This window comes from Rhizobium sp. WW_1 (assembly GCF_003610155.1).
Taxonomy (GTDB): Bacteria; Pseudomonadota; Alphaproteobacteria; order Rhizobiales; family Rhizobiaceae; genus Rhizobium; species Rhizobium tropici_A.
The window spans coordinates 1-55,077 of the sequence record NZ_RAIN01000003.1; the positions used below are offsets into that span (position 1 = coordinate 1).

General features: G+C 61.1%; 55 protein-coding genes and 2 tRNA genes (1 of these 57 only partly in view). 33 read left to right on the plus strand and 24 right to left on the minus strand.

Annotation, left to right across the window (positions count from 1 at the left end):
• Positions 1-17 precede the first annotated feature (17 nt).
• The 3 genes from BJ928_RS10205 to BJ928_RS10215 all read left to right on the plus strand — a co-directional run bounded on the left by BJ928_RS10205 (position 18) and on the right by BJ928_RS10215 (position 1,934).
• Positions 18-94: transfer RNA gene (locus BJ928_RS10205), tRNA-Met, on the plus strand.
• A gap of 78 nt (positions 95-172) precedes the next feature.
• The gene (locus tag BJ928_RS39325) at positions 173-751 is read left to right on the plus strand and encodes a TetR/AcrR family transcriptional regulator (RefSeq protein ID WP_052227500.1); all 579 of its coding nucleotides are present in this window, start codon (positions 173-175) and stop codon (positions 749-751) included.
• Complete coding sequence (locus BJ928_RS10215) at positions 744-1,934, plus strand: DUF418 domain-containing protein (RefSeq protein WP_047628845.1); 1,191 nt, start codon at positions 744-746, stop codon at positions 1,932-1,934. The genes BJ928_RS39325 and BJ928_RS10215 overlap by 8 nt, the downstream gene beginning before the upstream one ends.
• A gap of 129 nt (positions 1,935-2,063) precedes the next feature.
• On the opposite strand, the gene BJ928_RS10220 is transcribed toward BJ928_RS10215, so the two are convergent.
• The 3 genes from BJ928_RS10220 to BJ928_RS10230 form a co-directional block, all read right to left on the minus strand.
• Entirely contained in the window at positions 2,064-4,625 is a 2,562-nt protein-coding gene (locus tag BJ928_RS10220) for an FAD-dependent oxidoreductase (protein ID WP_047628846.1), read from the minus strand.
• Positions 4,626-4,825: 200 nt separating this feature from the next.
• Positions 4,826-5,716 carry an amino acid ABC transporter substrate-binding protein gene (locus BJ928_RS10225; RefSeq protein ID WP_047628847.1) on the minus strand — a complete coding sequence of 297 codons (891 nt, stop codon included), beginning with the start codon at positions 5,714-5,716 and terminating at the stop codon, positions 4,826-4,828.
• Positions 5,717-5,861: 145 nt separating this feature from the next.
• Positions 5,862-6,803, minus strand: a complete 942-nt coding sequence (locus BJ928_RS10230; protein WP_281024125.1) for a haloalkane dehalogenase — start codon at positions 6,801-6,803, stop codon at positions 5,862-5,864.
• Here BJ928_RS10230 and BJ928_RS10235 point away from each other — a divergent pair.
• A complete protein-coding gene (locus BJ928_RS10235) occupies positions 6,802-7,281 on the plus strand; it encodes a MarR family transcriptional regulator (RefSeq protein ID WP_052227501.1) in 480 nt (159 codons plus the stop codon). The two genes, BJ928_RS10230 and BJ928_RS10235, sit on opposite strands and share 2 nt — an antisense overlap.
• A 128-nt stretch (positions 7,282-7,409) precedes the next feature.
• Positions 7,410-8,114: an isochorismatase family protein gene (locus BJ928_RS10240; RefSeq protein WP_047628849.1), complete on the plus strand. Its 705-nt coding sequence runs from the start codon at positions 7,410-7,412 to the stop codon at positions 8,112-8,114.
• 56 nt (positions 8,115-8,170) lie between these two features.
• Here BJ928_RS10240 and BJ928_RS10245 read toward each other — a convergent pair whose 3' ends face one another.
• Positions 8,171-8,902: a dienelactone hydrolase family protein gene (locus BJ928_RS10245; protein ID WP_047628850.1), complete on the minus strand. Its 732-nt coding sequence runs from the start codon at positions 8,900-8,902 to the stop codon at positions 8,171-8,173.
• 209 nt (positions 8,903-9,111) lie between these two features.
• Here BJ928_RS10245 and BJ928_RS10250 point away from each other — a divergent pair, with 209 nt between their 5' ends.
• Positions 9,112-10,644, plus strand: coding sequence for a carboxypeptidase (locus tag BJ928_RS10250; protein ID WP_047628851.1), 1,533 nt, complete (start codon positions 9,112-9,114; stop codon positions 10,642-10,644).
• A 55-nt stretch (positions 10,645-10,699) separates the two neighbouring features.
• On the opposite strand, the gene BJ928_RS10255 is transcribed toward BJ928_RS10250, so the two are convergent.
• On the minus strand, positions 10,700-11,305 hold the full coding sequence (locus BJ928_RS10255; RefSeq protein WP_047628852.1) for a TetR/AcrR family transcriptional regulator: 606 nt from the start codon (positions 11,303-11,305) through the stop codon (positions 10,700-10,702).
• Between the two features lie 79 nt (positions 11,306-11,384).
• On the opposite strand from BJ928_RS10255, the gene BJ928_RS10260 reads away from it, so the two are divergent.
• Entirely contained in the window at positions 11,385-12,002 is a 618-nt protein-coding gene (locus tag BJ928_RS10260) for an NAD(P)H-dependent oxidoreductase (protein WP_047628853.1), read from the plus strand.
• Positions 12,003-12,042: 40 nt separating this feature from the next.
• Here the strand turns inward: BJ928_RS10260 and BJ928_RS10265 are convergent, their stop codons facing one another.
• A complete protein-coding gene (locus BJ928_RS10265) occupies positions 12,043-13,548 on the minus strand; it encodes a mechanosensitive ion channel family protein (protein WP_047628854.1) in 1,506 nt (501 codons plus the stop codon).
• Positions 13,549-13,773: 225 nt separating this feature from the next.
• Between BJ928_RS10265 and BJ928_RS10270 the strand changes: the two genes are divergently transcribed.
• Positions 13,774-15,360: an aldehyde dehydrogenase (NADP(+)) gene (locus BJ928_RS10270; protein ID WP_047628855.1), complete on the plus strand. Its 1,587-nt coding sequence runs from the start codon at positions 13,774-13,776 to the stop codon at positions 15,358-15,360.
• A gap of 174 nt (positions 15,361-15,534) precedes the next feature.
• Here the strand turns inward: BJ928_RS10270 and BJ928_RS10275 are convergent, their stop codons facing one another.
• Positions 15,535-16,695, minus strand: coding sequence for an NAD(P)/FAD-dependent oxidoreductase (locus BJ928_RS10275; protein WP_047628856.1), 1,161 nt, complete (start codon positions 16,693-16,695; stop codon positions 15,535-15,537).
• Between the two features lie 74 nt (positions 16,696-16,769).
• On the opposite strand from BJ928_RS10275, the gene BJ928_RS10280 reads away from it, so the two are divergent.
• The gene (locus BJ928_RS10280; protein ID WP_047628857.1) at positions 16,770-17,225 is read left to right on the plus strand and encodes a MarR family transcriptional regulator; all 456 of its coding nucleotides are present in this window, start codon (positions 16,770-16,772) and stop codon (positions 17,223-17,225) included.
• Positions 17,226-17,259: 34 nt separating this feature from the next.
• On the opposite strand, the gene BJ928_RS10285 is transcribed toward BJ928_RS10280, so the two are convergent.
• Positions 17,260-18,180, minus strand: a complete 921-nt coding sequence (locus BJ928_RS10285) for a 3-hydroxyacyl-CoA dehydrogenase (protein WP_047628858.1) — start codon at positions 18,178-18,180, stop codon at positions 17,260-17,262.
• 248 nt (positions 18,181-18,428) lie between these two features.
• Between BJ928_RS10285 and BJ928_RS10290 the strand changes: the two genes are divergently transcribed.
• Positions 18,429-19,409 (plus strand): substrate-binding domain-containing protein, encoded by a 981-nt coding sequence (locus BJ928_RS10290; RefSeq protein WP_047628859.1) that lies wholly within the window; start codon positions 18,429-18,431, stop codon positions 19,407-19,409.
• Positions 19,410-19,480: 71 nt separating this feature from the next.
• Here BJ928_RS10290 and BJ928_RS10295 read toward each other — a convergent pair whose 3' ends face one another.
• The 5 genes from BJ928_RS10295 to BJ928_RS10315 form a co-directional block, all read right to left on the minus strand.
• Positions 19,481-20,746 (minus strand): ABC transporter substrate-binding protein, encoded by a 1,266-nt coding sequence (locus BJ928_RS10295; protein WP_047628860.1) that lies wholly within the window; start codon positions 20,744-20,746, stop codon positions 19,481-19,483.
• A gap of 139 nt (positions 20,747-20,885) precedes the next feature.
• A complete protein-coding gene (locus BJ928_RS10300; RefSeq protein WP_047628861.1) occupies positions 20,886-21,722 on the minus strand; it encodes a carbohydrate ABC transporter permease in 837 nt (278 codons plus the stop codon).
• Entirely contained in the window at positions 21,719-22,642 is a 924-nt protein-coding gene (locus BJ928_RS10305; RefSeq protein ID WP_047628862.1) for a sugar ABC transporter permease, read from the minus strand. Before BJ928_RS10305 ends, BJ928_RS10300 begins: the two co-directional genes overlap by 4 nt.
• Positions 22,635-23,798, minus strand: coding sequence for an ABC transporter ATP-binding protein (locus tag BJ928_RS10310; protein WP_047628863.1), 1,164 nt, complete (start codon positions 23,796-23,798; stop codon positions 22,635-22,637). Before BJ928_RS10310 ends, BJ928_RS10305 begins: the two co-directional genes overlap by 8 nt.
• Positions 23,795-24,631: a metallophosphoesterase gene (locus BJ928_RS10315; protein WP_047628864.1), complete on the minus strand. Its 837-nt coding sequence runs from the start codon at positions 24,629-24,631 to the stop codon at positions 23,795-23,797. Before BJ928_RS10315 ends, BJ928_RS10310 begins: the two co-directional genes overlap by 4 nt.
• A gap of 235 nt (positions 24,632-24,866) precedes the next feature.
• Between BJ928_RS10315 and BJ928_RS10320 the strand changes: the two genes are divergently transcribed.
• The 6 genes from BJ928_RS10320 to BJ928_RS10345 all read left to right on the plus strand — a co-directional run bounded on the left by BJ928_RS10320 (position 24,867) and on the right by BJ928_RS10345 (position 29,104).
• Positions 24,867-25,076 (plus strand): SlyX family protein, encoded by a 210-nt coding sequence (locus tag BJ928_RS10320; RefSeq protein WP_015341249.1) that lies wholly within the window; start codon positions 24,867-24,869, stop codon positions 25,074-25,076.
• A 122-nt stretch (positions 25,077-25,198) separates the two neighbouring features.
• Complete coding sequence (msrA, locus tag BJ928_RS10325; RefSeq protein WP_047628865.1) at positions 25,199-25,951, plus strand: peptide-methionine (S)-S-oxide reductase MsrA; 753 nt, start codon at positions 25,199-25,201, stop codon at positions 25,949-25,951.
• Between the two features lie 131 nt (positions 25,952-26,082).
• Positions 26,083-27,006: a bestrophin family protein gene (locus tag BJ928_RS10330; protein WP_047628866.1), complete on the plus strand. Its 924-nt coding sequence runs from the start codon at positions 26,083-26,085 to the stop codon at positions 27,004-27,006.
• 63 nt (positions 27,007-27,069) lie between these two features.
• Positions 27,070-27,609 carry a sigma-70 family RNA polymerase sigma factor gene (locus BJ928_RS10335; RefSeq protein ID WP_047628867.1) on the plus strand — a complete coding sequence of 180 codons (540 nt, stop codon included), beginning with the start codon at positions 27,070-27,072 and terminating at the stop codon, positions 27,607-27,609.
• Entirely contained in the window at positions 27,596-28,366 is a 771-nt protein-coding gene (locus BJ928_RS10340; protein ID WP_047628868.1) for an anti-sigma factor, read from the plus strand. Before BJ928_RS10335 ends, BJ928_RS10340 begins: the two co-directional genes overlap by 14 nt.
• Before the next feature lie 21 nt (positions 28,367-28,387).
• Positions 28,388-29,104: a Bax inhibitor-1/YccA family protein gene (locus tag BJ928_RS10345; RefSeq protein ID WP_047628869.1), complete on the plus strand. Its 717-nt coding sequence runs from the start codon at positions 28,388-28,390 to the stop codon at positions 29,102-29,104.
• Between the two features lie 413 nt (positions 29,105-29,517).
• Here the strand turns inward: BJ928_RS10345 and dgoD are convergent, their stop codons facing one another.
• Both dgoD and BJ928_RS10355 read right to left on the minus strand, forming a co-directional pair.
• Positions 29,518-30,666, minus strand: a complete 1,149-nt coding sequence (dgoD, locus tag BJ928_RS10350; RefSeq protein WP_047628870.1) for a galactonate dehydratase — start codon at positions 30,664-30,666, stop codon at positions 29,518-29,520.
• Positions 30,667-30,712: 46 nt separating this feature from the next.
• Entirely contained in the window at positions 30,713-31,507 is a 795-nt protein-coding gene (locus tag BJ928_RS10355) for a FadR/GntR family transcriptional regulator (RefSeq protein ID WP_047628871.1), read from the minus strand.
• Positions 31,508-31,835: 328 nt separating this feature from the next.
• On the opposite strand from BJ928_RS10355, the gene BJ928_RS10360 reads away from it, so the two are divergent.
• From BJ928_RS10360 to BJ928_RS10380, 5 genes are all read left to right on the plus strand, one after another.
• Positions 31,836-32,267 (plus strand): OsmC family protein, encoded by a 432-nt coding sequence (locus tag BJ928_RS10360; RefSeq protein WP_047628872.1) that lies wholly within the window; start codon positions 31,836-31,838, stop codon positions 32,265-32,267.
• A gap of 116 nt (positions 32,268-32,383) precedes the next feature.
• The gene (locus BJ928_RS10365; protein ID WP_047628873.1) at positions 32,384-32,863 is read left to right on the plus strand and encodes a hypothetical protein; all 480 of its coding nucleotides are present in this window, start codon (positions 32,384-32,386) and stop codon (positions 32,861-32,863) included.
• Positions 32,864-33,092: 229 nt separating this feature from the next.
• Positions 33,093-33,701, plus strand: coding sequence for a TetR family transcriptional regulator (locus BJ928_RS10370; RefSeq protein ID WP_047628874.1), 609 nt, complete (start codon positions 33,093-33,095; stop codon positions 33,699-33,701).
• Positions 33,702-33,762: 61 nt separating this feature from the next.
• On the plus strand, positions 33,763-34,911 hold the full coding sequence (locus BJ928_RS10375) for an efflux RND transporter periplasmic adaptor subunit (RefSeq protein WP_047628875.1): 1,149 nt from the start codon (positions 33,763-33,765) through the stop codon (positions 34,909-34,911).
• 29 nt (positions 34,912-34,940) lie between these two features.
• Entirely contained in the window at positions 34,941-38,090 is a 3,150-nt protein-coding gene (locus tag BJ928_RS10380) for an efflux RND transporter permease subunit (protein ID WP_183079400.1), read from the plus strand.
• A gap of 50 nt (positions 38,091-38,140) precedes the next feature.
• Here BJ928_RS10380 and BJ928_RS10385 read toward each other — a convergent pair whose 3' ends face one another.
• From BJ928_RS10385 to BJ928_RS10395, 3 genes are all read right to left on the minus strand, one after another.
• Positions 38,141-38,884, minus strand: coding sequence for a metallophosphoesterase (locus BJ928_RS10385; protein ID WP_047629472.1), 744 nt, complete (start codon positions 38,882-38,884; stop codon positions 38,141-38,143).
• A 233-nt stretch (positions 38,885-39,117) separates the two neighbouring features.
• Positions 39,118-39,591 carry a VOC family protein gene (locus BJ928_RS10390; protein WP_047629475.1) on the minus strand — a complete coding sequence of 158 codons (474 nt, stop codon included), beginning with the start codon at positions 39,589-39,591 and terminating at the stop codon, positions 39,118-39,120.
• A gap of 100 nt (positions 39,592-39,691) precedes the next feature.
• Positions 39,692-40,438 (minus strand): SDR family oxidoreductase, encoded by a 747-nt coding sequence (locus BJ928_RS10395; protein ID WP_047628877.1) that lies wholly within the window; start codon positions 40,436-40,438, stop codon positions 39,692-39,694.
• Between the two features lie 113 nt (positions 40,439-40,551).
• On the opposite strand from BJ928_RS10395, the gene BJ928_RS10400 reads away from it, so the two are divergent.
• Positions 40,552-41,466 (plus strand): LysR family transcriptional regulator, encoded by a 915-nt coding sequence (locus BJ928_RS10400; protein WP_047628878.1) that lies wholly within the window; start codon positions 40,552-40,554, stop codon positions 41,464-41,466.
• A gap of 5 nt (positions 41,467-41,471) precedes the next feature.
• Here the strand turns inward: BJ928_RS10400 and pdxA are convergent, their stop codons facing one another.
• The 3 genes from pdxA to BJ928_RS10415 form a co-directional block, all read right to left on the minus strand.
• Positions 41,472-42,488 carry a 4-hydroxythreonine-4-phosphate dehydrogenase PdxA gene (gene pdxA / locus BJ928_RS10405; protein WP_047628879.1) on the minus strand — a complete coding sequence of 339 codons (1,017 nt, stop codon included), beginning with the start codon at positions 42,486-42,488 and terminating at the stop codon, positions 41,472-41,474.
• Positions 42,485-43,660, minus strand: coding sequence for a four-carbon acid sugar kinase family protein (locus BJ928_RS10410; RefSeq protein WP_047629477.1), 1,176 nt, complete (start codon positions 43,658-43,660; stop codon positions 42,485-42,487). The genes pdxA and BJ928_RS10410 overlap by 4 nt, the downstream gene beginning before the upstream one ends.
• A 204-nt stretch (positions 43,661-43,864) precedes the next feature.
• The gene (locus BJ928_RS10415) at positions 43,865-44,716 is read right to left on the minus strand and encodes an oxidoreductase (RefSeq protein ID WP_047629478.1); all 852 of its coding nucleotides are present in this window, start codon (positions 44,714-44,716) and stop codon (positions 43,865-43,867) included.
• 183 nt (positions 44,717-44,899) lie between these two features.
• Here BJ928_RS10415 and BJ928_RS10420 point away from each other — a divergent pair, with 183 nt between their 5' ends.
• Positions 44,900-45,778 (plus strand): AraC family transcriptional regulator, encoded by an 879-nt coding sequence (locus BJ928_RS10420; protein WP_047628880.1) that lies wholly within the window; start codon positions 44,900-44,902, stop codon positions 45,776-45,778.
• Positions 45,779-45,895: 117 nt separating this feature from the next.
• A complete protein-coding gene (locus tag BJ928_RS10425; protein WP_004117911.1) occupies positions 45,896-46,243 on the plus strand; it encodes a hypothetical protein in 348 nt (115 codons plus the stop codon).
• A 24-nt stretch (positions 46,244-46,267) separates the two neighbouring features.
• On the opposite strand, the gene BJ928_RS10430 is transcribed toward BJ928_RS10425, so the two are convergent.
• Complete coding sequence (locus BJ928_RS10430) at positions 46,268-47,332, minus strand: D-alanine--D-alanine ligase family protein (RefSeq protein WP_047628881.1); 1,065 nt, start codon at positions 47,330-47,332, stop codon at positions 46,268-46,270.
• A gap of 314 nt (positions 47,333-47,646) precedes the next feature.
• Between BJ928_RS10430 and BJ928_RS10435 the strand changes: the two genes are divergently transcribed.
• A complete protein-coding gene (locus BJ928_RS10435) occupies positions 47,647-48,285 on the plus strand; it encodes an outer membrane protein (protein WP_047628882.1) in 639 nt (212 codons plus the stop codon).
• 151 nt (positions 48,286-48,436) lie between these two features.
• Here BJ928_RS10435 and BJ928_RS10440 read toward each other — a convergent pair whose 3' ends face one another.
• Positions 48,437-49,408, minus strand: a complete 972-nt coding sequence (locus tag BJ928_RS10440; protein WP_052227502.1) for a DUF4238 domain-containing protein — start codon at positions 49,406-49,408, stop codon at positions 48,437-48,439.
• 156 nt (positions 49,409-49,564) lie between these two features.
• Positions 49,565-49,639 (minus strand) — tRNA-Thr (locus BJ928_RS10445).
• Between the two features lie 194 nt (positions 49,640-49,833).
• On the opposite strand from BJ928_RS10445, the gene BJ928_RS10450 reads away from it, so the two are divergent.
• The 8 genes from BJ928_RS10450 to BJ928_RS10485 all read left to right on the plus strand — a co-directional run.
• Entirely contained in the window at positions 49,834-50,079 is a 246-nt protein-coding gene (locus BJ928_RS10450) for a hypothetical protein (RefSeq protein ID WP_052227520.1), read from the plus strand.
• Positions 50,080-50,224: 145 nt separating this feature from the next.
• Entirely contained in the window at positions 50,225-51,517 is a 1,293-nt protein-coding gene (murA, locus tag BJ928_RS10455) for a UDP-N-acetylglucosamine 1-carboxyvinyltransferase (RefSeq protein ID WP_047628883.1), read from the plus strand.
• A gap of 197 nt (positions 51,518-51,714) precedes the next feature.
• Positions 51,715-52,158 carry a DUF2948 family protein gene (locus tag BJ928_RS10460; RefSeq protein ID WP_047628884.1) on the plus strand — a complete coding sequence of 148 codons (444 nt, stop codon included), beginning with the start codon at positions 51,715-51,717 and terminating at the stop codon, positions 52,156-52,158.
• 56 nt (positions 52,159-52,214) lie between these two features.
• Positions 52,215-53,513 (plus strand): histidinol dehydrogenase, encoded by a 1,299-nt coding sequence (hisD, locus tag BJ928_RS10465; protein WP_047629484.1) that lies wholly within the window; start codon positions 52,215-52,217, stop codon positions 53,511-53,513.
• A 3-nt stretch (positions 53,514-53,516) separates the two neighbouring features.
• The gene (locus BJ928_RS10470) at positions 53,517-53,990 is read left to right on the plus strand and encodes a UPF0262 family protein (RefSeq protein ID WP_047628885.1); all 474 of its coding nucleotides are present in this window, start codon (positions 53,517-53,519) and stop codon (positions 53,988-53,990) included.
• Positions 53,991-53,995: 5 nt separating this feature from the next.
• The gene (locus BJ928_RS10475) at positions 53,996-54,478 is read left to right on the plus strand and encodes a low molecular weight phosphatase family protein (RefSeq protein WP_047628886.1); all 483 of its coding nucleotides are present in this window, start codon (positions 53,996-53,998) and stop codon (positions 54,476-54,478) included.
• 143 nt (positions 54,479-54,621) lie between these two features.
• Positions 54,622-54,840, plus strand: a complete 219-nt coding sequence (gene infA / locus BJ928_RS10480) for a translation initiation factor IF-1 (RefSeq protein WP_004117876.1) — start codon at positions 54,622-54,624, stop codon at positions 54,838-54,840.
• Between the two features lie 78 nt (positions 54,841-54,918).
• Positions 54,919-55,077 carry the 5' end (the start) of a Maf-like protein gene (locus tag BJ928_RS10485; protein WP_047628887.1) on the plus strand. It continues 462 nt past the right edge of the window, so the window shows 159 of its 621 coding nt (coding positions 1-159); it begins with the start codon at positions 54,919-54,921; its stop codon lies off the right edge, out of view.

The following is a 55,077-nucleotide window of genomic DNA, read 5'->3' on the forward strand; positions in this document are numbered from 1 at the left end:
GCGGTTTGCGCTGGTGACGCGGGGTGGAGCAGCCCGGTAGCTCGTCAGGCTCATAACCTGAAGGCCGCAGGTTCAAATCCTGCCCCCGCAACCAAGTCTACCTCCCATAAATACAGCCTGATCGCCCGCGCGAAAACTTCATCCTCGATCGCGATGATAGCTCACCCTGCAATTGGAGGCCATTCTTGACGCCGCCAAGATTTGCTTTGTCCGGAGCGGGTTTCACGGAACCAGTACCGAGGCCATCTGCAGTGAGGCTGGTGTCAGCTCCGGCAAACTGTTTCACTATTTTCCGAGCAAGAAGGCGATCATTCTCGCTGTTGTGCACGGGCAGACCCGCCAGACGGAGGCTTATATCCAGCAACTGCTGCGGCGGAGCGATCTTTCGGCGGCGCTTCTGGATTTCCTCGATATTATTCTGCATCTGGCGGCGGATGTGAAGGAGAGGCGGCTGATACTGGAGATCGCCGCCGAAGCGACGAGAGACGAGGATGTCGGCGCGCTTGATGCCGCCGCCGACAGGCTGCTCGCGGGCGGGCTGACCGCGCTTCTAAGCGGGGCGGCCGAGCACGGCCAAATCAGCCCTGTCGTCCCGCTTGAGCATGCCGTCAGGTTTCTGATGATCGTGATTGACGGAATCTTTAGCCGCGCCGCGATCGACGACAGCTTCAATCCTGCAGCGGAACGTGGTTCGCTGCAGATCATCATCCGCAATATTCTGTGCATTGCTGGAGAGAAACCGGATGCGTGACCGTGATCGCATTACCAATATCGATGCGCTGCGGGGATTCGCCCTGTTCGGGATACTGCAGGTCAATATTCTCGCCTTCTCTTCGGTCTACTACGGCACCGATCTTCAGACGGCGGTTGGGTGGTCGTTGCTCGACGCCGGTCTGGCATTTCTGGTTTCGGCTGTCTTCGAGCTGAAATTCTACCTGCTCTTTTCTTTTCTGTTTGGCTATAGCGTCACGCTTCAGATGCAGTCGGCGCAAAGGGCGGATGCCGCCTTTCTGCCACGCATGCTGCGCCGGCAGGCGGGATTGTTCCTGATCGGCGCAATTCATGCGCTCGTTCTGTTTCACGGCGACATATTGACCACCTATGCCGTTCTCGGGCTGCTGCTTCTGGCGTTGAGGGACTTGCGCACCGGAATCAAGATTGGTCTCTCAGCTGTGCTTATCGTCGCAACCGCAGTGCTGTGGCTGATACTGGCGCTTCTTCAATGGAACGCTCCGGATGGGGCCGCCGGCGCTCCGATGATCGACCATGCGCAGATGGCGATCGCCGCCTATCGCGGGACGCCTATCGCCATCATGGGGCAACACAGGCAGGATTTGGTCTCGTTCCTGCCGATGCTGTTGTTGCTTCAAGCTCCCTGCGCTTTGGCCATGTTCCTTATCGGCTTCGTTTTTGGACAGCGGAGGCTGCTGCAAAATCGCGACTTCTATCAGCCATATCTCGGTCGTTCGATCCGCTTGGGATTGGCGGTCGGGCTGCCCGGCGGCATCGCCTATGCCTGCGCAACGCAGTTTGCCCCGGGAACGTCGCTGGAAACGGCCGGCCTGGCGCTTTCGGTCCTCACATCACCGTTCCTGACAATGGCCATCATTGCCGCGATGTTGATGGCATTGGATTCCGGGCGGGCGAGCGGTTGGCGCGATTATCTGGCAAGTGCCGGGCGCATGGCGCTGTCGAACTATCTCATGCAATCCGTTGTCTGCGCGCTGATATTTTATGGCTATGGTTTTGGTCTGATAGACAGGCTCTCTCTCGCTACAACCCTGGCCGTGGCGGTCATTCTCTTTGGTGTCCAGCTTCTCTTGAGCCGATGGTGGCTTCGACGTTTCAACTATGGACCGATAGAGTGGCTGCTGCGCGCTATGACCGTAGGTCATTGGCCCCGTTTGAATTCGAGCGGAAACCGCAATCTTTGAGGGCATGCATGGCCACCCGTGCGACAGTATTTTGCCGCTCTGGATGATGATTGCTGCCATTTACAAAGTAAACTGCCCGTCTTGAACCGAACGGGCAGTTTTTGACGTTGGTTTCATATCACCGAGAGATCAGCTTCTCGGCTTCAAATTCTCCGCATCGTAAAGCGGCTTGTAGCCTACGCCGGCCACTTCCACAGGATAGGTCTCACCAAAATATTCCACCTTCAGCTTGCGGCCTTCCTGGGCATGGGACCAGGGGAGGTAGGCGAGTGCGATGTTCTTGCCGATGGTCGGGCCATAGGCGATCGAGGTGGTGAAGGAGCGGCGGCCGAGTTCGTCGACGAGGGTCTCGCCGGTTTCCGGGTCCATGACCGGGAGGATGCCGACGGGGTAGCGGGCGACGCCGTTCGCGTCGATATTGTTGGTCACGACGAGGGTGCAAAGCATAGCCGGTTGGTGCTCGCGGGCGCGATATTCCATATGCTTGGCCTTGCCGCGGAAATCGGCGTCCTTGACCTTCGGGCGGGCGAGATCGGCTTCGAGCAGATTGTATTCCGTCAGCAGATCGGCATTCTGCAGGCGGAGGCTCTTTTCCATGCGACGGCTGTTGGCATAGGTCTCGACGCCGACCGCGATGGCGCCTGTCGAACGCAGCGCATCCCAGACGGCGAGAGCATCGCCATAAGCCATATGCAGTTCCCAGCCCTGCTCGCCGACATAGGAGATGCGGAATGCGGTGACGTTCTTGCCGGCGATGCGGATCTGCTTGATCGCGGCGAAGGGGAAGTTTTCCTGCGTGAGATTTTCCGGGGCCTCGACCACCTTCTGCAGGTTGGTGCGGGCATTCGGTCCCCAGATGCCGATCGTGACGTAGCGTTCGGTGACGTCGGTAATGGTAACGTCGAAACCCTTGTCCTCGGCAACGCGGCGCATGTAGTGGAAGTCGCGCGGACCGGCATCGGCGCCGTCGATGAGGCGGCAGCGATCGGCCATGCGGATGACGGTGAAGTCGGCGCGCACCATGCCTTCGTCATCGAGGAAGTGGGTGTAAATGCCCTTGCCGATATTGGCATCGCCACCGATCTTGGCGGCGCAAAGCCATTCCAGCAGCTCGACATGGTCAGGGCCTTCGATGTCGTACATGGCGAAATGCGAGAGGTTGATGATGCCGCAATCCTCGCTGAGTGCCAGATGCTCGGCGTTGGAAACGCGCCAGAAATGGCGGTTGTCCCATTCGTTTGCGCGTACGGGAATGCGATCGCCGTATTTCTCGAGCAGGTGCTCGTTGGCGGCGTAGCCATGCGCGCGCTCCCAGCCGCCAAGCTCCATGAAGTAGCCGCCAAGTTCCTTTTCACGCTCATAGAAGGGCGAGCGGCGGATGTTGCGGCCGGTGGCATAGGGTTCGCGCGGGTGGACGGCGGGATTGTAGATCTTTTGGGCCGCCTCGGTGCAGCGGCCTTCGATGAACTTCTCTTCCAGCATATGCGGGTAGAAGCGGGAATAATCGATCCTGTTGTGGTCGATCGGCGTGCGGCCGTCGGTCATCCAGTCGGCGACGAGCTTGCCGAAGCCGGGACCGTCCTTCACCCAGATGGCGACGCAATACCAGAGGCCGCGGACCTTCTGGCTTTCGCCGACGGAAGGGCCGCCGTCGGTCGTGACCTGCAGCAGGCCGTTGAAGGAGTGGCCTTCATTGTAGCCGAGTTCGCCGAGGATCGGCGTCAGTTCCATGGCGCGTTCGAGCGGCTCGAGGATCTGCTCCATGTCGAGATCACGCTGTGAAGGCGACAGGCGGGCCTCGTGCTTCTCGAGGAGATCGCGGGGATGGCAGAGGCGCGGGTTCTTCTCTTCGTAATAACCCCATTCGATCTGGCCACCTTCAGCCGTCTTCGGGTCGCCGGTGTCGCGCATGTAGGCGGAGTTGCCCTGGTCGCGCATCAGCGGAAAGCCGATTTCCTTGCCGGTATTGGCGAATTCATTATAGGGACCGAAGAAGGTCAGCGGATGGTCGACCGGCATGACCGGCAGGTCTTCGCCGACCATTTCTGCAATCAGCCGGCCCCAGAGGCCGGCGCAGACGATCACGTATTCGGCTTCGATCGTGCCGCGATGGGTGACGACGCCGGTGATGCGGCCATCCTTAACGATCAGCGACTGGGCCGGCGTGTTGGCGAAGGATTGCAGCTTGCCGCTCTTTTCGCCCTGATCGATCAGCTTGCCGGCAACGGTCTGCGAGCGGGGGATGACGAGGCCGGCATCCGGGTCCCACATGCCGCCCTGCACCATGCTTTCCTCGATCAGCGGGAATTTTTCCTTGATCTCGGCGGGTTCGATCAGGCTGACGCGTGTGCCGAAGGCCTTGCCCGAGGTGACCTTGCGCTTGATTTCCGCCATGCGATCATCATCGCCGACGCGGGCGACTTCCAGGCCGCCGACGCGAGCGTAGTGGCCGAGCTTCTCGTAGAAATCGATGGAGTAGAGGGTCGTCCAGCAGGAGAGGAAGTCATGGCTGGTCGTGTAGCAGAAGTCGGATGCGTGGGCAGTCGAGCCGATATCCGTGGGGATGCCGGATTTGTCGATACCGACAATATCGTCCCAGCCGCGCTCGATCAGATGATGAGCGATCGATGCGCCGACGATACCGCCGAGCCCGATGATGACGACCTTCGCCTTTTGAGGAAATACTGCCATTTGGTGCGACCCTGATTGATACTGGTGGCGGATTTTATGATGTGTGCGGCGGCGACCAGAGCCTGTCTACGACATATTCAAGATGCTTGCACGACGACCGCAAGGCCTTTCCCATCGACAAAGAGTTGAAGTTCGTGCTGCTGATCGAAAGCCGCCATGTCGCAAAGGCGATGTCTTTGCTTTCCGGGAATGTGCGCGCGCTATTGCGGGATCGATTGCATCATGATCTCGCGGCGCAAGATCGGGCCTTCCTCGCCGAAGTAACCGGTCAGCAATTTGGCGAAATCATCCGATTGGTAGGTCTCGGTCAATGTCTGATCGACGAGCAGGCGAAATGCGGAATCGTCCTGCCGGAGCGCGATTCCGTAGGGCTCATGCGTGAAGAGGCGGTTGCCAATGACAAGCGTGGACGGCTTGTGGGCATGCGATGCGAGGTCGAAAAGCAGCGCGCGGTCGGCAAAATAGGCGTCGATCTTGTGATCTTCGAGCGCAACCAGGCCATCCTGATGCGTCGCGAAGGCCGCGATCCGTGTCTTCGGCACGTCGGGACCGAGTGCGTCCCGCAATGTCGCATCCGTGGTCGTATCGGCACGGACGCCGATTGCGCTTGTCGCCGACGCCTGTCTGGCGGAAACTTGTGCCACCGGCTTATCGAGGAAAAGGGCCTTCAGATAGTCCGGCGAATCCTTGCGCAAAAGGGCGCTTGCACCGGTGATGAAGATCGGCTGCGAGAAATCGACTTTCTCGCGCCGGCCGAGATTGATGGTCAGTGCGCCGCAAAGAAGGTCGACCTGGCCGCTCTTCACCGCATCGAAGCCGTCGGCGAGCGTGGTTTCGACATAATCGCGCTTGAGATTGGTGACCTTGCGCCCGACAGCGTCGGCGATCTTACCGCAGAGATCGAGCGCATATCCGGTCGGGTTGCCATCCTTCTGCTTGAAGGAGAAGGGCTCTTCGTCGCTGATATAGCCGATGCGGATCGTGCCCTTTTGGGCGATGAGGTCGAGCGTCTGCGCGGCGGCGGCCGCACAGGCGGATATGCCGAGAATCATGCCTGCCAGAACCAGTCGTCTCATGCAATGTGCCGGCATGATCCTGATCTCCAAAAGAAAATTGGGCAATCGCAAAGGCTTAGGCGCAGATTATGGCCTGTGAGGCTTTTGTCAACGATGGATTGTCCTTAATCGCTTGCGGTCGAGCAGGGGTGGCGGTCCTTGCTGCCACCAAGATCGGATTTCAGCGAGACAGGCTGTGACGCGCGGCCCAACCCGAAATTGCGGCTGCGATCGCTTCCGGCTGGTCCTCCGGTGCGATGTGCCTTGCCGGCCCACAGCTTTCGATCTCCAATCCGGCAATGTTCTCGCGGCACCAATTCGTCATCGCCGGGCCTATCAGCAGCGTCTCCGTCGGGCCATCGAAGGTCAACAGCAGCTTCGGGATGTCTTCGCTGCGGGCAAGCCAGCTGTCATAGGCTTCGATGCGCGCAACGACACCGGCGGGCTCGCCTTCGATCGGCATCGCACGCGGCCAGGCGAGCAGCGGTCGGCGGCTTTCGCGCGTGGGATAGGGGGCGCGGTAGACGGCGTGATCCTCGGCGCTCAATCCATTCAGGACAGTCGCCTTCAGTGCCTGCTCGATAAAGAAATTCTCGTCCAGAACCTTCGCCTCGCCGGTGCCCGGCGAGCGCAGCACCTCGTAGCGGGTGCGCGCATTCGGCATGTCGTCCCAGGTCAGCGGTCTGACGATCGTTTCCATGAAAGCGATGCCGCGCACGCGCTCCGGATGGCGCGCGGCCCAATCGAAGGCAAGGGCGCCACCCCAGTCATGACCGATCAACACGACATCATCGAGCGCAAGTCCGTCGAACCAAGCCTCAAGATAGCGCGCGTGATCTTCGAACGAATAGGCGATATCGGGCTTTCCCGACCGGCCCATGCCGATGAGATCGGGGGCGAGGCGGCGGACAGGCGCGGCGATAGCCGGCATAATATGCCGCCACAGATAGGATGAGGTCGGATTGCCGTGCAGGAAAACGAAGGGCGTTCCCGTTCCCTCGTCTTCGTAGAAGATCGTCGAGTCCAGCACATCGAGCGAAGGCATGCGGGTATCCTCTCTTGAGAAGAAGTGGTAAGGTACCTGTCTATCTATCACAGTAGTCAGGTGCCTGTCTATATTCATGGAAAACTCAATTCCCGCCCGTTCGTCCCTGGGCCTGCTTCTGCGGCTCGTGCATCAACATTGGACACAGGATGTCGAAGCTGCGCTGGAAGAGGCCGGCTATGGCGACATCCGCCCGCCGCATGCCAATGTGTTCACCTTCATGCGTCCGGAGGGAATTCAGGTGAGCGAGCTCACCCGGCTTGCCCATGTCCGCAAGCAGACGATGACGCAGGCCGTGGAGGAACTGGAGCGTTTGGGTTATGTCGAGCGGCGGCCGGACCCCAGCGACCGGCGGGCAAGGCTGGTCTTCCTGACCGAGCGCGGCAAGGGCGTGCGGCCGATAGCGGCGGCAACCGGCCGTCTTGTGGATCAACGCTGGTCCGACATTGCCGGTTCGCAGGAAATCGAAGGGCTGAAGCAGGCGTTGCAGGCCGTCCTCGGAAAGCTTCGAGGCGATGGAAGCGCCGAGGAGCCGATGGACGAGGCGGCCACGTAGGCGGCGGGATTTACCAGGGATATGGAAGGATTCGGCATACGGCCGCTTCTTATCACGAAGAGTTTCGTTACCCCCTTGCGGTTTCTAGCCTATCTCTCTTGCACCACGGTCAACCGAAGGGAACGTCGATGCAGGAGAGGAACTTCGTCAGCAAGACAAGCGGCGTGGGGCGGAAGGCGGCTTTTGCTTTCTGCGCGGGCTTTGCAGCCTTCACCTTAGCTTTCGGCCCCGCGCTGGCTTCACCGGCGGCAGCGCAGACGATCGTCGACGATTGGCACAAGGTGAAGCCGCCGGCGCCGCCCGAGTTGAAGACCGTCACGGTCGATCCCAAGACGACGGCGCTGCTGGTCCTCGATTTCAATGGTGCGCAGGACCCGACCAAGGGGCCGTGCAATGTGAAGACCAAACCGCGATGCCTGGCCTCCGTGCCTAAGGTCAAAACCCTGCTCGATCAGGCGCGCGCCAAGGAGATGCTTGTCGTCTTCAGCCTGGCCGGTGTTGGCGAACCGCAGGATATCGCAACGGCGCTCGCGCCTTTGGCAAGCGAGCCGATCGTCAAATCCGGGCCGGACAAATTCATCGGCACGAACTTGCGCAACATTCTCTCCGACAAGGGCATCAAGACCGTCATCGTAACAGGCACGGCCTCGGAGGGCGCGGTGCTCGATACGGCAACGGACGCAGCACTGAACGGCATGAACATCGTTCTGCCGGTCGACGGCATGTCCTCCACCGAGCTTTATGCCGAGCAATATGTGGCCTGGCACACGGTCAATGCGCCCGGCGTTTCGCAGAAGACGACGCTGACCAGCATCGACCGGATCAAGTTCTAACCCATCGCGAACCGGATAGAGGATATTCCGTTGTCCTGGGTGGCAATGAGATGGTGCTAGGCAAAGGCCTCGTCGAACAGGTTCAGCAGTCGCTTCCAGTGCCGCTCGGCGCCTGCGGCGTCATAAACGCCGTGGTCCGGCACAGTCCATCCATGCGCCATGCCGACATAGTTTTCGATGGCGTGATCGACACCGCCGGTGCGGAGCGCTTCGGCAAGACGGGCGGATTGCTCCGGCGGAAAGCTGTTGTCTACGCCTGCGACGCCGACATAGACGCGGGCCTTGATAGCGTCGGCGAGCCGGTGCGGGCTGTCTTCGGCCTCGCTTGCGAGATTGCCGCCGTGGAAGCTTGCCGCCGCCGCAATGCGATCGGGATAGGTCGCAGCCGCGGTCAGCGCGCGGCCGCCGCCCATGCAATAGCCGACCACGCCAGCCGCACCCTTGGCGCCGGCTGCCGCAAGCGCATCGAGGAAGGCGGCACTGTCGGCCTTGCTCATTTCTTGCGTCGTGCCGCGTACCATTGTCATGATCGTCTCGCGGGAGGCGGGATTGCCGAAGGCGTTGCCGTCGAAGGGGCCATAGGCGCCGAAGCGATAGAAGAGATCGGGAAGCAGCACGATATAGCCGGCATCGGCCAGCCGCTGCGCCATGCCGTCGAGCGACGCACGCGGTCCCATGGCGTCCATGTAGAGGATCACGCCACGCTCGGCCGACGCGCCGTTGTCGGGGCGGAAGATGGCGGCCTTGGCAGTGCCGTCGATAGTCTTGATTTCGATATCCTGTTTCATCGTCGTTTCCCTTGCGATCTCTTTGATCTGCTTGTGCCGCCTTACCGCGGGCCACTTTGGCAAAGGGCTCGTAGGCCCTCAAGAGCCGCGTCTCTCAAAAGCGCCGTCGTCATCGATCAACATCTCTTGAGTTTCGGCGCCTGTCGTCTGTGACATAGTATCGCCGGTAATCACGTCCACGCGACGACCCCATTGGAGGATACGATTTCATGTCTTTTCGGCAGATGGTTCCTGGCCTGGCGCTGGCTCTTTCGCTGATATCGGCTGCGGCATCCGCCGCGCCGCCGGAGCAAGGCCATGCTGCGCCGGTAGCCGGTGCAAGCGGTGTGCTCTCGCTCCTGCCGCCCGATGCGGTGAGCGACCATGTACTGAATGCCGAAGGCAAGACCATCCCCTATACGGCGACGGCCGGGACGCTCGATCTTTTTGCTCAGGATGGTCAGCGCAGCGCAGCGATCTTCTATACCGCCTATGTCGCCAAGAACCGCGATGCCAACCGGCCCGTGACCTTCGTGTTCAACGGTGGGCCGGGTGCCGCCTCGGCCTTCCTCAATCTCGGACTCGTCGGTCCGCGCATCGTCGATTTCGGCACGGATGGGCGCGATGGCGCGAATGCGAAGCTGATCGACAATCCGCAAAGCTGGCTCGAATTCACCGATCTCGTGCTGATCGATCCGATCGGCACTGGCTGGAGCCGCACCGCCAAGCCGGATGACCAGAACAATTTCTATAGTGTCGACAGCGATGCCGAAAGCCTCGCCAAGGCGATCGCGCTCTATGTCGCCCATAGCAGCCGAGCGGCATCGCCGAAATATATTCTCGGGGAGAGCTATGGCGGCTTTCGTTCGGTCAAGGTCGCCAACAGCCTGCGCGAAGATCAGGGCATCCTGATTTCCGGCATCGTCATGCTGTCGCCCCTGCTGGAGGGCAGGTTCGTCTTCGGCGGCGGCGCGGATGCGCTTGGCGCCGCCTTGCAGCTGCCTTCACTGGCGGCAGCCGAACTGGAACGGCAAAATGCCTTCAGCGAGAAAGCCGTGCAGGATGCCCAGGCTTTTGCTTTGAACGAATATCTGCCTGTTCTTGCCGGGCCACAACTGTCGGGCGATGCCGGGCAGGCCTTCTACGGGCGGGTGGCGAAGCTGACCGGCATACCTCAGGATGTCGTCGTCAAGAATCAGGGTTTCCTCAGCCGGGTCTACCGTAAGTATTCCGATGGCGGCGCTCCGGATGTGGTGAGCGCCTATGACGCCTCTTTCCTGGCGCCGGACCCTTATCCGCAGTCGGAAGCCGAGCATGGCGGCGATCCGGTTCTCGACGGTTTCGTCCGCGCCTATGGCGGCGCCTTCACGGGCTATGCCCGCGACGAACTGGGTTTCCACACCGACATGACCTACACGCTGTTGTCAGATTCCATAAACAAGCAATGGAAATGGGGCAGGCACAATGGCGGCTCGCGTTTGACCGTTGGTGTCACCGATGATCTCAAGGAACTGTTGGCGCTGTCACCGTCCTTCCGCCTGATGATCGGGCAAGGCTACAGCGATCTGGTCATACCCTTTGGCGTCAACAAATATGTGCTTGATCACATGCCGTCCGCCTTAGCCGATCGCGTGGCGCTGAAGCTCTATCGCGGCGGCCACATGTTCTACACCCGGCCGGCGTCGCGTGAGCAGTTCACGAGCGATGCCAAGGCCTTTTATGCGGGGTGGGCTCAGGCGGCGCCGGCAGCGAAATCGAATTGAGAGAACCCACTGACCGGGCTCGGCCTGACACCTAATGGCGTCGCGAGGCTCGTCGTCACGCGTTTCTCGCGACCATCGCCTTGATGGTTTCGAAGAGTTCGTCCTTTGCCTGTTGTGGGGTGATGTCTCCCATCGTTGCGGCGTAGGAAAGGGCTTCGGCCGCACCCAGCATCGCCCATAGGCCGGCCGAAGCAATGGAACGGGAATCGGCAAAGGGCGCAAGCAGCACCCGGCACTTCTCGAGAAAGGCCGCTTCGTAGTCGCGCTTGATCTTTTCGAGTTCGGGGGAGCCCGTGAGTGCGGCGATGATGCCGGGTATCTCGCGGCCCTGATGCAGAACGCAATCGACATAGGAGGCAGCTATCACCTCCGCCCGGCTTGCGAGCGTTGGAGCGCTTGCGTCAAGCGCTTCGTCCATCACCGCCGTCTGCCTGATATCGAACTCGCGATAGAGTGCGGCGAGCAGGCCGGAGCGGGTGACGAAATGGTCGTAGACCACGGGCTTCGTCACGCCGGCGCGCTCCGAAAGCCGGCCGAGCGTCAGGGCTTCCGTTCCCTCTTCCGCCGCGATCTGCCAGGCGACCTCGATGAGCTGCCGGTAGCGCTCCTCCCGCGTCAACCGGCTGCGGGCTTCCTGCTTTCTTGTCCGTATGCTTGACATCGCTATATACCAAAAGTAACTTACTAAAAGTATATAAGACTAGGCCCCGGCCCACAATCTGCCAGCAGGAGTTTTTCACATGCATGCACTCATCGTCGTTGCCAATCCAAATCCTGGCTCCCTCAGCCATAGCCTCGCTGCCGAAGTCGCCGAAGGAGTGGCGCAGGCAGGCCCAGGCGATACGTTCGAAATTGCCGATCTTGCGGCGGAAAGCTTCGACCCGAGGTTCAACGCCGACGATATCGCCGCGCATCTCAGGGAAAGGCCGGCGCCTGCCGATGTCCTGGCCGAACAGGCGAGAATAGATCGCGCCGATGCGCTGGTGCTGGTCTATCCCGTCTATTGGTGGTCCATGCCGGGGCTTCTCAAGGGATGGATCGACCGCGTGTTCAGCAACGGCTGGGCCTATGACGACTTGCCCGGCAGCCCGACGATCAAAAAATTGACAGACCTTCGCGTCCACCTGATCGCTGTCGGAGGAGCCAACTTGCGCACCTATGCGCGTCACGGCTATTTCGGAGCCATGAGGACGCAGATCGACCATGGAATATTCGGTTATTGCGGCGCTCCCGTCATGTCCTCCGAACTGCTCCTGACCGAAACGCAGGACATGACATCTAACCTCCATACAGCCCGCGCCATCGGGCAAAATCTTTTTGCCTTTTCGCTGCCGGAGAAGGCGGCCGATGCGGCCTAGAGCCTTTCCGCTTCCGCTCTCCGGGATTTTTCCAGCTCCACTACTGTAGCTGGAAGAGATGCTTGATGCGCGAGCTTAACGAGCTTACGGGAGCGCCATGGACCAGCATGTCGGCATTGGCGAAAAGATGCTGTTCGGCTTCGATGCGCTTTGCCATGATGGTGCCAAGCTCCTCGGCAAGCGTCGGCCGGTCATGTAGCAGCGGCGCCAGGCAGTCCTCGCCGATTTCATAGGTGACGACGAAGGTCAGGGCGCGAACCGTCCCGACTTCGCCCGATCCCATCAGCAGGCCGTTTTCACCGAAATAATCCCCCGGTGCGAGGCGGGTCAGTTCGATCTGCCGGTGTCCCTCGCGTCGGGTGATGCTGACAACGCCCGAGCGGACGATCGTCAGCGCGCGCAAGCGCACGTCCTGTTCGGCGATTACGGCATCCTTGCGATAGGTTCGGCGCTGCATATGCGATGCCAGATGTTCTTTCTCGTCTTCGGTCAGCGACGAGAAAAGAGGGATATTGCTGACCAGCCGCCACGGCGTTCCCGGAGCGTGTTGCTGCTCGCCCGACGTTTCTGCCTTCTGCTCCGTCGGAAGCATGACGGTGCCGGGAGGGCCGGCGAATTTCAGGCCTGCCGCCTTGGTGTGGCGATAAAGGAGATCATAAATTTCGTTCTTTGCGGCCATCGTCAGCGACATGTCCCGAACGTGAAACGATAACTGCAGTTCGATCGCCTGTCCGTCGATGGCACTGACGGCAACGCTGGGCTCGGGATTCTTCTGGATCGAATTGCAACTGATCAATACGTTTTGCATGACATCGGCGACGATGCGCGGCAGGGTGGTGGGCTGGATGCGCACGGTAACGGTGGCCCCATGGCTCTCATCGGGCGACGAGAGGTTGGTCAGCCGCGTCTTGGCGAGAATGCTGTTCGGGATGACGACAAGGTCGTTGGTGCCGTTCAGCAGTTGCGTGGCGCGCCAGTTGGTTTCGACGACGCGACCCTGAACATCGTTGTCGAGAACGATCCAGTCGCCGACGGAATAGGGTCGCCCGAGATTGAGGGCGATGCCGGAAAAGACGTCGCTCAGCGTACTCTGCAAGGCGAGACCGAGAATGATGGCGAAGACGCCCGACGTCGCGATGAGCGTGCCGATCGGTACGCTGAAGACGTCGCCGACGACGGAGAGAATGGCGCCGAGATAGATGATGCCGACGACCAGATCCTGCACCAGCCGGCCCTCTCGGGGCTTGCGCTCGAAGATCAGGAACAGCCGCACGAAGGCGATCAGCACCCAGGCGCCGTTGAGCCACCAGATGATCTTGGCAATGGCCGTGAAGGTGCGCAATGGCACCGAGTTCTCCGGTGGGCTCGGTTGATAGGGGACGATGCCGTGATAGAGCAGCAGCACCGTCAGGCTGACGAAGAACACGATCTGCCCGATCAGGCGTCCGGCGCGCTTATGGCGCAGCATGATGCGGCTGATGAATGTGCCGATGACGACCAGGATGCAGAATTGGACGATCGGATTGCCAAGAAGTGCAATGGACATGGGGACTTGGCCGCACCTATTCTTTCGGATGGGGGCTAAGTTGACACGAAAGCGGCTGCAAAGCCATACGGGCATCAAGCATGGCCGCAGGTTGCAAAGCCGCCTCGAACCTCCTGCTTATGCCTTGATAATTAGATGACGATTATCATCTTACATCTGTCATTCCATCCTGCTATGTGCTTCAAAGCGTAGAGCTTAACGCTCCAACATCATCAAGGAATTTCCATGACACAGTCTTTTGTGATTAGCGGCGATTTGCTGATCGGCGCGGATTCGACCGGCGACAACAGAACCGCGCGTGCCATCAACCCGGCAACGGGTGCCAATCTGGAGCCGGCTTTTGCGATTGCCGGTGAGGCCGACGTCGCAAGGGCCTGTGAACTGGCTGCCGAGGCTTTCGACGTCTACCGCGCAACCAGCCCGGAGCAGCGCGCTGCCTTCCTCGAAAAGATTGCTGACAACATCATTGGCATCGGCGATGCGCTGATTGAGCGGGCGACGGAAGAGACCGGCCTGCCGGTCGCGCGCCTGCAAGGCGAGCGTGGCCGCACCGTCGGTCAGCTTCGGCTGTTTGCGCAGGTGGTTCGTGCCGGCGAATGGCTCGATCTGCGCGTCGATCCGGCATTGCCGGAGCGCAAGCCGCTGCCGCGCGCCGATCTACGTCTGCGCCAGATCCCGCTCGGGCCGGTCGCCGTCTTCGGCGCCAGCAATTTCCCGCTCGCCTTCTCGGTTGCCGGCGGTGATACGGCGTCGGCGCTTGCCGCCGGCTGCCCGGTCGTCGTCAAGGGCCATCTCGCTCATCCGGGCACGGGCGAGCTTGTCGGTCGCGCCATCCGTGCCGCCGTTGCCGCTTGTGGTCTGCCGGAAGGCACGTTCTCGCTGCTGACCGGTGCCAACGAGACGGGTGCCGCGCTGGTACGCGATCCCCGCATCAAGGCCGTCGGCTTCACCGGTTCGCGCGGTGGCGGCCTGGCGCTTGGAGCCATTGCCGCGGCCCGGCCGGAACCGATCCCTGTTTATGCCGAGATGAGCAGCGTCAATCCGGTCTTCCTTTTCCCGGCAGCACTTGCCGCGCGCGCCGAGGCGATCGGCACGGGCTTTATCGATTCCCTTACGCTCGGCGCCGGCCAGTTCTGCACCAATCCGGGTCTGCTTTTTGCTATAGAAAGCCCCGATCTCGACCGTTTCGTCCAGGCAGCCAGCGATGCGTTGACCGGCCGTGCTCCGGCACCGATGCTGACGCCCGGCATTCACGCCGCCTTCGACAAGGGCGTTGCCGCACTGGCGGAGCATGAGGCTGTCAAGACCGTCGCTCATGGTGCGCCGGCCGAAGGCGTCAACCGCAGCCCGGGCATCTTCTTCGAGACCGATGTAGAGCAGTTCCTCGCCGACGAGCGCCTGGGGCATGAGGTCTTCGGCTCGGCAAGCCTTCTCGTGCGCTGCAAGGACATCGACCAGATGATCGCGGTTGCGGAAAAGCTCGAGGGCCAGCTGACCGCGACGCTCCAGATCGAAGCGGATGATTATACGACGGCCGCCAAGCTGGTGCCGGTGCTGGAACGCAAGGCCGGGCGCATTCTCGCCAATGGCTGGCCGACCGGCGTCGAAGTCTGCCACGCCATGGTGCATGGCGGACCTTTCCCGGCGACCTCGGACAGCCGCACGACTTCGGTTGGTACGCTGGCCATCCGCCGCTTCTTGCGCCCGGTTTCCTATCAGGATCTTCCGGAAGGCCTGCTTCCGGCTGAGCTGCGCGACGAGGGCGTCAAATCGTTGCCGCATCTTCTCGACGGCGTGCGCAAGGGCAGCTAAGCCGCTGTTCTCATGGGATAGGGAAACGTCTTTGGAGCGGGCCATCTTGGCCCGCTTTTTCTTTGTGATGATAAAGCGGTGCAGCTTTTCACGGAAACTCTGAACCGCTCTATCTCTTTATTTTCACGCAATTCCGCACGGAAAACCGCTGCGCACTTTTCCTGGAATTGCTCTCTAGGCGGCGGAGCCTTGAAGACGGGCGTCGAGATGGGCTTGGTAGTGCTGGAGAGAAAGTTCCGCTCCAAGATGGGAGAGCTCGGTGGCGACGGCTTCCGCAGCGTGTTCGGCCGGTTCGATGACGCGTTCGAACATCTCCGCTTCATAGGCTTTGACGGCATTTTTCCAGTCGTCCTTTTCGAGAAGCTGGCGGGCGAGTTCAGCCGCGTCCAGCATGGCTGCGTTCACGCCCTCGCCGCCGAACGGCGACATCACATGGGCGGCATCGCCAAGGAGTGTGATGCCGATACGGTTCTGCCAGTGGTGTCCGACTGGCAGCGCGTGGATCGGCCGCGAGACGATATGGTCGTTGCCGGCTTCGATAAGGCCGACGATTTTCGGCGCCCAGCCTTCGAATTCGGCGGCAAGCCGTGCGCGAGCCTTTGCCGGTGAGGCAAAATCGAAGGCTTTCTCGGCCCAGCCGGTCGGCACGCGGAAGATGGCATAGCCTCTGAGATGGGCATTGCCATTGCGCTGGACGATCAGGCCACGTCCGTCGGCCTCGACGCCGATCTTGCCGCGGCCGACAAGGGCCGCAAGTTCGGGGTGGCTTGTGTCGACGTCGTCGATGCCGAATTCGATGAAGGTGATGCCGCTATATTGCGGGCGGTATGATGACACCAGCGGCCTGACCTTGGACCAGCTGCCATCAGCGCCGACGACCAGATCGAAGGAGCCTGCCGTGCCACTTTCGAAGACCAGCTCGTATGTGCCGTCGTCGAGCGGGCGCACCTCGCGCAAGCCATGGTTCCAGTGAATGGTTTCAGCCGGCAAGGAGGCGAGTAACGTCTGGCGCAAGGCGGTGCGGTCCACTTCCGGCCGGTCCGAATCGTCGGCATCGTCATCGGCGAAGATCAGCGTGCCGTCCTTGTCGTAAAGCCGGCTCCCCTGGTCCTCATAGCGAGCGATCGTCAGGAATTCTTCGTAGAGGCCGGCGCGGCGCATCGCCAGCTGGCCGGATTCGACGTGCAGGTCGAGCGTGCCGCCTTGCGGACGGGCAAGGGCGTGTTCTTCGCGCTCAAAGACGATGGTCGGCACGCCGGCCTGATGGAGAATGCGGGCCAGCGTCAGGCCGCCGGGGCCGGCGCCGATGATGGCGATACGCGGATAGGATCTCATGGACATGGTTCTCATAATTTTGTACATAGGTACCTATATAGATTAACATAGGTACCTATTCAAGTGGTGCGAAAATGACGGATTGGGATTTGTTCGACGCGCCGGCGCCGCTCATCAACATGGCGTCGCGGTCGTTCGCGCGTCTCGGCGAGCGACGTGTGAAGGCATTGGGCTTCAATATCGGCCAGCTGCCGGTGCTCTACATGCTCCGCAATGGCGCCGAGATGTCGCAGAAGGATCTGGCAAAATTCGCCAAGATCGAGCAGCCGTCGATGGCGCAGATGCTGGCGCGCATGGAGCGGGATGGGCTGATCAGGCGCACACCCGATCCCACGGATGGTCGCAGTAGTCTCGTATCTCTAACCGATGCGGCGCGCGAAAGGTTGCCGGCTGCCCGTCAGGCGCTGGAAGAGGGACGCGAGGTTGTTTTGGCCGGGTTCAGCGCGGAGGAGGTTCAGACACTGTTGCGGCTGATGCGGCGGCTCAACCAGAATCTGGACCGAATGGTTGCCGAGGAGGATGGAGCGTAGGCGCGCGCAGGGGCGCGCCTACGATCGTTATCGTTCAGATTTCGGCGTAGACGATGCCGGTGAACGAGCCGGCATGGTGCAGCAGTTCACGTTCGCTTGAGCCGTCGAGGCTTGCGGAATAGAGATTGCCGCCGATGTCGGTGAAGAACATGCGGTTGTTTGGCAGATCGAGCGAGAGGCCGATGCCTTCGTCCAGGCCTTCGAGGACGACTTCGGAGGTTGCGGCGATATCGTCCATCTCTGCGCGGTTGACGGTATTTCCGCGCGGAAGATTGCCGCGATCGGTCCAGTAGATCGTGCGGGTGGCAAGATCCAGCTCGAGATCGATCGGCTCTGGCAGTTTGTCGAGCAGGGTTTCGATATCGTTGCGGCTCGTGGCGGTTTCGCCGGCCGGGATATTGATGCTGGCGCGGAAGATGCGGCCGAGGCCGGCATCCGGCGGTCCCTTCTGGGTCCAGTAGATCTGGCCGAGCGGCAGGTCGAGGGCGATGCCGACGCACCAGCGCTCGATATCGGCGCTGTCTTCAGGGCTGTCGCCGTTCTGCACCAGGGTCTCGATGTCGCTGCCGTCGATATTGGCGCGCATGACGCGCATGCCTTCGCGGTCGCACCAGTAAAGCTTGCCGTTGTCGCGATCGATCTGGATCTGTTTCGGCGTGACCAGCGTGCTGCCCGGCGGGATCAGTGTTACGTGGTTGCCGCCGTCGAGGTCCATACGCTCGATGGAGCCGTCATGGGCATTGTAGTCGTTGCCCATCTCCGTCCAGTAGATCCAGCCGTTCTCGCTGTCGACGAGAATGCCGTCCGGGCTGCGGCCGGCCCGCTGGACGATGAGCTTCAGATCGGTGCCGTCGATGGCCGAGGAGAGAATTCGTCCATCGTTGATATCGAGGAAGAACAATCTTTCGGTCTTGTCGGCGGAGGTGGCAGGCGTCCGTGCTTCTGCTTCAGACATGAGAGCATCCTTTCGAGGGGGCGGATCTGCGGATCACAGCGCGGCAATCATGGCATCGGTTGATGACAGCATCATTCGCCACTGCGATCACGATGAAGATCTGTTGCGCTGCAGCAAAGTCAAGGGCATTGGCGTCGCAACCCGCGCGAAGGTTCGTCAAATAAGTGTCATCGGTCTGATATAAATCCCCTCATTCTAGCGGATATTCCACAAGGGCCTGAAACTCGAAGCTGGAGGTGATTGATATCATGTCGACGCTCCAGAAGGTCGCCTTTCGGGCCGGTTGTTCGGTCGCCACGGCCAGCCGGGTCATGAACCGCAACGGCCCGGTCAGCGACGAAATGGTGCGGCGCGTGCGGCGCGCGGCGGCGGAACTCGGCTATCGCGCCGGCAGCCGCGGTGGTAGCCGTCCGGCGATCGGGGTGCTCATTCCCAGCATCACCAATCCGGTCTTTGCCGCATCGCTTTCCAGTATCCAGAACAGGGCGCTTCATGCCGGGCATAGCGTGCTGATCGCGCAATCGAACTATGATCCGGCGCAGGAGGCCGATGCCGTCGCGTCGCTGCTTCAACAGCAGCCGACAGGTCTTATCCTGACGCTCTGCGATCCCGAACGCAGCCTGCTGCTGTCATCCGCCCTGCCACCGACGGTGCTGCTCGGCAATCTGCCGACGGCCCGCTTTACCGCCGCCGTCGCGACCGACAATTTCGGTGCCGGCCGCGACCTAACCGAGCATCTCCTGTGCAAGGGGCATCGCCGCATCCTGTTCATATCGGGCCATTTCTCGGCATCGGATCGGGCGAGGCTGCGCTATCTCGGCTATGTCAGGGCGATGGAGACGGCGCGGCAGCAGCCCCTCGACGCCCTTGAGATTTCTTTCGTAAACAGCCTGGAGCAGCTCGATCTTTCGGATGCCGTTTCACGCTTCGGCCCGACGGCGATCATTGCTTCCAATGATCTTCTGGCGCTCGGTGTCATGGGTGCGCTTCGGCGTCAGGGTCTTTCGATCCCGCGCGATATCTCGGTTGCCGGCTTTGATGGAATCTCGCTCGGGTTTCTGGGAGAGGTTCCCTTAACGACGGTGGAAATTCCGGACGGGACGATGGGGGCGGCGGCAGCCTCACTGCTGCTCGATATGGCGGAAAACGCCGCGCCGCCGCGTCATCTGACCGTGCCCTATCGGATGCGCGCGGGTGGTACGGTACGCAATCTCGCCACTCAATCTTAACGCCTGTCCGCGAACGGAAACGCCGCCTCTCGAAGAGAAGCGGCGCGCATTGTTCAGGTCGGTTCTAAAGATCAACTGCGCGGCAGCAGGCCTTCGACGTCGGAAGCGGCGTCGTCGAGCGCTTCTTTCGGCGTGGCCGAGCCGTCGACGATACGCGAGAGGTTGTCGACGATGGTCTGCGTGACCTTGACGCCGTTGGAGCCCGGGAAGGCGTACCAGGGGATCATAATCGACATCTGGCTGAGGCCGGCCTGGAAGAGCGGGTTCTTCTTGTAGAAGTCGCCGAGATATTCGGCCGACTTGGCGGCAAGCTCGTTGTTCGGAACATAGCCGGTGCCGGGGACGACGACCGAGGCGCCATAGGGGCCGGCGGCGAACTTGGCGAACTTCCAGGCGGCTTCTTCCTTGACCGGATCATGGGTCAGGATGACGACGGCGTTGCCGCCCGTCGGCAGGCGGCCGTTGACCGGGTCGATCAGCGGCAGCTTGGCGGTGCGCAGGTCGAACTTGGTGCCGACATTCTTGATGGTGTTGACCAGCGCGCCAGTCGTCTGGAATTCGAAACCGACCTTGCCGGCTGCGAAGGCCTGTTCGCCGGCAGCCTTGGTGAAGACCGGCATGCCGCCTTCCTTGACGAAGCGCTGGATCATCTCGACGGCCTTCTGGCCTTCCGGACCATTGAAGGCAACCTTTGTCTCGTCGTCGCTCAGCATCTTGCCGCCGGCGCCGAAGAGGAGGGCGGAGAACATCCAGTCGTCACCCTGCCAGCGGAAGTCCATGCCGTCGACACCGTTGCCGAGCGCCTTGATCTTGCCGGCGAGTGCGATGACTTCATCCCAGGTCTTCGGCGGATTGTCCGGGTTGCCGCCTGCGGCCTTCACCAGGTCGGCATTGTAGTACATGATCGGGTTCGACGTTGCGAAGGCGAGGCCGACCTGCTTGCCCTTGACCTGGGCGAGCTTCAGGATCGTGTCCGAGAAGCCCTGCTCGGCCATGTTGCCCTCTTTCTTGACGAGGGGGCCGAGGTCGACGGCGACATTGCGCTCGTCCATCATGCGCAGGCGGTTGAGGCCGATGAAGGTGACATCGGGCATTTCGCTGGTGCCGGCCTGGCGCAGGATGGTCTGGATGCCTTCCTCATAGGTGGCCGAAGGAGCAGCGAACTGGATCTTGATGTCGGGATTTTCTTCCATGAACTTCTTCGAGATCGTGTCCATCACGTTCTTGAAGAAGCCGGGCATGGGGTAGTGAACCGTCAGGGTGGTTTCGGCGTAGGCCGGGGCCGTCACGACCATCGAAATGGCCGCGGCGGCGAGAATCTGGGTGATATGCTTCATCGCTCGTTCTCCGTTGTCGAGCATGATGCCGAAAAGTGTGATCGGTTTTCGGACAACATCATGCTCTACTTCTTTGATTCTAGAGCGGATTCAGATTTTAGATCGCTTCGATCTAAAATCATCCGTTCTAGGGAACCGGTCAGCCTTTGAGACCGGTCATGGTGATGCCCTCGACGAAACGCTTCTGCGCGAGAAGGAACGCCGCGACGAGGGGAATGGTGATGATGAGGGTTGCCGCCATGAGCGCGCCGTAGTCGTCGCCGGCTTCGGCGGCGCGGAAATACATGAGGCCCAGCGGCGGCGTGAAATAATCCTGCTTGCTGATGACGATCAGCGGCCAGTAGAGGTCGTTCCAGTGCGCGACGACCGAGAAGATCGCGAAAGCGGTCACGGCCGGCCATGCGTTCGGCACGATGACGCGAGCGACGATGCCGAGCTCCGACATGCCATCGAGACGCGCGGCATGGATCAGGTCGTCGGGCATGGCGCGGAAGAACTGCAGGAACATGAAGATCGCGAAGACCGAGATCGAGAAGGGCGCGACGAGCGCCGTGTAGCTGTTCAGGAGCGACAGGCTGTTGAAGCCGACATAGAGCGGCAGCGCCGTCGCATGGATCGGGATCAGCAGGCCCAGCATGATCAGCACCATCATGGTGCGTGCCGCCGGGAATTTCAGCTTCGCCATGGCGTAAGCGCAGGGAATGGCGATCAGCACCTGGAAGAAGAAGATCAGGCCGCAGACAATGACGCCGTTGAACAGCAGTGTGCCCATGTCAACCTTGCTCAGCGCCTTGGCGATGTTCTCGACGTAATAGAAATGCGTCGGGATCAGCTTCAAGGCGGACGTGAATATATCGTCCTGTGCCTTGCCGGCCGTCGAGATCATGAAGATGTAGGGCGCGAGGAAGATCAGCGAGCCCAGGATCAGCAGAGAGAGGCGCAGGATGCGGCCGGGAGTGAAGCCTGTCGAGGTCATGTGTAATGCACCTGCCGGTCTTGGACGCGATATTGCAGGAAAGTCAGCACCACGAGGATGGCGAGGAACACCGTGGTCATCGCCGAGGCATAGCCGACCCGGAGATAGACGAAGCCTTCCTGGTAGATGCTGAAGAGCAGGACTTCCGAGGCATGGTTCGGGCCACCGTCGGTCAGCGCTTTCACGGTGTCGAAGACCTTCACCGCATTGATGATGCTGATGGTGGTCACGAAGAGCGTCGTCGGTCCGAGCATTGGCCAGGTGACGAGCCAGAAGCGATCCCAGGCCGACTTTGCGCCATCCACTTCGGCCGCGGCATAGAGCTCGCGCGGGATGGCGGTGAGGCCGGCCAGGAACAGCACCATGTTGAAGCCGACCGATTGCCAGACGCCAATGATCGACAGGCTATAGAGCGCCGTCGCCGACGAACCGAGCCAGTTCGGGCCAGGCAGGCCGATTTCAGCGAGCATTGCGTTGATCGGGCCGATCGTCGGATGGAAGAGATATTGCCAGACGGTTGCCATCGCGACGATCAGCGAAGCGACGGGGAGGAAATAGGCCGTGCGGAAGAAGCTGCGGCCGATGCCTTCGCTTTCGATCAAAAGCGCGACGCCGAGGCCGAGCACGATCGAGACGGGCGCGACGATGGCCGTATAGACTGTCGTGTTCCAGAGCGATTTCTGGAAGGCGCGGTCGCGCAGCAGATGCGCGTAGTTTTCGAAGGCGACGAAGCGCAGGCTCTTGTCGCCCAGCTGGAAATCCGTGAAGCCGAGGAAGACGACGGCAACGATCGGCACCAGGATGAAGAGCACGATCAGGATGATGGCGGGCAGGGCGAAGAGCAGAGCCGTGCGGGCTTCGCTCCGTTCGCGGGCCGCGGCCCTCTGCAGCGGCAAGGAGGTGGCGGCAATGCTAGCCATGCGCCTTCTCCCGCGTGGCGTCGACGGTCGTCGGTGCGGCGCGCAGGCGGCGGCCGTCTTCGGCGAAGACCATCGCCTGTTCCGCTGAGAGGCCCAACGCCACCGGCATACCGGCGCTAAGGCCGGCAACGTCTGCCGGTGCCAGTTTGACGACCATCGTCTCGCCGATGGCGTCGAGCTTGGCATAGAGGATGACTTCGGAGCCGAGGAACTCCATACGCTCGATATGGGCTGCAAGTGCATCCTGCCGGTTTTGCGTGAGGCTCACGAATTCCGGACGGATGCCGAGCGTGACGTTGCCACCGGCAATGCTGCCGTCTTCCAGTGCAAGCCGGATGCCGCCGAAGGCGACGATGCCGTTTTCAGCCCGCGCCGGCAAAAGATTGATGCGCGGCTGACCGACGAAGCGGGCCACCTCGATATGGGCGGGATCGTCGTAGATCGTCTGCGGCGAGGCGAGCTGCAGCAGCTGGCCGCCGATCATGACGGCGACGCGGTCGGCCATCGACAGCGCCTCGGCCTGGTCGTGGGTGACATAGACGGTGGGCACGCCGGCGCGGCGGTGCAGATCGACGATCTCGCCGCGGGCATGGACGCGCAAATTGGCGTCGAGGTTGGAGAGCGGCTCGTCCATGAGGAAGACGGCGGGACGGCGCACCATGGCGCGGGCGAGCGCCACGCGCTGGCGCTGGCCGCCGGACATCTGGCCGGGTTTGCGGTCGAGCAGGTGATCGATCTTCAGCGAAACCGCCATTTCGCGGACATCGCGGATGATGCCGGTGCGGGCTGCACGCTGGCCGGGGATCAGCGAGCCGATGAAGGGCAGGCGCTGGACGCGCGACAGCCGGCGCATGGCGAGCGGCACGGCAATGTTTTCCGAGGCCGTCAGATGCGGATAGAGCGCATAGGACTGGAACACCATAGCGATGTTGCGATCCGCCGCCGCGACGCCTGAGACGTCGCTGCCGCTAAGGATGATTTCGCCGCTGTCGGCATGATCGAGGCCGGCAAGGATGCGCAGCAACGTGCTCTTGCCGCAGCCGGACGGGCCGACGAGGGCGATGAATTCGCCCGGCTGGACGTCGAGATCGACGCCCTTGAGGATGGCGTTGCCGCCGAAGGATTTGGCAATGCCGCGAAGCGAGAGTGCGCTCATTCAGTCGGCTCCTTCTGTGCCTTGGGTGCTGCCTGCGGATAGACTTCCATGACGACGTCATCGAGGAAGTAGGCGGTCATGCCGGGGACAGCGACGAGTTCGGTCGATACCGTCTCGCCAAGCTCATGGATCGCGGCGCCGAGCAGCCGTTCGCCCGGCATTTCGCGTTCCATCTTGTCGAGGATGAAGGCGCCGGGCGGTGCCCATACGACGGCGGTATCGTTGAAGCGGCCTTCCCAGGTCCAGTGGAGATGGCCGCTGCCGAACAGAGCAACGTCATGGGCCGCGATCAGATCATAGAGGCGGCGGCGCTGGGCCGGGCGCACGCTCCAGTAGCCGGTATCGCCTTCATCGGGCGCATCGACGAAGAGCGGCTTATGGGCAAAGAGGGCGACGCGGCGGTCGCCACGGCTTTCCAGCATGCCCTGCAGCCAGTCGAACTGCTTCTGCTCTTCCGCATCCTCGAAACCCATGAGCAGGCTGTTGAGGCCGATCAGCCGCCAGTTGTCGACATCCTCCGCCCAATAGTCAGGGCCGACGAGACGGCGCCAGCGGTCCAGCCGCTCGGGATTGACGGGCTGGTAGGAGCCGGGCAGGTGGCCGACATCGTGGTTGCCGGGCACGATCAGCATCGGCACGGAAATCTGACGCATCATTTCCATGGAAAAGATGAGATCTTCGTCCTTGTCGGCGCCGTCGACGCTGAGATCGCCGGTGTGAATGACGAGATCGGCGCCGCTTGCCTCGATCCATTTCGCCAGCGGCTCCCAGTTGCCGTTGAAATGCGGCTTGTTGGGGCTCAAATGGGTGTCGGTGATCTGGATGATCTTCAAGGCGCTTCTCCGCAGTCTTTAGAACGGGTGCGCCTGCAGAAGGAATAGCCTCCAAACCAGCGCGTCTCTGCGCTCTCTTTAGAAGGCGGCCATGTCAGTTAGGTAACGGGCCTTTTCAGCTGTTTTTCAGTTTTGTCACATCGCCGTCAAACGAGACTGCCGTCCGCTTCATGCCGGATGGAGGCACTATACGCGGTTGCCACGGTGCTATAGATCGTTACGAAAGGGATCAGACATGTCAGACGAACAGAGCCGCATCACAAAACTCGAAGAGACGGTCGCCTATCAGGCGAAGACGATCGAGGAGCTTTCAGACCAGCTTGCCGAGCAATGGAAGGTGGTTGAACAGACCAGGCAGAAGCTTGACCGGCTGACCGAGCGATTCCTGACGCTCGAGGAGCAATCGCTCGACGCGCCTGCCATTACCAAGCCCCCTCACTACTGATTGCCGCCGTCCCCCGCGTTCACGTTTCGGTGTTACACGCGGCCGTGTGTAACATTGAGGCTCGTCTTCCCGTATCCCCTTCTGACCGGAGCGTTTAGAATGGCGGTCGAGAGGAGAGTGTCATGAAGACTTTATCGACAGATATGATCCGCATTGGTTCGGCGCGGATTGCCCGCCTTGCCGGAGTAACGGCAGCTGCGGTGCTGGTTGCCGCCGTTGCCCTGCAATTTGCCGGCCGCGCTTCGGCTGAAGATGCCCGTGTCATTCCATCGCCGAGCGCGGATGAAAAGGCAGGCTCCGCCAATACCGAGACGACCGTGCTTGCCGGCGGCTGCTTCTGGGGCGTCCAAGGTGTCTTCCAGCATGTCAACGGCGTCATCAGCGCAACGTCGGGCTACACGGGCGGCAGCAAGGCTGCGGCGCATTATGAAATGGTGAGCGATGGCGACACCGGCCATGCCGAATCCGTGCGCATCGTCTTCGATCCTCACAAGATCAGCTACGGGCACCTGCTGCAGATCTATTTCTCGGTCGCGCATGATCCGACCGAACTGAACTATCAGGGGCCGGATAGCGGCACGCAATATCGTTCGGCGATCTTCCCCACCAGCCAGTCGCAGGCGGACATTGCCAAGGCCTATATCGATCAGCTCAATCACGCCAAGGTCTTTGACGCTGCGATCGTCACCAAGATCGAGCCCGCGCGGCAGTTCTATGCGGCCGAGGACTATCATCAGGATTTCCTGACGACCCATCCGAGCTATCCCTATATCGTCATCAACGACCTGCCGAAGATCAAGAACCTGCAGCATCTCTTCCCTGGGGATTATCGCGCCGCGCCGGTTCTGGTGACGGCAAGCGCCAGCGCGAACTGAACGACAGGTGATGGTTTGACCGGCGAGTGATGCCCGCCGGTCACGGCCGCCCTGCAAGAAATGCGCGTTACTGCCGGCTCGTCTGGTGTATTGGTGCCTTCACCATACATTGATCGAGAGTGCGTCTCGCCATGATCGTTCGCGACCGGCCAAATCTCTTCCAGCTTTTCTTCATCGTTCGCGGATCGATCGTTCGGCGCATCCTGCCGCAGATCGTTGCCATTTTCCTGCTCTCCACGCTGATCGTCTGGGGGCACGAGGAGAAGCCGCATCTCATCGTCTCCTTTAACGGCTCGGCGCTGTCGCTGCTCGGCATTGCGCTGTCGATCTTCCTCGGCTTCCGCAACAATGCCTGCTACGACCGCTGGTGGGAGGGGCGACGTGACTGGGGGCAACTTGTTCAGCTCGCGCGTAGCTTTGCCCGGCAGACGCTGGTGCTGGAGGGTGCAGGTGAAGTGGGCGTCGAGGCGCGCAAGAACCTGCTTCGCCTGACCATGGCTTTCGCGCAGGCGCTGGTCTGTCTTCTGCGTGAAGGCAGCGATGAGGGCAAGGTGCTGCGCCTGCTGACGCCAAGCGAAGCCGAATTCTATCATGCTGCCCAGAACCGGCCCGACCTCATTCTGCGACTGATGTCCGCCGATCTCGCGCGGCTGAAGGCATCGGGTGCAATTTCGGATATCCAGTATCAGATGCTGGATATCACAATCGGCCAGATGGGTGCGGCCCAGGCAGCCTGCGAGCGTCTGCGCAACACGCCGCTGCCCTTCGGCTATACGCTGCTCCTGCACCGCACCGCCTATCTCTTTTGTTTTCTGCTGCCTTTCGGCTATGTCGATACGCTCGGCTGGGGCTCGCCCTTTGTCACGGCGCTGATCGCTTACACTTTCTTTGGTCTCGATGCCCTGGGCGACGAATTGGAAGACCCATTCGGCCAGCGTCCCAACGCGCTCGCCATCGGTGCCCTTGCCGATACCATCGAGATCAATCTGCGTGACGCGCTGGGGGAAAAGAACCTGCCGGCGCTGCCGCAGCCCAAAGATTTCCTGCTGATGTAAAAAATCTGCAAAATATTTGCGGGTCGATGGAATAGAATCCGGAGTGCTTCCGTATATAGGTGTATGGAACGCAAAGGACGCACATTCGATGTTTTGGGGCAGCTCGGTTCGCTGAGACGTTACGCCCGCTCGCTCGTGCGCAATGCGGACGAGGCTGAAGATCTGGTGCATGACGCGCTGGTCAAGGCTTATGAGCGCAAGTCATCCTTCCGCCACGGCGGCAATCTGCGCACCTGGCTGTTGTCGATCCTGCACAATGTGCATATCGACCGACTGCGCCAGAAGAAATCGCTGAACCGTCGCCATGAAGAGGCGGCGGCCGAACTTGAAACGGCATTGCCGGCATCGCAGGACCATACGGTGCGTTTGAGCCAGGTCCGCGAAGCCTTCTTCAATCTGCCCGAGGAGCAGCGCGAGGCGCTGCATCTCGTGGCGATCGAGGACCTCTCCTATCAGGAGGCGGCAGCCGCACTTGGCATTCCTGTCGGCACGCTGATGTCCCGCATTGCGCGGGCTCGCGCCAGCCTGCGCAATTTCGAGGAGGCTACCTCCAAGGTTTCACATCTGCGGCTTATCGAGGGAGGCGGCAATGAAAATCGTTGATCCGATCATCGATACCGATCTCGACGCTTATGTCGATGGTGAGCTCACGCTCGCGCGGCGGGTCGAGGTGGAGTCCTACCTCTCGGAGCACCCCGAGACTGCGGCCAAGGTGATGGCTGACATGAGCATTCGTGGCGAGTTGCGCATGGCGCTGGCTGGCGAAGGTCGTGTGCTGAGAGTTGAGACGCGGGAAGCCGCGCGGCGGCTGGAGCGCGGATTGGTCTATGGCCGCATGCTGGGCTCTTTCCAGCGCGTCGCCGCCATCGCCGTTCTGGTCACGACCGGCTGGGTCGCGCATACCTCCTTCGGCGCCTTTACGGCGAGCGAGGTCAGCGCATCGACGAGGCCGCCGGCTTTCGTCGATGACGCGGTGCGCGCCTACAAGACGACCGCCGTCAGGGAAGAGATCAAGCCGCAGTCGGCGGCCGCAAATTACAATCCGGATGAAATCCGCGCATCGACGGCAATCGTATTGCCTGAACTGCCGGGCGACTGGCGCGTCACCGACGCGCAGATCTATCCGTCCGAATTCGGTCCGAGCGTCGAAATGATGGTCGATGCCGGGGAAGACGGACATTTATCACTATTCGCCGTCCGTCCGGGCAATTTCGCCGTCAAGGACGTCAGTCACATCAAGCGTGACGATGTTCAGGCTGCCTATTGGCAGATCGGTGAAGTCGCCTATGCGTTGATCGGCAACGGCAAGGTGGGTCAGCTCGACGGCGATGCCGAAAAGCTTGCCCGCAGCCTGTACTAGTTCGAATTAAAGGAGACGACCATGAACCCGACCAATCCGGGATACGGCTATGGAGCCGGCGCCGGCTCTCAGGCGCTCTTCGACGAAGGTCTGCGCCGGCATATGCTGCGTGTCTACAACTACATGGGCATCGGCCTTGTGGTCACCGGCATCGTCGCGCTGATCGTTGGTACGACGCCGGCGCTCTATGTGCCGATCTTCCAGTCGCCACTGAAGTGGGTCGTCATGCTGGCGCCGCTCGCCTTCGTGTTCTTCTTCTCGTTCCGCATCCAGACGATGTCGGCAAGCACGGCGCAGATGATGTTCTGGGCTTTCTGTGCCGTCATGGGCCTGTCGCTGGCTTCGGTCTTCCTGGTCTTTACCGGCACGAGCATCGCCCGCACCTTCTTCATCGCCGCGACCATGTTCGGCGCGACCAGCCTCTACGGCTACACGACCAAGCGTGACCTTTCCAACATGGGCTCGTTCCTGATGATGGGTCTGTTCGGCGTGATCATCGCCAGCATCGTCAACATCTTCCTCGGTTCGAGCGCGCTGCAGTTCGCCATCTCGGTCATCGGTATCGTCGTCTTCGTCGGCCTGACCGCCTGGGATACGCAGAACATCAAGGAACAGTATGCCGAGAACCATGATCAGGAATCGCAGCAGAAGCTTGCCGTCTTCGGTGCCCTGTCGCTCTACCTGAACTTCGTCAACATCTTCCAGCTGCTGCTGAACTTCACCGGCGAGCGCGAGTAGTTTGAAATTGCCTGCTTGAGCATGGTCTGAGCTAAAGGGCACTCCACGCCTTTGGTGATCATGCTTCGGGAATGCGTCTCCCTGGGGGCTTGTTGAGACGCATGACGCGCCTGCAGTATCTGCGCCGATACTGCAGGCGCAACTTATTTGAGGGCAAGCGAATTTGGCTTTAGGTCCTGGCCGATGTGCCGCGAAGGTCGCGAACTATCGCAAGCTGCATCGGCGGACGATAGCCGGGTTCCATGCCGAAGCTGCCTCCACAACCATCTTCGCCGCCCGGCGGCAAAGGGGGAAGGTGCCGGACCAAGAGAGCACCGTCTAAAGAAAGGGCCCGATAGCGCAGATCTGCTGCCATCGGGCCCTTAATCATTCGGAATGGAAAATTGCCGGCCTTTCAGATGAAGGCCGGACTTTTACCACTCGGCAACGCTGCCATCCTCGTGGCGCCAGACGGGGTTGCGCCAGCGATGGCCTTCCTTGGCGCGCTCGATAACATAGGCCTCGTCGACCTCGATGCCGAGGCCGGGTCCTTGCGGGATCGAGACGAAGCCGTCGGCATAGTGGAACACCTCTTTGTTGGAGATGTAGTCGAGGATGTCGTTGCCCTTGTTGTAGTGGATGCCGAGGCTCTGCTCCTGGATGAATGCGTTGTAGCTGACGGCATCGACCTGCAGGCAGGCGGCAAGGGCGATCGGCCCAAGCGGGCAATGCGGGGCGAGCGCCACGTCATAGGCTTCGGCCATGGCCGCGATCTTGCGGCATTCGGTGATGCCGCCGGCATGGGACAGGTCCGGCTGCAGAATGTCGACATAACCGTCCGACAGTACCGACTTGAAGTCCCAGCGCGAATAGAGGCGCTCACCCAAGGCGATCGGCGTCGAGCAATGGTTGGCGATTTCCTTCAGCGCCTCGCGGTTTTCAGACAGTACCGGCTCCTCGATGAAGAGCAGCTTGTAGGGCTCGAGCTCCTTGGCGAGCACCTTGGCCATCGGCCGGTGGACGCGGCCGTGGAAATCGACGCCGATGCCGATATAGGGGCCGATCGCCTCGCGGATGGTGGCGATGGTTTCGACGGCCTTCTCTACCTTGTCGTAGGTGTCGACGATCTGCATTTCCTCGCAGCCGTTGAGCTTGATCGCCTTGAAGCCGCGGGCGACGACCTCCTTGGCATTGTTGGCGACGTCGGACGGGCGGTCGCCGCCGATCCAGGAATAGACCTTGATCTTGTCGCGCACCTGGCCACCGAGCAGCGAATGGATCGGCTGTCCGAGCGCCTTGCCCTTGATGTCCCAGAGCGCCTGGTCGATACCGGCGAGCGCCGACATGTGGATGGCGCCACCGCGATAGAAGCCGGCGCGGTACATGACGGTCCAATGGTCCTCGATCAGGAACGGGTCCTTGCCGATCAGATAGTCCTCCAGCTCGTGGACGGCGGCCTGCACGGTCAGCGCGCGACCCTCGACCACGGGCTCGCCCCAGCCGGTGATGCCTTCGTCGGTCTCGATCTTCAGGAACATCCAGCGCGGCGGAACGATGTAGGTTGTCAGCTTGGTGATTTTCATAGGAACGCTTCCAGTTCGGCTTTGGCCAGTTGGGCTTCGGATTGCATCAGCGGCGCGGCGCCGCGGATTTCGGGGTATCGGACAATGGTCTGAGGCTATCGCGTGAGCGCCGCTCGACGGCGAGGTCGCGGGCGGCAAGATCGAGCATGCGATGGGCGCAGTCTCGTGCCGCGGTACGGTCGCGAAGACGCAGCGCCTCGACCAGTTCGCCGTGAACCGTGATTGCCTCGACGCGGCTATGAGCGGCGACGTTGGAGGCGTGAAGGGCGTATTTCAGACCGGCGTGCATGGCGCTGGAAAGGCGGCGGAACACCTGGTTGTGACTGGCGCCAAGCAGGACCTTATGGAAGGTTACGTCTGCCTCGGTGAAGCTCTCGGGATCGTCGCCACTGTCGCGCATCTGCTGCCATGCGTTCTCCAGGTCGGCAATTTCCCGGGCGGTGGCGCGCTCTGCCGCATATTCGGCCGCAGCGGGTTCTATGGTGCGGCGCGCTTCCAGGATAGAGCCGAGAATATCGAAATCGGCGATATGGGGACCCATCCATTCCAGCACGTCCTGATCGAGGATGTTCCAGTCGTCCTTGTCGCAGACCGACGTGCCAATGCGCGGCTTGCCCCGCACCAGCCCTTTCGATTCCAGCACTTTGAGGGATTCGCGGATGACCGTGCGGCTGACACCATACATTTCGCAGAGGTCGTTTTCACGCGGCAGGGGCGAGCCGGAGGGATAACGTTCGGCGCAGATGTCTTCCGCAATCGCCGCCGTCACATTCTTGCGCACGCGCGGACGGCGGTCAGGCCGCGCCGATGCGCCGTGCTCCTGCCTTTCAAGCGAGTCCACGCTCTTTCCTCCACTCCACTTCGCCGACTCCGCGAAAACCTCACGCGGCAGAAGACCGTGCATATCCGCTGCATAAGCAGGAGGATAGTCCAATCATCATACATAGGCAATATTCTTGTATGATGATTTAACGTGATGAGATGACCTGCGTTTGGAACAATCTTTCTCCCCAAGCTTTCAGAAATCAGCGGCGCTGCTGTTACCGCGGCGTCGTCTTGGAGGGATAGAAGGATTATGGTGCCGGTGCAGGCGGTCATGCCGCCTGCCACCGGGCACACGGGAAGGCGGGTTCCGCTCCCGAAGCTCATTCAACGACAAGGAGGACGACATGCAGATCAATCGTACAGCTTCGGCTCAATGGTCGGGCGGCTTGAAGGATGGCAAGGGTCAGATTTCGACGCAGAGCGGCGCGCTCAACAACTACCCCTATGGTTTCGCCAGCCGCTTCGAAGGGGTTGCCGGAACCAATCCGGAAGAGCTGATCGGTGCTGCGCATGCGGGTTGTTTCACCATGGCACTGTCGCTGATCCTGAACGAGGCCGGCTTCACCGCCGAGAGCATGGAGACGACGGCCAAGGTGACACTTGAAAAGGTAGAAGACGGCTTCGCCATCACCGCGATCCATCTGACATTGACGGGCAAGGTTCCCGGCGCCGATGAGGCGACGTTCACCGAGCTTGCCAACAAGGCGAAGGCCGGTTGCCCGATTTCCAAGGCGCTTGCCTCCGTTCCGATTTCGCTGGAAGTCCACGCCGCCTAAGCGACCGTTTCGCCTCTCGCGCCGCGCTGGCTGGTGCGGCGCGCTTCGTATATATTAGGCATTCGAGCATTGGGCTGTCATTTCAATCGAAATGCAATGCTCAAGGGGAGGGGCGAATGTCTGGAATACTTTTGATTCATGTCGTCATCAGCTTGATTGCCATCATCAGCGGCATCGTCGTGGCCTACGGGTTCCTCACGGCAAACCGTCATGACCGATCGACGCTCGTCTATATGCTGACGACGGCGCTCACCAGCCTGACGGGTTTTCTGTTCCCGTTTCACGGTGTCACGCCGGCGATCGTGGTCGGTATTCTCTGTCTTCTCATTTTCATTCCGACGGCGCTGGCGCGCTATAGGTTTCATCTTGCCGGCATCTGGCGGTCCGTCTTCGTGGTGGGTGCCTTGGTGCTCCTGTTCTTCAACTGTCTCGTGCTGATCATTCAGTCGTTCCAGAAGATACCGGCGCTTAATGTGTTGGCCCCCAACGGCAACGAACCACCGATCATGGCGGCGCAAGTCGTGCTTCTGGTGGCATGCGTTTTGGTCGGTTATTTCAGCATTCGTCGCTTCCATCCGACGCTTCTGGGAGTCTGACGAGACGCCGTTCGCATCTGCGGCATAATGTCGGACACTTTCGGCTTCGAGTGCTAGATCGTTCGCGATCGTTTAACTCTTACTTCAAGTTGTCCGGCGCATTCTCGGTTTATTGAATAGTATCTAAAAACTGCCTGTGGTTGTGGGCGGTTTGATTGACATCGGCGCTCTTATGATTTACGAGTGACGAAAATTAAAAATCGTCACTCGTAAATCATCAGGCTTTTCCATGCTCGATCTTAACGATGTCAGCGCCGATCTTGCCCGCCAGGAAAACATCACGCGGATTCTCGATGCCGCTGAAAAGCTCTTTCGTCACTACGGCTACAGCAAGACGAATGTCGCTGACATCGCCCGCGATCTCGGCATGTCGACCGCCAATATCTATCGCTTCTTTGGCTCAAAGGTCGAAATCCACCAGGCTCTTTGCGGGCGGATGCTGGAACTCAGCTATCAGATAGCCCTCGCCAATCGCAATCTGCCGCTCAGTGCAGCCGAGCGGCTGCGCGCCTACACCATGTCTCAATACAAGATGACATTGGAGACCATGCTCGACGAGCAGAAGGTTCACGAGATGGTCATCGTCGCCATAGAGCGCGACTGGCACGTCATCGAAAAGCACATAGAGCGTATGCAGGAGCTACTCGCCGAGATCATCGCCGACGGGATTGCTGCCGGCGAGTTCGCCGAGCAGGACCCGCATGTCGCTGCCAAGTGCTTCTCCGCGGCGACGGTCGATCTCTGTCATCCGCAGATGGTGGCGCAGTGCCTCGCCAAGTCCTATCAGGCCGATCCCGAAGACCTCGTCGAATTCGTCATCAGGGCCTTGAAGAAATAGCAATGCGCGCACCGGATGGCCGGCGTGTTCTCACTTTTCTGTTCGATTTTAGGAGAGCGACATGGTTTCGCTGACGACCAACACTCTACGGGCCATTGCCGGCGCTGCTCTCTTGGGCGCTTTGGGGCTTGGGCTTTCGGGCTGCAATGAGAAGAAGGAAGAGACCGCGGAGGTGATCCGGCCGGTCAAGGTCGTCGAGATCGCCAAGGCGGACATGACACGCACGCTCGATTATGCCGGCGTCGTCCGCGCGCGGACGGAGATGAATCTCGGCTTCCGCGTCAACGGCAAGATTATCGAGCGCAAGGTGGATATCGGGCAGAGAGTGAAGCCTGGCGACGTGCTCGCCCGGATGGATGCGACCGACTATGTTCTGGCCGTGCGCCGCTCCCAGGCGGATCTCGATGCCGCTGAAAAGCAGGTGCAGACGACCGAGCTTGCCCGCAATCGCGCGCAGACGCTGTTTGACAAGAAAGTCACCTCCCAGTCTCAGCTCGAACAGGCTGAACTCTCCTATGAACAGGCGGTTTCGACGCGGGATTCCGCCACTTCGGCATTGACCGAGGCCAAAAACCAGGTCGCCTATGCCGACCTGACGTCGGACATGAACGGCATCGTGACAACAATCAATGCCGATGTCGGCCAAGTGGTCAGCTCCGGCACGTCCGTCATCACCGTTGCCGTCGATGGCGAAAAGGAAGTGCAGGTCGCTGTGCCGGAGATGGACATCGCCCAGTTCAAGGTCGGCAAGGATGTCAAGGCGCGCTTCTGGTCCGATGCGGCGCTCGTGCTTGATGGAAAGGTGCGAGAGGTGTCCGGCAGCGCCGATCAGTCGCGCACCTTTGCGGTGCGCGTGAGCCTGCCGAACGATCCGCGCGTGCTGCTCGGCATGACGGCAAACATCGAGGCTCAGGCCGACAGCGTGCAGCCCTATGTTTCCATACCGCTCAGCGCTCTTGCGCAGCAGGACGGGAAGCAGATCGTCTGGCTCGTCGACCGCAGCGCCGGCACCGTGCATTCCCGAGCGATCAAGGTGGCAAGCTTTTCCGATGACGGCGTGCGCGTGGCCGATGGCCTGAAGACGGGCGATGTCGTCGTCGCTGCCGGCACGCAGTTCATGACCGAGAACATGAAGGTCAAGCTCCCCGGCACAGCAGCCCAGCAGGCCTCCGCAGAAACCAAAGCCGCTTCGGCGGATATCGTACGCTGACCCGGACCGAGGGGGACGACATCATGTCCATCAACAGCACCTCCGCCGAGAGGAAGCGTTTCAATCTGTCGCGCTGGGCAATCGCCCATCCAAGCATTGCGCGCTTCCTGTTCGGGCTCATCATCATCGCCGGCGCGCTCGGCCTGACCCACATGGGTCAGAAGGAAGACCCGGATTTCACTTTCCGCGTGATGGTCGTGCAGACTGTGTGGCCCGGCGCGTCCCTGCAGGACATGGAAGACCAGGTGGTCAACAAGATCGAGCGCAAGCTGCAGGAAACGCCGCACCTCGACTGGATCAAATCCTATACCCGCGCCGGCTTTGCCATCACCACCATCCAGATCAAGGGTGACACGAACGCCGATCAGGTGAAGGATGCCTTCTATCAGATCCGCAAGAAGGTCGGTGATATCAGCAACGAGCTGCCTTCCGGCTTGCTCGGCCCCTATTTCAACGACGAATTCGGCGATACCTTCATCACGCTGCATTCGATTAGCGGTGACGGCTACACCTATCCTGAGTTGAAGAAATTCGCCATCCAGGCCCGCGACATGCTGCTTTCGACGCCCGGCGTCGAGAAGGCAACCATTATTGGCGACCAGGCAGAGCAGATCTATATCGACGTCTCCTCCAAGGTGCTGGCCGCGCGCGGATTGACGCTCAACGACCTGAGGAACGCCATAGTCGGCCAGAACAATGTCGATCCGGCCGGCACCGTCGACACCAGCACCCGTTCGGTGCGCATCTCGGTCGAGGGCGATGTCAACAAGATCGAGGATATCAAGAACCTCAGGCTGACGGCCGGTGGGCAAGTGACCCGTCTCGGCGATATCGCCACCGTCACCGCCGGGCTTCAGGACCCCTATACCGCCAAGTTCCTCTATAACGGTCATCCGAGCGTGCAGCTCGGCGTCGTCATGGCCAACGGCTATAAAGTGACCGATGTCGGCAAATCCGTCGAAGAAACCTACAAGCGCTTCGAGGCTTCGCTGCCGATCGGCGTTCAGGTCGACCAGATCGCCAACCAGCCTGACGTCGTCACCGATGCGATCAGCGAGTTCATGCATGCGCTCGGCGAAGCCCTCGTCATCGTACTGATCGTCTCGTTCCTGTCGATCGGCTGGCGTTCGGGCCTCGTGATCGCGATCGCCATTCCGCTGGTGCTGGCTGCGACCTTCGCCATCATGTACGAGCTCGGCATCGACCTGCAGCGCATCTCGCTCGGCGCGCTCATCATCGCGCTCGGCTTGCTGGTCGACGATGCCATGATCGTGGTCGAACTCATGGAGCGCAAGCTGGAAGAGGGGTTGGTGAAGCTCGATGCCGCCAGCTTCGCCTATTCCTCGACCGCATTCCCGATGCTGACGGGCACGCTGATTACAACAGCCGGCTTCATCCCCGTGGGATTTGCCGCATCGACAGCAGGCGAATATGTCCGCTCGCTCTTTTATGTCGTCGGCATCGCGCTCGTGGTTTCCTGGTTCGTGGCCGTCTATTTCACGCCATGGCTCGGCTACATGATCCTCAAGCAGCGCCACCATGCCGGTGAGCATCATGACGTGTTCGATACGCGTTTCTATCGTCGCCTGTACTCCTCGGTCGCCTGGGCCGTACGCCACCGCGTCATCGTTCTGCTGCTGACGCTCGCCGCCTTCGTCGGCAGCCTCTGGTCCTTCCAGTTCATTCCGCAGAACTTCTTCCCGCAATCGTCGCGTCCGGAAATCCTTGTCGACCTGTGGCTGCCGGAAGGCACGAGCATCAAGGAAGTCGAGCGGCAGGCGCAGGCCCTGGAAGCCCGCATGGCCGACGATCCGGACAAGCGCTTCATCGCCACCTATGTCGGCCAGGGCGCGCCGCGCTTCTTCCTGCCGCTCGATCAGCAGCTGACGAATCCGAACTATGCCCAGCTGCTTGTCATGGCCAAGGATGAGCCGGCCCGCGAGCGGCTGATCGCCAAGATGCGCGGCATTCTGGCGGCGGACTTTCCGTCCGTCCGCGGCAGGGTCGACCGCCTGTTCCTTGGCCCACCCACAGGCTGGCCCGTACAGATGCGCGTCATGGGTCCGGACCGGCAGGAAGTTCGCCAGATAGCCGACGAGGTGAAGCAGCGCTTCTCCCAGAACCCGCTGCTTGGCGCCATCCATGACGACTGGCTCGAGCTGGTGCCGGCCATGAAGCTGGTGATCGATCAGGATCGTGCCCGCGCGCTCGGCGTCACTTCGCAGCGCATCCGCCAGATGCTGCAGGCCTCGATGTCCGGCGTCACCCTCGACAATTATCGCGAGGGCGAGGAAACGGTCGGGATCGTTGCGCGCGAGCCGGAGGAAAGCCGTCACCTGCTGACGTCGGTGAATTCGATCTATATTCCCACAGACTCCGGCGGGTTCGTGCCGTTGTCCCAGGTCGCCAAGATCGTGCCCGTCATGGAGCAGAGCATCGAGTGGCGCCGCGATCGCCTGCCGACGATCACGGTGCGGGCAACCTTGCCCGACAACGTGCAGGCAAATGATGTAACCGCCAAGCTCTACAACGACATAGCGGACATCAGGAACAGCCTGCCCGCCGGCTACAAGATCGAGATCCAGGGCGGTGCCGAAGACAGCGCCGAAAGCCAGGCCTCCATCGCCGCCAAGGCGCCGATCATGCTCGTCATCATCGTCGTGCTGCTGATGGCGCAGCTGCAGCATTTCGGCAAGGCGATGCTGGTACTGGCCACGGGTCCGCTCGGCATCATCGGCGCCGCCGCGGCGCTCCTGATCAGCGGCGCGCCCTTCGGCTTCGTCGCGATCCTCGGCGTCATCGCGCTGCTCGGCATCATCATCCGCAACTCGATCATCCTCGTCGATCAGATCGACCAGGATATCGCGGCGGGGATGGACCGGAAGGAAGCGATCATCGGTTCGGCCGTGCGCCGTTTCCGGCCGATCATGCTGACCGCGCTGACGGCCGTACTGGCGCTGATCCCGATCTCGCGCGGCGTCTTCTGGGGTCCGCTCGCCTATGCCATGATGGGCGGTATTCTGGTGGCAACGATCCTGACGATCTTCGTGCTGCCCGCCGGCTATGCCCTGTTCTTCGGACGGGAGCCAAAGCAGAAGTCGGTGGAGCCGTCGAGCAAGGATCAGATGGATGACGACCAGAAGACCATCCAGCTGCCGCCGGCTGTGGCGGCGGAGTGAGCACTTGAAAAACAAACCCCGGCCAGAGGCCGGGGTTTTCGTTTGGGCAGTCAGATCGATGACAGGATCGTCTGTCGGCCATCGGCGATCTTGAGAACCGTCAGCGTTCCGCCCATGGAGACGGCCGTGTCGATGCCGATGCGGCCTTGACCGAAAACGGGATGCGAGCCCGGCGTATGGCCATGAATGACGAGCAGCGGCAATTGCGGCCCCTCCGACAGGAACGGCTCGCGAATCCACATCAGATCCTCATCCGTCTGGTCATTCAAGGCTATGCCGGGCCGGATGCCGGCGTGGACGAAAAGTATCGGGCCGAATGTGACGGCGCCGGCGAGCGCGCGTAAGAGATCGATATGCGCAGGCGGCATCGCCTTGACCACGATGTCACGCAATTCGCTGATGCTATGGTCTTCCTCCACCAGGAGACGTCTTGCATCCACGCCATAGGAGGCAAGCGTCGGCAGGGCGCCGAATTCGAGCCAATGACTGTTGGCATCGGGATCGTCGAGAAAGCGCAGGAAGACGTCGTCGTGATTGCCGCAAAGCGCATAGCGATCGAAGCCCGCAGGCGGCGGCGCGTTCAGATGCGCCAGCACGTCGCTCGAACGCGGGCCGCGATCGACATAATCGCCGAGATACATCAGGAGCTTTCGGCCGGGAAGGTCGCGGGCATCCTCGGCGATGCGCTTTTCGGCCTCGATCATTTGATCGTGGCAGCCATGAATATCGCTCAGCGCATAGATCGCGGTATAATCGCGTCCGGTGAGATCGATGCGGTCTCGTTGTTTCTGCATGAAATCGGCCGTTCCCCGCCGGGTCTTGCCTGAATGGCCGCGGCGGTCCAATTGCTTGAAAAAGTGTCGAGAAACCCGTTTTCGACGAGTCTGCGCGAAACGCTATTCCAAGCATTGGTCAACCGCAAGTCGCACGGGCGCCGATATGGCGCCGAGCTCATGAAATCGCGAGGAATTTCGGCATCGGTTTCGGGAGGTCGGGCCTTGAACAATCCCCCGAGTGATCGCGAAGATTAGCCGCGATAGGCGGCTTCGAGGCCGGCAATATCGAGCTTGGCCATCTGCATCATGGCTCGCATCACGCGGGCGGCCTTGGCAGGGTCCGGATCGGCGATATATTTCCCGAGCACGGTCGGCACGACCTGCCAGGAGACGCCGTAGCGATCCGTCACCCAGCCGCATTCCACCGGCGTTCCACCATTGCAAAGCCCGTCCCACAGGCGGTCGACCTCGGCCTGATCGGCACAATCGATCTCCAGCGAAATCGCATGGTTGAACTCGATGCGGCTGCCACCGTTCAGCGCCATGAAGCGCTGGCCGGCAAGGGTGAAATTCACGACCAGAACCTCATCGGGTTTGCCGGCGGGCGTGTCGACGATGTTCTTCTGCACGTGATCGATCCGGGAATCGGGGAAGAGCGAGACATAGAAATTCGCTGCTTCCTCCGCTTCTCGTGCAAACCACAGGCATGGGGCAATCTTGGACATTTGGCGCTCCTCTCTCGCGTTGGATGCCCATAGGACGAAAGAGGAGCGGCAAGGCCGACAGGCTTGCGAAATTTTTCTGGAAGCATGTCGGCTGCGACGGTTAGACCAAGCGGCCGCCGCCATCGATGTGCAAGACCTCTCCCGTCACGAAGCGGTTCGCCATGAGGAAAAGGATCGCCTGCGCGATATCCTCCGGCCGGCCGATATTGCGGCTCGGCAGCGTCGAGGCGGTCTGTTCGAGCACCTGCCGCTTGGCCTCGCCCATCAGGCCATCCAGCAGCGGGGTATCCACCCATCCCGGTGAAATCGCGTTGATGCGCATCGGCGACAGTTCGAGGGCGAGGGCACGGACCGTGCTTTCGACCGCGGCGATGGCGGCTGCGACGACGGCACCGATGGCGGCCGGGCGGGAAGCGAACTGGCCGGAGGTCATGGTAATCGAGCTTGCGCCATGCAGAAGCGGAAGCGCGGCTTTGATGGCGAGCAAGGGTCCAATCAGGCGCTCGGTGATGACTTTCGAGAGATCCGCCTCGGACTGATCCTTCAGAGGCTGCAGATGCACCGTGCCGGCCGTGATCAGCAAATGGTCGATCCTGTCGATCCCGGCGAATATCGACGGTTGCGGGGCGGCGATGTCCGAGACGACTTGGACCGCGCCACCGATCGCGTCGGCGGCATCGCGAAGACGCTCGGCGTTGCGGGATAGCAGAAAGAGATTTGCGCCGGCCTCCTTGGCCTGCTTTGCGGTTGCCAGGCCGATCCCTGAAGAGCCGCCGATGATGACGACGTTCTGACCGTGAAACGACTGAGCCTGTGTGTTGCCCGTTTGAATGGTGCTGGTCTGCAAGACTGGTTCTCCGATTGGATTGTTTGACCGGTCTCAAATTCGTCGATCGGCATATGCTTTGGAAGGAAGCGAATGGCGATGTCATTTATCGTAAAAGACGATAGAATACGGCCATGGATATGCTTTCCGCCATGCGCATTTTCACCCGTGTCGTCGAGCGCGGCAGCCTTTCGGCGGCCGCGCGCGATCTCGGCCTCGGTCAGCCCACCGTCAGCGAGCGCGTCGAGAAGCTGGAAAAGCACCTGAACGCGCGGCTCCTCTACCGGACAACGCGCTCCGTGCAGGCGACCGATGCCGGCGCGCGCTTCTACGACTATGCCAAGCGCGCCATCGAGGCAGCCGAGGAGGCGGAGGCTTCCGTCGCCTCGGCCGAGACATCGCTGACCGGAACCTTTAGGATCGCGGCGCCGCATGGGCTTGGAGAGATGACATTGCCGCGGCTGCTCATCGAATTCCAGACATTGCATCCTGCCCTGGCGATGGATGTGACGCTTAACGATCGGTTCGTCGATCCGATGACGGAGGGCGTGGATCTTTCCATCCGCATCGGCGAGATCGGCAGCGGCAATTTCATCGCTCGCCGGCTAGGAACAGTGCGGCGGCTCATGCTCGCCGCTCCCGGCTATATCGAGCGGCATGGGCCGCCGCGTGAGCCGGCAGAGCTTGCATCGCACCCGTTCATCCGGGTTGCCGGTTTCGCGGCGGACGAGCGGCTGCATCTGATCGGTCCCGATGGCCGGACGGTGGAAGCGCCGATCCGCACCGCATGGCGCATCAATCATTGGCGGCCGCTTATGGAGGCCGTGCTGGCGGAAAGAGGAATAGGTGCGTTGTTCGCTGCCGTGTGCAGCCGGGAAATCGCCGAAGGCAGGCTGGTATCCGTGCTGTCCTCCTATGAGTTCAGGCGGGTGGAGGTCCATGCCATCTATCCACCGGGGCCGCGCCCGGCGGCCAGAACGAAGGCCTTCCTTGCGTTGCTCGCCAAGCGCGCCGATCAGCTCTTTGGCGAGATACCGGCAGTCCCTTGAGGCGCTTAGCGTCCGGCGGCGAGCCTTTCGGCGAACTCGATCGCCTCGATGAGGCTGCGCTCGTTGGCGATGCCCTTGCCGGCGATGTCGAAAGCCGTGCCGTGGTCGACGGAGGTGCGCACGATCGGCAGGCCGAGGGTGATGTTGACGCCCGAAAGATCCATCCATTTGCCCGTCGCCGGATCGATTTCGAAGCCGAGCAGCTTGACCGGGATATGCCCCTGATCGTGGTACATGGCGACAACGGCGTCATATTGGCCGGCGCGCAGCTTGACGAAGACGGTGTCGCCGGGAACGGGACCGACGACATCGAGCCCGTCGGACACGGCCTTGGCGATGGTCGGCGCGGAGATATCGATATCCTGCCTGCCGAAGAGGCCGCCTTCGCCCGCATGCGGATTGAGCGCCGCCACGGCAATCTTCGGGTTGGCGATGCCGAGATTCTTGAGCGCCTTGTGCGTGAGGTCGATGACGAGCCGCAGCCGTTCGGGCGTCAGGCGTTTCGGCACATCTTCGAGCGCGACATGGGTGGTGACGTGGCTGACGCGCATATTGCCATGGGCGAGCATCATGACAGAGCCGCGCGCGCCTGTGAGTTCCGCCAGCAGTTCGGTATGGCCGGCATAGTGGAAGCCGGCCTTGTTCAGCGCTTCCTTGTTGAGCGGTGCGGTGACGATGCCGCCGATCTTGCCTGATAGAGCCAGCTGAACGCCCTTTTCGATGGCCTTGAACGCCATGCGGCCGCCATCGGCGGAAAGCTCTCCCGGCAGGATCGGTTCGCCCTCGGTATCTGCCTGGATGAAGCAGAGGTTCGGCCAGTCGCTTTCCATCCCTGTTTCCGGTATCTCAATACCGATGCCAAGCTGCTGCTCGGCAAGCTGCAGTGCAGGGCCGCTGCCAATTATTGTAAGTTTAAGCTTACCGCTATCGAGTCGATCCTTGAGGCGAGCTGCGGCCTTGACGATGATTTCCGGGCCGATGCCGGCGGGATCGCCCATGGTGATTGCCAGATGCCGCGTCATGGTTCTTCTCCTCCGGCAATCAGCGCGTTTTCACTGAGGAGATCGCGCCACAGGGTCGGGCCTCCGAATGCGCCTGATTTTGAGATGACCGTCGTGCCTTGCCAGGGGCCGCCGACGATCGTGGAACGGGGCAGCCCGGGCGCCGCCTGACCGGTGATGCTGAGGGCCATGACGTCGAGCGCCGAGCAAAGATTTCGCAGGGTCTCACCACCGGCGACGATCAACGTGCCCGGCGCTGGCAGCGCTCTGACCATGCCGCCGAAAGTCGCCGCGATGCGCCTGGCAGCGTCGTCGCGATCGAGCCCGTTCGGTAGGTCGAGGCTGACCATGGCGACGCCGCTTTGCTGGATCTGGCGATCGACGGCGCCGGCGCCCTCCGCAAGCTTCAGCCAATTGGGGCCGCAGGCCTGGAGTTGCGCGAGGGTGATCGGCTGGTCTGAGCCGAACAGGCCGAGCACCGGCCTTGCCAGCCTGCGGGAGATGGGGACGGCGGCCGCAGGTCGCCGTTCACCCGCATCCTTTCCGAAACCAGGGAGATGGTGTGTCGCCAGATGGATATTGCGCGCCAGGGCCCTGGCCAGTCCGCCGGTACCGCTCCAGAGCGCCGGTCCCTGCAGTTGCGATGACACCCATGCGATGACGGCATCCAGATCATCCTCCGAATGGGCATCGAACACGTGGATACCATCGGGAATCGACCGGCCATCAGCGTCAAGCGTGGTATTGAAGGCAGGCAGTCCCTCGGCGCGCAGATGTGCGACCAGATCGCCGCTAACATCGCGCCAGGCGTCCTTGCCGGCATAAAGCACCTGCCGTCCGCCCCGCGTGTGCCGCCCGTGATGCGGAAAAGCGGGCGCGAGGATGCAATGCCGCCAGTGACCCAGCCGAAAGCAGGCCGCAAGCTCCACCGCCCAGGGTCCGCGAAACAGGCTGTCCACCTTCTTGAAGGCGAGATCGGCCCCCTCCAGCAGCGGTGCGACGCCGCCGACGATCGCCTCCGCCTCGGCGGCGGTCTTCTCGCGGGTGCCGCTGTCGATCGCGAGGCAATCCGGCAGGTTCTCGGAAAGCGCGTCGCTGCGCTCCACATCGATCGGCCCGTAGACACCGACGAATTCGACTGCGGTATCGAGCGCGCCCGTGAGATCGTCGGCAATGAGGCGGAGGGTGGGCATGAACTCAACGAGCCTTGCGGGTATCGGATATGGAAGCAAGGCCTTACGGCTGCTTGAACGAAGCGCAATCTTCAGCCTTCCATGAAGGATGTCAACGGCTTGCTTTGTCACCGTTTCATTGATTGAGCAGCGACATCCAGCGCGCTATTTGCAGGTGTGGGCACCGCCAAGAATGGCCTGGCGACGCCCGAGCCTGCTTGAGCGTCAGTTTCGCCGAAAATCAGGGAAGTCGGCACTGAGAGTGACATCCTTCCAGGCATCGAAATTCGCCTTGAGCGCTTCGAGACGCTTGTAGGCAATATCGAGCGCCGGCGCGCCCAGCAGCAGGCGAAGTGGTGGCACCTCAGCCTCGACCGCCGTTATGATTGCGGCTGCGGCACGCGAGGGATCGCCCGGCTGGTTGCCGGAGGAGGCTTTCGTGGATTGGCGGCGCTTTCCGGCGGTGTCGGCATAGTCGTCGATCCGGATCGGCGACTCGACCATCGAGCTTCCGGCCCAATTGGTGCGAAACGCTCCCGGCTCGACGATCGTCACCTTCAAGCCAAGTGGTGCGACTTCATGGGACAGGGATTCCGAGATCGCTTCCACGGCAAACTTCGTCGCATGGTAATAGCCGGTCGCGGCGAATGCGACCAGGCCGCCCAATGACGAGATGTTGACGATGTGGCCTTCTCCGCGGGCGCGCATGCCGGGCAAGACTTCCTTGGTGACATCGACGAGGCCGAACAGATTCGTTTCGAATTGTTTGCGCACGCCCTCATCGTCGCCCTCTTCGATGGCCGCCAGATAGCCATAGCCGGCATTGTTGACGAGTACGTCAATCCTGCCAAAGGCAGCGATGGAACCGGCCACGGCTGCCCGGATCGTGGACTTGTCGGTAACATCGAGGCGCAATGCGAGTGCGCGTCCCTCGTGCTCGGCGACAAGGGCCTCCAGCTCCTCGGGCCGCCTTGCCGTGACGACGGCTCGCCAACCCCGCTCGAGTACGGCTCTTGCAAGCTCGAATCCCAGGCCCGCGGACGATCCGGTGATAAACCATACAGGTGTGTCGGTCATGTTCAGCTCTTTCGTTTGCATGTTTTGGCGGCCTCCCTATCGAAGGATCGCATGCAGCAAATCTAGGGGCGGCCGATGCCCGTGTGTTAGGGCAGAAGGACCAGACTTTCATACGATCCTTCCAATTTTGCCCGTCGGCGATATGATGTGCGGAAAGTGCCGTCATTATCGAGAGCCGTATTCATGGAACCGTCGACGCAGCTGCGGGAGTTGATCAGCCGTCACGCCGTCGCGCCGAAGCAGGCGACCGGAGTGCAAGGGCTGACACTTTACAAGGTGGGTCAGCCGACACTGCCGACGGAGATCGTCTATAGCCCGAGAATTTGCATGGTGTTGCAGGGAACGAAGGAGATTCGGCTCGCAGAGCGGGTTTTCAGCGTTGGTTCCGCGCAATATTTCATCGCGACGGTCAACCTGCCGGTGTCTGCGCGCATCGAGCAGGCCGACCCGATCAAGCCTCATTTGGCGCTGACCTTCGAGCTGGATAGGGAGGAAATCGCAAAGCTACTTGCGGAGACACCATCGACCCATGGAGTGGAACAGCACGATCACACCGGAATTGCGGTATCGCAGCATACGCCGGAAATCGTGAGCGCCGCATTGCGCCTCGTCTCCTGCCTGGACGCACCCGACGACTTCGACATGATGGTAAAGCTCGCGAGGCTTGAACTCTATTACCGGCTGCTTCGCGGCGAGCTCGGGCCGATGCTGCGGCAACTTGCGACGCAGGGAACGAATCTGGCGCAGATCGGCCGCGTCACCGAGTGGATAAAGGGCCATTTCGCCGAAGCGATGAGCATCGGCAAACTGGCCGACATGGCGGGAATGAGCCAGACATCGCTGCATCGGCATTTCAAGGCCGTGACATTGATGACGCCGTTGCAATATCGAGCGCTCATCCGGCTGCAGGAAGCGCGTCGCCGGCTGCTTCTTCGCGAGGCGAGCGCACGGGAGATCGGATTTGAGGTCGGCTACGACAGCCAGACGCAGTTCACGCGCGAATACCGAAAACTGTTCGGCCGGCCGCCGGCCGCGGACGCGGCGTTTCTCGGCGGCAGATGAACTTGACTCGCCTGATGTTTTGGTCTGGAGAGTGAAGCGCGCCGGGTTTGCCGATATGTGGCCATGTTCCTGTCCTAGCGGCAGGGCCAGATGTTTCGTCGCGTCAAGGAGGGCAGGGTGAGCTACGATTTCCATGTGGGCCAGAAGGTCGTCTGCATCGACGACAAGTTCAAGCATGTCAGCATCGATCAGCTGATCCGCAAGGGGACAATCTACACCATCCGCTGGGTCGGCGAGTACACGCATTATGTCGACGGCACCTTCATCGGCGTGAAGCTGGAAGAGATCCATCGCGGCAATGACGACGGGCCGGAAGGCTATGGCGCCGCCGACATGCCCTATCGCGCCAGCCGCTTCCGCCCGCTGGTGAAGGACAAGATCGCTTCGCTCAGAAAGCTGCTGGCGCCGACGCCGGATGCGCCTGTCGAGCCGAAGGTGAAGACCAAGAAGACGGAAAAGGTCTGAGGGCAGGCAGGCGCGTAGCGTCGATTAGCCCCGACGCGCCCGCGCAAGCCCGTGCTCGATCAGGCGGCTGACAAGCTCCGGATAGGAAATGCCCGAGGCGCCCATGGCCTTGGGGTACATGCTGATATTGGTGAAGCCGGGCATGGTGTTGATCTCGTTGATGACGACGGTCTGATCCGGCGCCAAGAAGAAATCGACGCGCGCCAGCCCTTCGCAGCCGAGCGCGCGGAAACCATCTGCCGCCATGCGCTTCAACACCTCCGCCGTCTCGGCCGGAATATCCGCCGGCACGGTGACGACGGCGCCGTTCTGATCGAGATATTTCGCCTCGTAGGAATAGAAGCCGTGGGTCGCGGCCGTGGCGATCTCGCCCGGCACGGAGACGAAGAGGGTGCCATCCGGCTCTTCCAGCACGGCGCATTCGATCTCGCGGGCGCGCACGAATTCTTCCACCAGCACCTTGCGGTCATGCCGGAAGGCTTCGGCAAGTGCTGTCTCGAACGCCGCGGCATCCTGCACCTTGCTGACCCCGACCGACGAGCCCTGGCGCGTGGGCTTGACGAAGACGGGCGAGCCGAGCGCGCTCACGATCTCATCGAAATCAGGCTTGTCGCCGCGTACGAGCGTGACGGAGCGGGCCACTGGCAGGCCGGCCTCGCGCAGCAGGCGCTTTGCCATGTCCTTGTCGATCGCATTGGCTGAGCCCAGAATGCCGCAGCCGACGAGGGGCAGGCCGACGATCTGGGCGAGACCCTGAATGGAGCCATCCTCGCCGTTCAGCCCATGCAGTACCGGAAACAGCACATCGACCGCAGTCAGTTCACGCGCGCTCGACCCTTCCAGCGCCAAAAGCCGCCCCTTGCCGCCCGGCGCGAGGCAGACTTCCGTGCCCTCATAGGCAATCGGCTCCGGCAGCTCGCCGCCCTTTTCCTCCACCAGCAGCCAGCGCCCGCCGCGATCGATCAGGATCGGCACGATCTCATATCTTGCGCCATCGATCGCCCTGACGACATTGCGGGCCGACATGACGGAAACCTCATGCTCGCTGGACTGACCGCCAAACAGAACGGCAACGCGTAGTTTCGACATGGAGGCTTTTCTCCCGGGTCAGGATGGATGCGATGGGAGAAGGGTTTAAACGCGGGATTGCAGCGGAATTGGGGAGGGGTTGTGGAGGAAATAAGAGCGGTTGCTACGGATGTCTTCTTCGCCGCAAGAGGTAAGATTACAAGCGCAATAGGTTCGCGCCGAGATGGGGCAGTTTTCTCAATCGATTCAATATTAATTCTACCGCTGTTAATTGTATATTTGTTGCAATTTCAACACAGCATTGTTTGTCTTAAAGTTGTATGTAGCCGGCTCTACGATTGATCGTAGTAAAAACAATCTGAGGAGAATGAAGAATGAAATCCCTTTTCGCGTCCGTTGCGATCATTGCGTCAACTCTCGCGTTTTCTGCCCATGCAGCCGATCTGGCGACCCCCAGCGCCCCGGTTGCAGCGCCTGCGGAAGTCTTTTCCTGGACCGGCGGCTATGTCGGTGTGCATGGCGGTGGAAGCTGGTTGAAGGGTGATTTTAGCGTTCCGGGCGCAAGCGCGTCGGATAACTTCAACGGCGGCTTCGTCGGCGGCTTTGCCGGTTACAACTATCAGCTGAACAACAATGTCGTAGTCGGTATCGACGGCGACATCGGCCGCAACTGGAATTCCAACAGCTATGACGTCTTCGGCACGAAGGTAAAGGTCGGCACGGATGTCACCGGCTCGGTCCGTGGTCGCCTCGGCTATGCCTTCGACCGCACGCTCGTCTACGCAACCGGCGGCTGGACCGCGACGCGCGGCTTCATCAAGGTGCCGGGTGATAAGGAAAGCAAGACCTTCAACGGCTGGACCATCGGCGCCGGCGTCGACTACGCCTTCACCAACAACATCTTCGCCCGCGCCGAATACCGCTTCAACAGCTACGGCAACAAGGACGTTCTCGGCATCAAGGCCGACCTCGACCAACACGTCGTCGGCGTCGGCATCGGCGTGAAGTTCTAAGATAGGTTTGTTGTGATTTGGAGAGCCCCGCTGGCGTTTGCTGGCGGGGTTTTTAGTATGCAAGGTGGGTGTGAATTACAGGTTACGGCGTGCCGTTTGGGCTCGTTGCCAGACCTAAAGGCGTCTGTAGTGGCCATTGCATGCACTGAGTTCAGCTATATTTTCCAGATTTCAATGCTTCAATATGCCTCAGAATGGAAATTTGGAGCTGTCTGTCTACTATTGCTGCCCCGATATTTTGAACGATCAATTGTCTGAGACTTTCATCAGACGAGTAAACGTATTTCTGCGCACCTCGTACAACCGTCAAATTCATCTGTTGCACGAGATCCTCGATCGGTCTCGCGAGAATCGCGGTGCGTGCCCCGATGGTGTGGGTTGCGACGAAGAGCTTAGTTGGACTCAACGGAATTGCGATGTTGCCGAACGGAGTCCGTATTCCGTTTGATCTTACCACAGGGCGATCAGAAGTCAGGAGGGGAGCTGATGCCCACGAAGTGTCGATCACCGTCCAGAACATATTTGCTATAAAATCACTAAGCTCTCGATTTTCTATCAAGGTCATAAGCGTGTGAAACAGCAGCTTTTCCTGCTCCTGAGTTGGAAGTCCCGCGTGGTATTCCACATATGTTGGCGGGTCGGTTTCCAATCTGAACGATTGATAGTGCGGCTCACGCGCCAATGCCCATGCCGTCATCAAATCAGGCCACAGCTTGCGCAATAACGTCAAGTCTTCCGGTGTCCGCATTTCCAGGGAAATGAGCAGTTCTGTCCAGCCATATCGAAGGCGTTCATTCAAATTGGCGCGTGTGCCGTGACGTTTGAGCAAAGCCACAGCGTCCGCAGCATTTGTATCAATGGGCTTGAAAAAGGCGTCTTCAATTACATGGGCCGCTTCAGGGGGGAAATCACATAATGCGTATAAGTGATTTACAAATCCAGTAGCCTTGGGGTGCACGGTTTGCGGAACGACGATCTGGTATGGTCTACTCCATTGGATGAGGGTGCCATCTGCGCGCGCCCAGCTTCTCGTGTAGAATTCTGGAATATAGTGATGGCGTTTGGAAGCTTGAGGGTTCAGTCGCGGGCCGCTCTTGGCTTTTTGACTGTCGTTCTCTTCCATTTCACGGTCTCCGTAACCAGTAAATCGGATTTTGCCACTACTCGAACTCCGCCATGCCTGCGGTACAGGTAGTGTATTGATCGGTTGGTCAAAGGCTGCCGGGGTGCGTGTGTAGACGAAATCTACAAATACGCTATTGAAAAGCTTGAGGAAAACTGGTGCTGCTAGAGAGATTTGAACTCTCGGCCTCTCCCTTACCAAGGGAGTGCTCTACCCCTGAGCTATAGCAGCATTCCGTGGCGCGGTGTGGTGCGCCGTATTGGGCGAGGCGGCTATTGCCATAGGTGGAGGCGGAGTGCAAGTCGCAAATTGCAAGTTCTGTGAAAGATCGTTGGAAAAAATGTGTCGGTCTTTTGAAGGCGGGCGTTTTCGGTTATGGGAAAACCATGGCTGCGGACAAGACGAAAATCGATGAAGGGCAGGCTTTGCAGGGCGGTTCTGCTCCAAGCGGGGCCGGCGGCGAGGCGGGCGAGCCCGCGGGCGGCAGGCAGGTCACGGAAGCGGATCGTCGGCGGGAGCGGGCGGCGCAGAAGCTGCGCGAGAACCTGTCGCGGCGCAAGCAGCAGGTGCGGGCGCGCCGCGCCGGCCAGGCTGACGAGACGGATGGTTTGCCGGCCGCAAAGGCTGGGGATAGCGCCGATGCCGCCGCAAAAAGGGACGAATCGCAATGATTCATGTCGCCCATCATCAAACGAATTGATGCGTTAATCTATTTCGTCTAAACAGCGCCTTTTACCAGGTGCACGAACCCTGGCGCCGGTAACTTCGAGGCGCCCGGAACTATCAGGAAAGGCGGGCCTCGCCCGTATTGCTTATATGGATCGTATCAGGATTGTCGGCGGCAATGAGCTTAACGGTATCATTCCGATCTCCGGCGCCAAGAATGCCGCCCTGCCGCTGATGATCGCCTCGCTGCTAACAAGCGATACCCTGACGCTCGAAAACGTGCCGCATCTTGCCGATGTCGAACTCCTGATGCGCATTCTCGGCAATCACGGCGTCGATGTCGCCGTCAACGGCCGGCGCGAGCGCCAGGAAGACGGCTATTCCCGCACGATCCATTTCACCTGCCGCACCATCGTCGATACCACAGCCCCTTATGAGCTCGTCGCCAAGATGCGCGCAAGCTTCTGGGTCATCGGGCCGCTGCTCGCCCGCGAGGGCCAGGCGCGCGTGTCGCTGCCCGGCGGCTGCGCCATCGGCACGCGCCCGGTCGATCTCTTCATCGAAGGCCTGCAGGCGCTCGGCGCCACCATGGAAATCGATGCGGGCTATATCAACGCCACCGCGCCGAAGGGCGGCCTCATCGGCGCCCGCTATGACTTCCCGAAGGTGTCCGTCGGCGCGACGCATGTGATGATGATGGCCGCGACGCTTGCCCGCGGCACCACCGTCATCGGCAATGCCGCCCGCGAGCCCGAAATCGTCGATCTCGCCAATTGCCTGATCGCCATGGGCGCCAAGATTTCCGGCGCCGGCACCAGCACGATCACCATCGAGGGCGTGCCCTCGCTGTCCGGCGCCCGCCATCGCGTGCTGCCCGACCGTATCGAGACCGGCACCTATGCCATGGCCGTTGCCATGGCCGGCGGCGACGTCACGCTTGAGAATACCGATATGGCATTGCTCGACACTGCGCTCGAAAGCCTGCGCCGCGCCGGTGCCACGGTTTCGCCGACGAATAACGGCATCCGCGTCATGCGCAATGGCGGCGGCATCCAGCCGGTCGACGTCGTCACCGATCCGTTCCCCGGCTTCCCGACGGACCTGCAGGCGCAGTTCATGGCGCTGATGACCCGCTCCTCGGGCGTTTCGCACATTACCGAAACCATCTTCGAAAACCGCTTCATGCATGTGCAGGAGCTTGCCCGCCTCGGCGCGAAGATCTCTCTGTCAGGCCAGGCCGCCCGGGTCGAGGGCGTGCAGAAGCTGAAGGGCGCGCCCGTGATGGCGACCGACCTTCGCGCCTCCGTCTCGCTTGTCATCGCTGGCCTTGCCGCCGAAGGCGAGACGCTGGTGTCGCGCATCTATCACCTCGATCGCGGCTTCGAGCGGCTGGAAGACAAGCTGACGCGCTGCGGCGCGGTGGTCGAGCGCATCAGCGACTAAGGCCTATCCCTGTCGCAAAACCGCGACACAGCGTGGCGCGATAGGCGGCAATTCCATTTGATGGCGCGAAGAGAGCGGGCAAGCCCGCTTTCTTCGGTTGCGTCTTTTGCGCTCGCATCCTATGTCCAGAATATGGAAAACCCGGCAATAATGTTGGCCGGGGCGTTTGACTGGCGCGATCGGGGATTAAAGGACGAATGAGCGATCTCAAGCTAATGGCACTCGACACCGAGGACCTGGATGTCATCTCTGCCTATATGCAGGATAGCGTCTTCAAGGTCGGCGACATGTCCTTTGCGCCGAAGCAGGAGCAGTTTTCGCTCGCAGCCAACCGTTTCGTCTGGGAGCAATCTGATCAGCGCCGCAAGCCTTACGAACGCCATCGTTCCGCGCTGGTGTTCAAGCGCGTCAAGGCTGTCCGCTCCAACGGCATCGACCGGCGCAAGCGCGACGAAGTGCTGTCGCTGCTCGCCATCCGCTTCGAACAGGCGGGCGAGGGGCCTGATGGCACGATCGAGCTTACCCTTGCCGCCAATGCCACGATCGCGCTCGATGTGGAATGCATCGAGGCCCAGCTTGCGGATATCGGCGGTGCTTGGGAAACGGCGCACAAGCCACGGCATCCGGACGCGGGTGAATAGGTCGAGAACGGTTGGATACGACCGCTGAAGGCGGTCACGATGGAAGGGATATCATTTTGGCTATCTGGCTGGATCACGCGTCGGAAGGGTTCGAGCAGCAGTTCGCCGCATTCCTGACGACCAAGCGGGAAGTGTCCGAGGATGTGAATGCCGTGGTGCGCGGTATCATCGACGATGTGCGGGCACGCGGCGATGCCGCCCTTGCGGACTATTCCAAGAAGTTCGACGGCGTCGATTTTGCCACCACGCCGATGCGCGTCAGCGAAGCGGAGATCGATGCCGCGATTGAGGCCGTTCCGGCCGAAGTGCTTGGCGCACTGAAGGTCGCCGCCACCCGCATCGAATCGCATCATCGCCGGCAGCTGCCGAAGGACGATATCTACGAAGACGATCTCGGCGTCGGTCTCGGCTCGCGCTGGACGGCAATCGAAGCGGTCGGCCTCTATGTGCCCGGCGGTACGGCAAGCTATCCGAGCTCGGTGCTGATGAATGCCGTTCCGGCCAAGGTCGCCGGCGTCGACCGCATCGTCATCGTCGTGCCGGCCAAGGACGGTGCCATCAACCCAGCCGTGCTGGCGGCGGCCCGCATGGCTGGCGTCGAGGAAATCTATCGTATTGGCGGCGCGCAGGCTGTTGCGGCGCTCGCCTATGGCACCGAGACGATCCAACCGGTCTATAAGATCACCGGCCCCGGCAACGCCTATGTGGCGGCCGCCAAGCGCCAGGTCTTCGGCACCGTCGGCATCGACATGATCGCCGGCCCGTCGGAAGTGCTCGTCATTGCCGACAGGAACAACGATCCGGACTGGATTGCCGCCGATCTGCTTGCCCAGGCCGAGCATGACGAAAGCGCGCAGTCGATCCTCATCACCGATGACGCCGAATTCGGCAAGGCCGTGGAAGCGGCGGTCGAGCGGCAGCTGAAGCAGCTCAGCCGCTCGCAGACGGCGGCAACGAGCTGGCGGGATTTCGGCGCGGTCATTCTCGTTTCCGATTTGAAGAAGGCCATTCCGCTTGCCAACCGCATCGCGGCCGAGCATCTGGAACTCGCGGTCAACGATCCCGAGCCGCTGCTTGAGGGCATCCGCAACGCCGGCGCGATCTTCGTCGGCCGTCACACGCCCGAGGTGATCGGTGACTACGTTGGCGGTTCGAACCATGTGCTGCCGACGGCGCGTTCCGCCCGCTTTTCCTCCGGGCTTTCCGTGCTCGATTTCGTCAAGCGCACCTCGATCCTCCGGCTCGGGTCGGAGCAGCTTCGCGCCCTCGGGCCGGCGGCGATCGCGCTTGCCAATTCCGAGGGGCTGGATGCACATGCGCGATCGGTTGCGATCCGCCTCAATCTCGAGGGGTAAGGCATGGCCAAGGGCGTCTTCCGGCTGAGCGATGTGGTCCTCGACGACACGATCGGCCGCTCGACGCCCGATGTCGAGCATGAGCGCGCCGTCGCCATTTTCGACCTGATCGAGGAAAACAGCTTTACACCCGCCGGGCATCAGGGCGGCCCCTATCTGCTCAACCTGTCGCTGGTCGACCAGAAGCTGGTCTTCGACATCCGCATGGAGGATGGCGCCGTCGTCGCCACCCATATCCTGTCGCTCACCCCCTTCCGCCGTATCGTGAAGGATTACTTCATGATCTGCGAGAGCTATTACGAGGCGATCCGTTCCGCGACGCCCAGCCGTATCGAGGCGATCGACATGGGTCGGCGCGGCATCCACAATGAAGGCTCCCAGACGCTGATGGACCGGCTGAACGGCAAGATCAGCGTGGATTTCGACACGGCGCGCCGGCTCTTCACGCTCGTCTGCGTGCTCTACTGGCGCGGGTGACTGCCATGGACGAGCCGCAGGCGATCGAGCACAATGGTAGGTCGCCCGGGGGCAAATCCCCCCGCGCCATCCTCTTCATGTGCGGCCTCAATGCCATCCGCTCGCCCATGGCCGAGGCGATGGCGCGCAGCATGTTGCCGCAGGGCACCTATATAGCCTCGGCCGGCGTGCGGGCCGGCGAGCGCAATCCTTTCGTCGATGTCGTGCTTGGCGAAATCGGGCTTTCGCTCGGCCGCCGGCAGCCGCAGACGCTGGAGGAGCTGGAGGATGATTTCTTCGACATCATCATCACGCTGTCTCCCGAGGCACATCATGCCGCGCTGGAATTGACGCGATCGAACGCCATCGACGTCATCTACTGGCCGACGATGGACCCCTCCGCGACGGACGGGACGCGTGAGCAGGTTCTCGATGCCTATCGCGAGGTGAGGGACTATCTTTTGGGCCTGATCGAGAGCAGGCTGGTGGAACATCGCGGCTCGCTTTAGAGCTGCAAATGAAACAAATGCAGAAACCCTTATCAACGAGGTTCACAAAACCGCGATGATTGTGTAGTTTCCGCGCAAATTTCCGGCGACCCCCGCTTTTTTGGCATGGGCGCCGACCCCAACCGACAGGAAAAGAAGCTTTAATGCCGAAAGAAGAAGTCCTCGAATTTCCCGGTGTCGTCACCGAACTCCTGCCGAACGCGACCTTTCGCGTGAAGCTGGAAAACGAGCACGAGATCATCGCCCACACCGCGGGCCGCATGCGCAAGAACCGTATCCGCGTTCTGGCGGGCGACAAGGTGCTGGTGGAAATGACCCCTTACGACCTGACCAAGGGCCGCATCACCTACCGTTTCAAGTAATCAGCCGCTCGTTGGAGCCGCTGATCCCGGGTCATGCTCCAAGCCGGTTCTCATTCCCGCATGACAGGTCGAGGTCTGATGGCGTTGAAACACAAGCTGATACTGGCCTCCGGATCGCCACGTCGCGTCGAGCTCCTGCATCAGTCAGGCATCGAGCCGGCGCGGCTCATGCCGATGGATATCGACGAGACGCCGAAGAAATCGGAGCATCCGCGCTCGCTGGCGCGGCGGCTTTCG

What these genes read in the sequence shown, in the direction of transcription:
- BJ928_RS10215 (WP_047628845.1), top strand. Translation starts at nt 744, where the DNA reads ATGCGTGACCGTGATCGCATTACCAATATCGATGCGCTGCGGGGATTC.
- BJ928_RS10220 (WP_047628846.1), bottom strand. Translation starts at nt 4,625, where the DNA reads ATGGCAGTATTTCCTCAAAAGGCGAAGGTCGTCATCATCGGGCTCGGC.
- BJ928_RS10225 (WP_047628847.1), bottom strand. Translation starts at nt 5,716, where the DNA reads ATGCCGGCACATTGCATGAGACGACTGGTTCTGGCAGGCATGATTCTC.
- BJ928_RS10235 (WP_052227501.1), top strand. Translation starts at nt 6,802, where the DNA reads ATGGAAAACTCAATTCCCGCCCGTTCGTCCCTGGGCCTGCTTCTGCGG.
- BJ928_RS10230 (WP_281024125.1), bottom strand. Translation starts at nt 6,803, where the DNA reads ATGAATATAGACAGGCACCTGACTACTGTGATAGATAGACAGGTACCT.
- BJ928_RS10240 (WP_047628849.1), top strand. Translation starts at nt 7,410, where the DNA reads ATGCAGGAGAGGAACTTCGTCAGCAAGACAAGCGGCGTGGGGCGGAAG.
- BJ928_RS10245 (WP_047628850.1), bottom strand. Translation starts at nt 8,902, where the DNA reads ATGAAACAGGATATCGAAATCAAGACTATCGACGGCACTGCCAAGGCC.
- BJ928_RS10250 (WP_047628851.1), top strand. Translation starts at nt 9,112, where the DNA reads ATGTCTTTTCGGCAGATGGTTCCTGGCCTGGCGCTGGCTCTTTCGCTG.
- BJ928_RS10255 (WP_047628852.1), bottom strand. Translation starts at nt 11,305, where the DNA reads ATGTCAAGCATACGGACAAGAAAGCAGGAAGCCCGCAGCCGGTTGACG.
- BJ928_RS10260 (WP_047628853.1), top strand. Translation starts at nt 11,385, where the DNA reads ATGCATGCACTCATCGTCGTTGCCAATCCAAATCCTGGCTCCCTCAGC.
- BJ928_RS10265 (WP_047628854.1), bottom strand. Translation starts at nt 13,548, where the DNA reads ATGTCCATTGCACTTCTTGGCAATCCGATCGTCCAATTCTGCATCCTG.
- BJ928_RS10270 (WP_047628855.1), top strand. Translation starts at nt 13,774, where the DNA reads ATGACACAGTCTTTTGTGATTAGCGGCGATTTGCTGATCGGCGCGGAT.
- BJ928_RS10275 (WP_047628856.1), bottom strand. Translation starts at nt 16,695, where the DNA reads ATGAGATCCTATCCGCGTATCGCCATCATCGGCGCCGGCCCCGGCGGC.
- BJ928_RS10280 (WP_047628857.1), top strand. Translation starts at nt 16,770, where the DNA reads ATGACGGATTGGGATTTGTTCGACGCGCCGGCGCCGCTCATCAACATG.
- BJ928_RS10285 (WP_047628858.1), bottom strand. Translation starts at nt 18,180, where the DNA reads ATGTCTGAAGCAGAAGCACGGACGCCTGCCACCTCCGCCGACAAGACC.
- BJ928_RS10290 (WP_047628859.1), top strand. Translation starts at nt 18,429, where the DNA reads ATGTCGACGCTCCAGAAGGTCGCCTTTCGGGCCGGTTGTTCGGTCGCC.
- BJ928_RS10295 (WP_047628860.1), bottom strand. Translation starts at nt 20,746, where the DNA reads ATGAAGCATATCACCCAGATTCTCGCCGCCGCGGCCATTTCGATGGTC.
- BJ928_RS10300 (WP_047628861.1), bottom strand. Translation starts at nt 21,722, where the DNA reads ATGACCTCGACAGGCTTCACTCCCGGCCGCATCCTGCGCCTCTCTCTG.
- BJ928_RS10305 (WP_047628862.1), bottom strand. Translation starts at nt 22,642, where the DNA reads ATGGCTAGCATTGCCGCCACCTCCTTGCCGCTGCAGAGGGCCGCGGCC.
- BJ928_RS10310 (WP_047628863.1), bottom strand. Translation starts at nt 23,798, where the DNA reads ATGAGCGCACTCTCGCTTCGCGGCATTGCCAAATCCTTCGGCGGCAAC.
- BJ928_RS10320 (WP_015341249.1), top strand. Translation starts at nt 24,867, where the DNA reads ATGTCAGACGAACAGAGCCGCATCACAAAACTCGAAGAGACGGTCGCC.
- msrA (WP_047628865.1), top strand. Translation starts at nt 25,199, where the DNA reads ATGAAGACTTTATCGACAGATATGATCCGCATTGGTTCGGCGCGGATT.
- BJ928_RS10330 (WP_047628866.1), top strand. Translation starts at nt 26,083, where the DNA reads ATGATCGTTCGCGACCGGCCAAATCTCTTCCAGCTTTTCTTCATCGTT.
- BJ928_RS10335 (WP_047628867.1), top strand. Translation starts at nt 27,070, where the DNA reads ATGGAACGCAAAGGACGCACATTCGATGTTTTGGGGCAGCTCGGTTCG.
- BJ928_RS10340 (WP_047628868.1), top strand. Translation starts at nt 27,596, where the DNA reads ATGAAAATCGTTGATCCGATCATCGATACCGATCTCGACGCTTATGTC.
- BJ928_RS10345 (WP_047628869.1), top strand. Translation starts at nt 28,388, where the DNA reads ATGAACCCGACCAATCCGGGATACGGCTATGGAGCCGGCGCCGGCTCT.
- dgoD (WP_047628870.1), bottom strand. Translation starts at nt 30,666, where the DNA reads ATGAAAATCACCAAGCTGACAACCTACATCGTTCCGCCGCGCTGGATG.
- BJ928_RS10360 (WP_047628872.1), top strand. Translation starts at nt 31,836, where the DNA reads ATGCAGATCAATCGTACAGCTTCGGCTCAATGGTCGGGCGGCTTGAAG.
- BJ928_RS10365 (WP_047628873.1), top strand. Translation starts at nt 32,384, where the DNA reads ATGTCTGGAATACTTTTGATTCATGTCGTCATCAGCTTGATTGCCATC.
- BJ928_RS10370 (WP_047628874.1), top strand. Translation starts at nt 33,093, where the DNA reads ATGCTCGATCTTAACGATGTCAGCGCCGATCTTGCCCGCCAGGAAAAC.
- BJ928_RS10375 (WP_047628875.1), top strand. Translation starts at nt 33,763, where the DNA reads ATGGTTTCGCTGACGACCAACACTCTACGGGCCATTGCCGGCGCTGCT.
- BJ928_RS10385 (WP_047629472.1), bottom strand. Translation starts at nt 38,884, where the DNA reads ATGCAGAAACAACGAGACCGCATCGATCTCACCGGACGCGATTATACC.
- BJ928_RS10390 (WP_047629475.1), bottom strand. Translation starts at nt 39,591, where the DNA reads ATGTCCAAGATTGCCCCATGCCTGTGGTTTGCACGAGAAGCGGAGGAA.
- BJ928_RS10400 (WP_047628878.1), top strand. Translation starts at nt 40,552, where the DNA reads ATGGATATGCTTTCCGCCATGCGCATTTTCACCCGTGTCGTCGAGCGC.
- pdxA (WP_047628879.1), bottom strand. Translation starts at nt 42,488, where the DNA reads ATGACGCGGCATCTGGCAATCACCATGGGCGATCCCGCCGGCATCGGC.
- BJ928_RS10410 (WP_047629477.1), bottom strand. Translation starts at nt 43,660, where the DNA reads ATGCCCACCCTCCGCCTCATTGCCGACGATCTCACGGGCGCGCTCGAT.
- BJ928_RS10415 (WP_047629478.1), bottom strand. Translation starts at nt 44,716, where the DNA reads ATGACCGACACACCTGTATGGTTTATCACCGGATCGTCCGCGGGCCTG.
- BJ928_RS10420 (WP_047628880.1), top strand. Translation starts at nt 44,900, where the DNA reads ATGGAACCGTCGACGCAGCTGCGGGAGTTGATCAGCCGTCACGCCGTC.
- BJ928_RS10430 (WP_047628881.1), bottom strand. Translation starts at nt 47,332, where the DNA reads ATGTCGAAACTACGCGTTGCCGTTCTGTTTGGCGGTCAGTCCAGCGAG.
- BJ928_RS10435 (WP_047628882.1), top strand. Translation starts at nt 47,647, where the DNA reads ATGAAATCCCTTTTCGCGTCCGTTGCGATCATTGCGTCAACTCTCGCG.
- BJ928_RS10440 (WP_052227502.1), bottom strand. Translation starts at nt 49,408, where the DNA reads ATGGAAGAGAACGACAGTCAAAAAGCCAAGAGCGGCCCGCGACTGAAC.
- murA (WP_047628883.1), top strand. Translation starts at nt 50,225, where the DNA reads ATGGATCGTATCAGGATTGTCGGCGGCAATGAGCTTAACGGTATCATT.
- BJ928_RS10460 (WP_047628884.1), top strand. Translation starts at nt 51,715, where the DNA reads ATGAGCGATCTCAAGCTAATGGCACTCGACACCGAGGACCTGGATGTC.
- BJ928_RS10470 (WP_047628885.1), top strand. Translation starts at nt 53,517, where the DNA reads ATGGCCAAGGGCGTCTTCCGGCTGAGCGATGTGGTCCTCGACGACACG.
- BJ928_RS10475 (WP_047628886.1), top strand. Translation starts at nt 53,996, where the DNA reads ATGGACGAGCCGCAGGCGATCGAGCACAATGGTAGGTCGCCCGGGGGC.
- infA (WP_004117876.1), top strand. Translation starts at nt 54,622, where the DNA reads ATGCCGAAAGAAGAAGTCCTCGAATTTCCCGGTGTCGTCACCGAACTC.